Raw genomic sequence first — 46,378 nt, forward strand, 5'->3', positions numbered from 1 at the left:
TCGGCGACATCGTGGACGCGGCCCGCAAGGCCGACATCCTGCGCATGCTGGCCGAACGCGAGCGACTGTCCCTGCAACAGGTCATCGCCGTGGGCGACGGGGCCAACGATTTGCCCATGCTCGGCATCGCGGGCCTCGGCATCGCCTACCACGCCAAGCCGGTGGTCAAGAAGGGCGCGGGCCAGGCCATCTCAACCCTGGGCCTGGACAGCATCCTCTACCTTGTGGGCGTGCGGGAGCGCGACACCTTGTCGTAACACGACCGTCGCACAGGCCCGCCGAAGCCCCGCCGGACGGGGATTCTTGACACGCCTTGTCCGAATCGTCACAATTCGGTCACACGTTCGTCGCCCGCCACAAGGGACGAAAAGGGTTAGCCGAACGTATACCCCGAGGCCGCATGCTCGGGGAAAAACCGGAGTGTGACGTGGAAACCCCGCTCGACAACGCCATCCACTCGCTCAAGGTGGATGTCCTGCATATGATGCACCTGGCCCAGGACGCCGTCAAAAAGGCGGTGGCCAGCCTGCTGGAGCACAACGCGGCCAAGGCTCGCGAAGTCATCGACGCGGACCGGGAAATCAACGACTACGAGTGCCGCGTCGATTCCGAGAGCCTCAAGATCCTGGCCCTGCACCACCCCGTGGCCAAGGACCTGCGCTTCATCGTGGGCTCCATGCGCATGCTGGTCAACATCGAGCGCCTGGGCGACGAGGCGGTCAACATCGCCGAGCGAGTGCTGGTGCTGACCACCGAACCGCGCCAACCCCTGCACGACGACCTGCGCCGCCTGGCCGACCTGGCCATGGAGCTCATGCGCGCCTGCATCAACTGCTACATGGACCTCGACGCCGAGGCGGCCGTGGCCATCATCGACCAGAACGCCGCCGCCCTGGAGCTCAACGTGCGCATCTTCCGGGAAGTGACGGGCGAGATGATCCGCGAGGCCAAGCCCGTGGAGCGCGCCGTGCAGCAGTCCTTCGTGGCCCACAGCCTCAAGCGCATCTGCGACCAGTGCGCCAACATCGCCGAATCCACCATCTTCATCCGCAAGGCCATCGACTACAAGCACAACAAGTGCTCCCAGCCGCCCCAGGACTCCTGAGGCCGCCCCTCCGAGACGGACGGAACGCGTCGGGCATACGCCCCGGCCGCCCGAGGGCCACGGGCTTCCCGCCACACCGCGCTTTTCCTAGAAGCTTCTCCCTGTTCCCGCCCCCTCCCCTCCGGCGCCGGCCGCCGCCTTTTGCCGCTTGCGGGCCGTGGGATCGCGGCATTCGCAGGGCGTGCCCACCTGGCACAGGCCGCAGCTGCTGACCGGGATGCCCGGCAGCAGGTCGCGGGCCACATAGGGGCTGGTGACGCCCGCGATGTAGTCCCGACAGCGGACCTTGTCGTGGCCGGCCTCGGTGATGGCCCCGGCCGGGCAGCGCTTGATGCAGGCCCGGCAGGCCACGCCCACGGCCCGCAGGCACCAGGCGTCGTGGCGGTCGTAGGGGCGCGGCGTCGCGGCGATGGCGGTCCGGGCCACCACGCTGCCCACGCGCACGGCCTTGCCGGCCGGGGTGATCAGCCCGTCGGACAGGCCGAACGCGCCCAGGCCGCAGGCATGGGCCGCGTGGCGCTCGGACCAGCGGGAGGCGAAGCCGTAGCGCGGGGACATCCGGCGGCCCCACTCCGGGAGCAGCGTCGGGGCCACGGCGTCCACGCCCTGCCCGTCCAACCGCTCCACCACAAAGCGGCGCAGCCCTTCGTTGACCATCTCGCCGTAGTGCCTGACCTGGCTCCAGGCCAGGCTCGGCAGGTCGCGGCAGCGCTTGTGCGCCTCGCGCGTGGCCGCGGTCTGAGGCAGCACCCAGGCCACGACCGTGAGCTCCCCGGCCGGCGCGGGGGCGTCCGGGAAGGCTTCGGCAAAGGCCGCTTCGGGCGTCCAGTAGAATTCCGGGCCGATGTCGTCGCGTAGGAAAGCAAAGATCGGGTCCGTGCCCGAGGCGAAGCCGATAAGCGGCGGGTCGAAGGCCGGCTGGTCGGCCCCCGGAAACAGGGCGTTGTTGGCGCGCTCGGCCATCCAGTCCGCGATGTCCTGGGCGATGGGCTCCATGACGTGCCTCCCCGGGGACGGACCGTCCGGGCGGCTACTGCTTCCTGCCGCGTCCCCGCTGGTACTTGTTGACCGCGTTTATGTGCTCGTCGAGGGTCTTGCTGAACTTGTGCTCGCCCTCGCCCGTGGCCACGAAATAATAGAGGTCGTGGGACTCGGGCGCGGCCACGGCCTGCAGGGACTTGAGCCCCGGCGAGCAGATGGGGCCCGGCGGCAGGCCCGGGCGCGCGTAGGTGTTGTAGAGATTGGCCGTGTCCTCGAGGTGGGCCCGGGTCAGGTTGCCGTTAAAGCGTTCGCCGAGACCGTAGATGATGGTGGGATCGGTCTGGAGCAGCATGCCCTTGGCCAGCCGGTTGACGAACACGCCGGCCACGCGCGGCCGTTCGGCGTCCACGCCGGTCTCCTTTTCCACGATGGAGGCCAGCGTCACGGCGGCGAGCAGGTCCTTGCCCGTGGGCTTGGTTTCGCCGGGCCACACGGCGTCGGCCTGCCGCCGGAACTCCTTGAGCATGGCCTCGACCACATAGGTCCCGTCGTCGCCGCGCTTGCGGGTGAAGAGGTAGGTGTTGGGGAAAAGGAATCCCTCGGCGGTGGGGGCCGGGATGTCGTACTTGGCCAGAAGCTGGGGGTCGGCGGCGGCCTTGAGGAACGCGGCGGCCGAGCACAGGCCGGCCTCCTCGGAAAGCCTGGCGATCTGGCGCATGGTCAGGCCTTCGGGCGCGGCCAGCTTGTGCTGTATGCCCTTGGCCGTGGTCAGGTAGTCGAGGAGCTGGGTCGGGGTCCAGCCGGTGTTGATCTCGAATTCGCCGGCCTTGACCTTGCCGCCCTTGTCCGTGATCCGGGCGAGGAGGCGGAAGGCGTCGGCGTCGCGCAGCGCGCCCTCGGCCACGAGCATTTTGGCCGTGGTCTCGAAGGATTGTCCGGGTTCGATGAACACGACCTTGGCCTCGCCTGGCCGGGCCGGCGGCACGGCCAGGAATTCGTAGGCCTTGTAGCCGATCAGGGCGGCGAGGCCTATCAGGAAGAGGCAGACGCCGAGGAAGAGGGATCGCAGCATAGTTCTCCGCCGCGCAGGTAGCGCTCGAGTATGACGGCGGCGGCTTCGGCGTCGAGGCGTGCCGCCAGTTCGCGGCCGGCGAGGCCTGCCTGCCGCAGGCGTTCGGCCGCCTCTTCCGTGGAGTGGGCCTCGTCGGCCAGGGCCACGGGGATGGCGGTCCGCCGCTTGAGGCGTTCCACGAAGTTGCGCACCTGCCGCCCGGTGAGGCCCTCGTCGCCGCCGGCGCGCGCCGGGTAGCCCACGACGATGCGTTCGGGGCGCGTCTGGTCAATAACGCCGAGCAGCTCGCGAAACAAGACCTCGCGGGTCTCCCAGGCCACGGTGCGCAGGGCGAAGACCACGGTCCCGCCGGGGTCGGTGACGGCCAGCCCCACCCGGGCCTGTCCGTAGTCTATGGCGAGCAGTCGGGGCATAGGGAGAAGCGTTCCGTACGGTTGCAGCCCGTCATGGTGGTGGTTTGGGGGGCTCCCCCGCGGGGGCAAGGAGCACGCCTTGCTGTTGCAAGCGCCAGTCCATGTCTTGCGCCGCGCCGTCGCCCGGAATACTTTGGGAGGCAACATCCCCGGACAGCCTGGCGAGGGAAACAATGGGATTGATCTACTCGGCTTTTTTACTGGTCTTTCTGGGCGAGATCGCCTGCCGCGCCCTTTTCGGCCTGGAGTTCAATCCCGTGGCCGCTTTTGGCCACGGCTTCCTCGCCGGACTCGCCGTGCTGGCGATCGACTACATCATTTATTTTTTCCAGCAGATCCGCAAGATGTAACGGCAAGCCCGCCGTCGCCCGCAAGTCGCGTTCATCCCCGCTCGCGCGGGGAACACGCGGCTCATCGCAGCCCCCGCCGCATCGGGGCCGGATCATCCCCGCTCGCGCGGGGAACACGACGTGGTAGGGATGTCCGACATCAAATTCCCCGGATCATCCCCGCTCGCGCGGGGAACACGCGAGCCATTCGGCTAGCTCACGGAGTTTTTTCGGATCATCCCCGCTCGCGCGGGGAACACGTGGACTCGCCTGCATGGACGGTTAACTCGTGCGGATCATCCCCGCTCGCGCGGGGAACACGGCTTTTCCAGGATGAGCAGGATGCCGGGCGTCGGATCATCCCCGCTCGCGCGGGGAACACCACCTGTGCGCGGCCCTGGTCGACTGGGAAAACGGATCATCCCCGCTCGCGCGGGGAACACCAACCCCGCACGAAACAACCTGCCTTGAGCCACGGATCATCCCCGCTCGCGCGGGGAACACGAGCCATGGGCCAGGACGTAATCCCATATGTACGGATCATCCCCGCTCGCGCGGGGAACACGAGCAGGCCTGGTTCGAGAAGCTGAAGTTCTACGGATCATCCCCGCTCGCGCGGGGAACACCGCAGACCGAAAATATCACAACGAAGCCGAATCGGATCATCCCCGCTCGCGCGGGGAACACTACGATCCTGTAGTAGAACACCGTCCCGTCCTCGGATCATCCCCGCTCGCGCGGGGAACACCGTGGCCCGATCCTGATGCATGCCGGCAAGCACGGATCATCCCCGCTCGCGCGGGGAACACGTAGCATGACCGACCAATCCGCCCTCGTCACCCGGATCATCCCCGCTCGCGCGGGGAACACCCCCCCCACGACATATCGTTACTCGAATGTTACGGATCATCCCCGCTCGCGCGGGGAACACTGGTACGGCAAAAAAGCGGCATCATTCGCCTTTTTGGACGACCAAAAAGCCACCACTTTTACAGGCTGTCAAAGACCCGGAAAATCGTGGCGGCAGCAACCGCCGGGACATGAAAATACGGGAAAGGAATCTCCGCGACAAGCCCGCGCACGAGCCCCCGCCACGGCGATTCCAGGCGGCGGTCAGCCTCCGCGCCGCTAAAGACGCATGGACGGGAAAACGACCCGGGCGTGAAACGGCAAGCCGACATCCTCGGCGCGAACCACACCGCTGCGCACGCCCCGCGCCGGCCGCCGGCCGGACGCCAAACGCCGCCACTACCCGCGCACGCGGGCTTCCTTGACGTTCTTCTTGAGCATCTTCTTCCATTTCGGGCCGTCCAAGGCCTCGGCCAGATACTCCAGGGTGTGCAGCACCGGATGCTTGTCGCGCATCTCCGCCAGGATGCGGTTGATGCCCATCTTGCACGAGGGGCAGCCCACCAGGATCGGCATGGCCTCGGGCGCGTCGGCCAGATTCTCGGCCAGGGTGATGCGCTTGCGCTCCCGCAGGCGGTTGTAGATGGCCGGCGTGGTCATGGCCCCCATGCCGGACTCGCCGCAGCAGTTGGGCGAAAGTTCCACCGGCCGGCCCGTGGCCTTGCGCAGGGCGGCCATGTACATGCCCGTGGCCTTGCTTTTCGGCACGTCGGCCCACTCGCAGTGGCAGGCGGCATGGTAGAGGATGGGCGAGGCGTCCTCGGGCGCGGGGAAATCCAGACGGCCGAGCAGGAACTGCGTGACGTCCATGTGCGCGAGGTTCGGCCGCAGGGTCTTGAGCTCATGCTCCTCCAGGGCCTCGCGGCAGGTGCCGCAGCTCGTGAGGCTGTGCGACGGGCAAAGCCCCAGGTTCTCGGCCTCCTCCAGAAGCGCGGCCAGGGCGGCCCGGTTGCGCTCGCGGTTGGCGCGGTAGGCCTCGCCCATGCCGGCGGCCAGGAGCGGATAGCCGCAGCACAGGTGCCGGTGGGGAATGAGCACCGCCACCTCGGCCCGAAGCAGCAGATGCAGGGCGGCCATGCCGATGGAACTGGAGAAAAGCGACGCGCCGCAGCCCGGGAAATAGAGCACCGTCTCCGGAGCCTCGCGCCCCTCCTTGGGGATGAAGATGGAGCCCTTGTCCAGATCGAGGCGCTCGGACAGGTTGCGCAGCCCGATGGACGGGTTGGGGCCGCGCAGGGCCGGATTCTCGATGCGGTCGCGCCAGAAGCGCGGCAGAAGCGGCATGGCCTTGTTGTGGAACTGCTGGCCGTAGGCCGCCAACTTGGCCGCCTTGGGCGCGCGGTTGGCCACGTCCTCCACCAGGTAGGACAGCACCTTGTGCTTGATGGGATGGCCGCCGCAGCCCTGCTGGTCCAGGAAATTGCGCAGCCCCAGGGCCACCTGGCCGGACTGGATCTTCACCGAGCACACGCCCGTGCACTTGCCGCAGGCCGTGCAGTGGTCGATGAGGCGGCGCAGCCGGTCGAGCAGCTCGGGATCGGGCTCGCCGTGGGTGATCTGGGAATAGTAGATGGCCTCGATCAGCGCGCCAAGGGCGATGTTCTTGTTGCGCGGATGGTAGAGCATCCCGTATTCCGGCGCGAACATGGGGCAGACCTGCTTGCACTTGCCGCAGCGGTTGCAGAACTGGATGCCGCTTAAAATGGAAATCAGCGTATCCTTGTCGGGCAGCGCCGTCTTCTTGATGTCGCGGATGAGGCGGTTGAACGAAAAGGTGTAGGGCTCGACGGCCAGGGTGCGGGTGGTCAGCTTGCCCGGGTTGATGAGGTTTTTGGGGTCCACCCGCTTCTTGTAGGCCCGCAGCGCCTCGATCTTGGCCTCATCCAGGAAGGCGATCTTGGTGATGCCGATGCCGTGCTCGCCGGAAACCGCGCCGCCGAGTTCGGTGACCTTTTCGAAAACCTTTTCCGCCGCTTCCCAGGCCTGCCGCATCATCTCGGGATCGTTGGAATTGACCGGGATGTTCACGTGGCAGTTGCCGTCGCCGGCGTGCATGTGGCTGGCCACCTCGATGCGGGTGGCGGTCAGCTCGGCGTGGATGTCGGCCAGGCGATCCTTGAGCCGGGGATAGCGCGCGGCCAGGTCGGTGAAGAAATAGTAGGTCTGGACCTCGACTTCCGAGTCGGACAGGTCCCGGGCCGTGATGCGGCCGCGCAGCACCCGGTCGCAGAATTCCAGCTCCATGGCGATGAACTCGTCCGAGGCCGGAATGCCGGGCAACCGGCCGGCATTCTGCAAGGCGGTGCGGTAGGCGTGGACGATGCAGTGCAGGTTCAGGTCTTCCAGGAACTCGGCGAACTCCGGCACCACGGAAAGCGGAATGACCACGTCCTCGTTGATCTTGAACCCCGAGGTGCGCCTGGAGATGGCCGAGAGCTTGTGCCGGTCCTCCCAGTACAGCTCCGCCGTCTTGGCGTCCTTGGCCTCGAACACGTCCACGTTGTCGTAGGGGTCGACGATGTCCACGATGTCGGCCGCGGCGCGCAGCAGCGCATCCTCGTCGTCGGAGTCGAGTTGCAAAAGCAGCACGGAAATGGGGTCGCCCTCGTAGAGCGAGGACTTCTTGGCGTAGCTGATGGCCTTGACGTACTTGGAGTTGAACTCCTCCAGGGCGGAAATCTTGACCGCGTCGCCTTCCTCGCGGATGCGGTTGCGCAGTCCCACCACGTCGCGGATGACGCACATGGCGTTCTTCATGGAACGCCCGAAAAATTCCAGGCACAGCGTGCGCGAAAATTTCGGAATCGGATAGAGCGCGAAGCAGGCCTCGGTGATGATGCCGTCCACGCCCTCCTTCTGCACGCCGGGCAAGCCCCCGAGGTACTTGTTGGACACGTCCTTGCCGAGGTTTTTGGCCCGGATCTGGTCGCCGGGCAGGCGGATCACGTCGCGCACCGCCCCCTCGCCGTCCACGACCTCGAACACGGCCGTCTCGTCGGGGCGTATCTTGTGGCGCGGATGGTCGACCCGGCGCACCTCGACGATCTCGCCCGTGGCCTCGACCATCTTGTAGCTGATGATGTTGTCGAGCGTCGTGCCGTACTCGAAGGCGAACGGGCCGCCGGCGTTCTCGGCGATGTTGCCGCCGAGCGACGAGGCGGCCTTGGAGGCCGGGTCCACGGTGAAGAGCAGCCCCTTGGCCTCGGCCGCCTTGATGGCGGTCAGAGTGATGACGCCGGTCTGGGCGCAAAGGGTCTTGGCCTCGACGTCTATGGACAGGATCTTCTTGAATTTCGACAGGCTGAGGATCACCGAGCGGCGGTGCGCCGGCACGGCCCCGCCGGTGAGGCCCGAGCCGCCGCCGCGCGGGATGACGGCGAATTCCAGCTCGTTGGCCAGGCGCAAAATCAGGCGGATATGCTCGGCCGACTCGGGCAGGAGCATGCAAAGCGGAATCTCCATGCGCAGGTCCGTGGCGTCGGTGGAGCACTCGACCAGGGAATTGGGCGCGGTGACCACGTCCTCGTCGGGAAGGAACTGGCGCAGGCGCTCGACGAGATTGTCGCGAAAGCGCTTGTCCGCTTCGAAGACGTCCCAGAAGGCCTTGTAGGCCTTGCGGATGGTGCGTGGATAGTCGCCCCAGGCCTTGGGGTTGGCGTCGGACAGGCGCTTCTCCACGGAAGCCTTGACGTCGTCGGCCTTGATGAAAGGATTGGCGCGCACGAGAAAAAGCTCGGCGGCCACGGCCACGGCGAGGTTTCGCGCGTCCTCGGGCCAGGACTCGAGTTCCTCGGGGGTGATGTCGAGGACCCGGGGCACGAGACGGTCGAGGGGCAGGGAGATATGGGGCGTTCGCTCCGACATGTTGGGCGCTTCCGGCGAGGGTTGAAATGAGGGAGGCAGTCAGATAATGCCGAAGCCGACGAAAGGCAAGGCTCGGCCAGTTGGCGCATGCGCCGGCTCCGGCTTCCGTATTGCCCCAGGCGGCATGCGCCGGCAAGGCCTTTTCCCGTGGCCATTTCCCGTATTTTCCATGACGCGCGCGTCCCTGCCGGGCCTGCGACGTTCCGGTGGTCCATGACCGACAGTCTGCTTAGTCTGGCGCTCCTTTGCGAACTCGCCTGTTGCGTCGCCGCGCTCCACCGCCTCCAGCCGGCGCGCCTGCCCGTGGGCGAGGCGCTGTGCCGCGCCCTGGCGCTTTTGCTCTCCGGCCTGGGCCTTGCCGTGCAGCTTCTTTTCGCCCTGCGCCTGGCCCGGTTTCCCTGGCTCCTGGACGCGGCCGTGGCCGGCCTGTGCTGGGTGGGGCTGGCCCGGGGGCGACGCCGATTCCTGACGGAACTGTCGCGCGGGCTGCGCCCTGGGGCATCGAGCCCGAGCGCCTGGCTCCTCGGCGCGGCATTGGCCGGCCTCGGCCTCGCGGTCTGGCTCGCGCCGCCCAGCAACTGGGACTCCATGACCTACAACCTGTCCCGGGTGCTTCTCATGATGCGCGAGAACACGCTGGCCCCGGAGCACTATTCCACCTTCCGCCAGCTCTCCTTCAGCCCGGGCTTCGACCTCCTGCACTGGTTCTTCCTGCGCTACGGCACGGACCGGGCCGTCGCCGCCTTCTCCTTCCTGGCCTATGCCACGATCGTCTCGGGGGCCTACGCCCTGGCCAGGCGGCGCGGCGCGGCGGACTTCGCCTGGCGCGTCGCCCTTGTCGTCGCCTCGCTCAAGCTCCTGCCGCTCGAGGCCGTGTCCACCAAAAACGACATCGGCGCGGCGGCCATGGCCGTGGCCTGCTGCCTGGCCGGCGGCCGGCTGCTCGACCACCCGGGACTCGGGACGCTTTCGCTGCTGTCGACCTTCGCCTGTTTTGGCCTCTCCACCAAAAGCCATTTCGCCCTTTTCGGCGGCCCCTTCGTGGCGATCGTTCTGTGCCTGCGGCGCAGGGAACTGTTCGCCGCCCTTTGCGCCGCCTGGCAGGCGTCGCGGCCGCGCCTGGTCCTGGCGACCCTGGCCCTAACCGCCGCGTTGGCCCTGGGGCTGGCCAGCCAGTGGGTGAACCTGGCCCGGTTCGGCGACCCCTTCGGCCCGCGGGAGGCGGTGGAATTTCATGAGAACCGCGACGGCCCGGCCGGCGCGGCGGCCAATCTGGCCCGCTATGCCCTGGACGTGCTGGATGTTCCCGGCCGCGCCTGGTTCGAGGCCCGCCGCGACCTCCACGCCGCCCTGTTCGGCCAGGGCTTTGGCCCCGGCGCGTCCATGGCGTTTCACGCCGGCTACGCCCCGGGCAACGAGCTTCGCGAGGACGCGGCCTGGTTCGGCCTGCTGGGGGGGCTGCTCGTCGTGCCTTGCGTGCTGGCGGGGTTTTTGCGCCGGGGCGACGCCCTTTGCCGGGCCACTTCCCTGGCCCTTGCCGCCTTCGCCCTGCTGGTGGCCGTCCAGATCACCTGGTTCAGCTACAACAACCGCTTCTTCACGCTTTTCTTCGCGGCCAGCGCCCCCTGCCTGGTCGCGGCGAGAGGCGTCTGGCACGACCGAACCTGGCTGCGCCGGCCGATCCTGCTCGTCGCCGCCCTCACCCTGGCCGCCGCCGTGCTGGCCAACCAGGACCGTCCCTTGCTGGACGCGCAATGGCTGCCCGAGGCCGCCCCGCCCCTGGCCCCGTCGCTCCTCGACAGGCCGGGCACGCGCCGCGACGCCTACGCCGCCTTCTTCGACGGGCCGCTTCTGCTCGATTATCTCGCGGACGGCATTTACCCCGGCGGCAAGGGCCTGCTTTTGGCCGGCAAGGACAGCGTGATCTACCCGATCCTTTTTTACGCCCGCGCCCAGGACTGGCAGGTGGCCGGCCCGGACGCGCCCCTGGCCGAACGCGACGGCCAGGCCTTCGACACGCGCGACTGCGCCGCCCTTCGCGAGGCGGTCAGGCGCTTCGACGTGACGGTGGTCATGGAAAACGACGGGGGCTTGGCCTGTCTGGCCGGGGAAACGCCGATCCTGCGCACGCGCGCCCCCTGGGGCGAAGCGCTGGTGTTCACGGCGGGGCGCAACGCCGCGCGGCAGTAAGGGAAGGTTATTTCGCCAACCGGACCAGAGCGGCCAGGTTGGGGCTGAACATGGCGATGGCCAGCACGGCCAGGGCGATGAGGAGCTTCATCTGGAGATCGAGGCGCTTGATGTCGCCGCGAAGAGACGCGATCTCCTCGCGAGTCTCGCCGCGCAGCTTCTCCAGATCCGCCTTGGTGGCGATCTCCGCCAGCAGGGAAGAGAGCACCCGCTGGTCCGTGGACTGGATGGCTTCCACCACTGGCTTGGCCGCGTCCACGCCCAGGGCGTTCTCGATGGCTTTTATCTGCTCGTACGTCAGCATGATGCGACAATGCACACCCGGCCGCTTCCCGTCAAGGCGTCCCGAGCAACGCAAACGGGCGGCCCTTGCGGGCCGCCCGTGGTGTTCATTCGTCTTTCGTCCGGCTTAGCCGTGCGCGCCCGGGAAGAACACGCCGCTGACGTAGTAGAGGATGAAGAGCAGGGCGACGCCGAGCCCGATGCTCCAGCCCACGAGCTTCTTCTCGATGGGCAGAAGCGGCTCCCATTCCATTTTCGCGAGTTCCTCGGAAAAGCTCGCATCCTTCTTTTCAGGTTCCATGCAGGCCTCCTTGCGTATGGTTTGCCCGGCTAGGAAGCCAGGGGCGGCTTGACGCCATGGAAGAACAGCCAGGAGATGAACAGCCCGATCCAGATGATGAACCCGAACAGGCTCACCACGTAGACCAGGGCCAGGCGGCCGATGCCTTCATCCCAGAGCTTCTTGAAGTTGGACACCACGCCGATGGTGAAGAAGGTCAGCACGAAGAAGATGGCCCGGAAGGGACCGGTGTCGCCGATGGCGGTCTTGCCGAACTTCAGCATGTCGCCGCCCTTGGCGCACAGGATCAGCATGATGATGAAGGTGATGACGTAGCCGAGGACGAAGCGCGGGAAGCGGTCGAGGATCGCACCGAACTTCATGCGTTCGCCGGGCTTGCACTCGATCATGGTGCACCAGATGGCGGCCAGGATGAAGGCCCACACGCCGATGAACACGTCGATGAAGATCTTGATGGTGGTGGCCGCCATGGTCACCCAGCCTTCCTGGTACTTGATGCCGTCCACGGCCATGGCCTGGGCGCGGATGAGCGCGTCGGTGATGACGCCCGAGGCGATGGCGCCGCCGTCGGACTTGACGGCCAGGCCCATCCAGGCGCCGGCCACCATGGGCTCGCCGTACATCCAGTGCTGGGCGACGAAGGGCAGGATCAGCATTTCCACGCAGGTAAAGACGACGACCAGCGAGGAAACCATTATCGGGACGATGGGGCGGGCGCGGATCGCGCCGCCGGTGGCGATGGCGGCGGAAACGCCGCAGATGGAGATGCCGGAAGCGAGCGGAGCGGCCCATTCACGGCTGAACTTAAAGTATTTCCGGGAGATATAATACACCAGGGCCCAGTAGATCAGGTAGGCCTCGACGATGGCGCAAAGGCCCCGGAAGATGACCGAGGAGGCCAGGCCCAGGGCGTCCACGGACTTGACGCCGAGCTCCGCGCCGAGGATCACGATGGCGATCTTGACGAACATCTCGGGCTTGAGCGCGTCCTTGAACTTCTCGGCCAGCCCCGGCATGAAGTTGCCGATGAAGATGCCGGCCAGAAGCGCGATGATGAATCCCGCCTCGCCGGTCAGGCCCATGGCCCAGGTCAGGTTGTACTTCTTGAGCTGGTCCGGAGTGGCGGCGATGACCGCGTAGTGCCCCAGGGCGTAGCAGAAGTAGCCGATGAAGAAGACCAGGGTGAAGCTGACGGCGAACCGTTTGGGGTCGCCGCCCAGCGCCTTGACGCCGACGGCCAGCATGGCCGTGACGAAGATCCAGGTCAGGATCAGCGAGGCGAACCCCGACAGGTCCTTGTAGGCCCCGGTGGCCGCCGAGAAGATCTGGGACGCATTGGTCCACACGTTGATCTTCACGGCCCAGCCGAGCGGATCCACGCCGCCGAAGTTGAAAAGCGACAAGCCGAAAAGGATCAGCCCCAAAATGAGGGCCAGCTTGTCTTCCGTCAGCCATTTCTTTTCCGCCATGACTCCCTCCTTACGCGTTGACGATGACGCAGCCCATCGCGACCGCCCGCACTGCGCGAACCTTCCCGCCGCCTCTCTCCCAAGGCCTTCGCGGGCCGGCCGCCATGCCGCGTGATCGCTCCCGCCAGGCCGCGCCATGGCGTCGGCCCGCGTTCGCTCCGTCCTCCCCTGTCACAATCCGGTGCGCGGCCCCTTGCCGGGAAGCCCTCTCCCCGCGCCGGCCGCCCCGCCGGGGGGCACGCCGCCCCGCTTGCCTTAAGCAAGTCCGGGACCAAAATCTCATTCACACATAATATATTGATATAGCATACTATTATTTCAAAGCTGGACCGAAACTGCCAACTCGCGTTAGCAGTTCGCATCCCGGCGTTCGCATTGCCTTTTTCCCGCAACGGCCACACAAGGAAGACAAGGGAGAAACCCATGGCCAGACATCGCCCCAGCACCATCAAGCATCGCTTCGTGGTGGGCCTTTCCGTCATCATGGCCCTGCTCGGGGTCTTCTTCGCGGTCATCATCTCCATGAACCTGCGCAACCAGCTCGTCACGGACACCGAGCACAAGGCCTCCCTGGTCCTGTCCCAGGCCGAGGCCGTGCAGGCCTACGTGCGCCAGGTGCTGCGGCCGTCCATGTACCATCTGCTGCCGCCCGACGCCTTCCTGCTGGAGGCCATGTCCACTTCCTTCGTCACCCGCCGGGTGATGAGCGACTTCAACATCCAGGGCGACCAGTACAGGTACCGCCGGGTGGCCATCGGCTCGCGCAACCCCGACTACGAGGCCGACGCCTTCGAGCGCGCCCTCATGGAACGTTTCGAAAAGGACCCGGAGCTGACCCGGGTGGAGGAGATCACCGAGCGCGGCGGCGAGGAGGTGTTCGTGGCCGCCCGGCCGGTGCGCCTGGACGCCTCGTGCCTGCACTGCCACGGCGACCCCGAAACCGCGCCGCGGGAGCTCATCGAACGCTACGGCGACAAGCGCGGCTTCTGGCGGCATGACGGGGAGCTCGTGGGCGTGGACGCCGTGACCATGCCCGTGGCCGGGGCGCTGGGGCAGATCAAGGGAGCCACCATCAGCTTCATGGGCCTGTTCGCCCTGGGGCTCGGCGTCTTCTACCTGACCATGCAGGTCTTTTTCGACCGGCTGGTGGTGGTCAATCTGCGCCGGGTGACGGAGGTCATGCGCCGGTTCTTCCCCAAGGAAGCCGACGAGGAGCCGCGCCCCCCCCGGGGCGAGGGCGAGATCGACGAGATCTACGCCGGTATCGAGGACTTCGCCGCGCGCCTCAAGGAAGCCCGGGGCAAGATCGAGGACCATGCCCAGAACCTGGAACGCAAGGTGGCGGACCGCACCCTGGACCTGGCCAACGAAGCCGACGAACGCCGCGCCGACGTGGCCCTTTTCGTGGAACTCCTGAGCATCCTCAACATGTCCCAGACCCGGGCCGAGCTGCTCTCCGGGGCGCTGGCCCGCATCGCCGAGCGCTTCGGCGCGCGCGCGGCGGCCTACGAATGCGAGTTCTCCGGCGGCGGCTCGGTAACCTGGCCGCCCGGCACGGCCGCGCCGCCGCCGCCGGCCGACTGGCGCAGGCTCGTGGCCGGCAACGAGCTGCGTCTGGAAGCCCACGCCGCCCTCGTGCCCGTGCGCACCACGGACGTGAGCCGGGGGCTGTTGCGCCTGTACTTCCCCGAGGACGGCTCCGGCCCCTCGCCCGAGGCGGCCGACCTCTACCGGGCCATCGGCCAGCAGCTCGGCATCGCGCTGGAAAACCTCGACGCCATCAATTCGCTGCTCGGCCAAAACACCTTGCTCGCCTCCATCTTCGAGGGCATCTCCGATCCGCTGGCCCTGCTCGACGCCGGCTTCGGCGTCATCCTGGCCAACGAGCCGGCCCGGGAACTGGCCCGGGCCGTGCAAAAGGACCGGGCCGGCCCCCACTGCCCGGCCCCGCCGGCCGGCCCCGGCCAGGCCCCGAGCCTGCCCCCGGAGATCTTCGGCCCGCCGGACGGCGTGCTGACCGACGCGCCGGCCCGAACGGCCTCCGGGCGCTCGGTCTCCACGGTCACCCTGCCCGACGGCCGCTCCTTCGCCGTCACCCGCTACGCCCTGGACGACTCCACCGGCGGCACCGGCCGCATGGTGGTCTACGCCCGCGAAAACACCGCCGAGCGGCGCATGCGCGAGCAGATGCGCCAGACCGAGAAGCTCGTGGCCGTGGGCAAGCTGGCCGCCGGCCTCGCCCACGAGATCAACAATCCGCTCGGCGTCATCAGCTGCTACGCCGAGCTGCTGCGCGGCAGCATCGCCGATGCCCAGGCCATCGAGGACCTGGCCGTCATCGAACGCCACGCCGACATGGCCAAGAAGGTGTTGCGCGACCTGCTGGATTTCGCCCGGCCGCGCCCGGCCACGCCCGGCCCCTGCGACCTGGAGGCGCTGCTCAAGGGGCTTTCGCGCATCTTCGACGTCCAGGCGCAAGCACGCAAGGTGCGGCTCGTCACCCGCGCCGCGCCGTCCCTGCCCCTGGCCAAGGCCGACGCCTCGGGCCTGGAGCAGGTGCTCTCCAACCTGCTTTTAAACGCCCTGGACGCCGTCTCGCCCGGGACCGGCGAGATCGTCATGGAAGCCGTGGCCAGCCCCGAACCCGAGGCGGTGCGCATCCGGGTGGCCGACAACGGGCCGGGCATCGCGCCCGAGGACATCACGCGCATCTTCGACCCGTTCTTCACCACCAAGGAGGCCGGGCGCGGCTCCGGCCTGGGCCTGGCCGTGGTCTACGGGCTGCTGCGCGACATGGGCGGCCGGGTCGAGGTGGAAAACGCCGGGGGCGCGGTCTTCACCGTCACCCTGCCGGCCTGCGGCCGCAGTTGCCAGGAGGAGGCGTCATGAGCGACTTCACGCCGCGCGTGCTGATCGTCGACGACCAGCCGGACTTCGCCCGGGGGCTCGCGCGGCTGCTCGCGCCCAAGCTCCCCGAGGCCAGGCTCGACCACGTCCTCTCCGCCGAGGCCGCCCTGGAGGACCTGCGCGCCCATCCCTGCGACGTGCTGGTCACGGACCTGCGCATGCCGGGGCTGTCCGGCCTGGAGCTGCTCACCCGGGCCCTGGCCCTGGAGGCGCGGCTGGGCGTGGTGCTGCTCACTGCCCACGGCGACATCGACACCGCCGTGGCCGCCCTCAAGGCCGGGGCCTACGACTTCCTGACCAAGCCCGTGGATTCGGAGCACCTGGCCCGGGTCGTCGCCAAGGGCCTGGAGCGGGCGGAACTTTTGCGCGAGAACCAGCGGCTGCGCGCCGCCGTCGCCGCCTGCGGCGCGGGCGACGGCCTGCTCGGCCAGTCCCCGGCCATGGCGCAAGTCAAGGAAGCCATCGCCGCCGTGGCCGGCTCGGACTACACCGTGCTCATCCGGGGCGAATCCGGCACGGGCAAGGAGCTGGCCGCCCGGGCCCTGCACAGCCTGTCGCGCCGGGCCGACGGGCCGTTTCTTTCGGTCAACTGCCCGGCCATCCCGGACCAGCTGCTCGAAAGCGAACTCTTCGGCCATGTGCGCGGGGCCTTCACCGGAGCCGAACGCGACCGGCGCGGCCTGTTCCTGTCCGCCAACGGCGGCGTCATCGTGCTCGACGAGATCGGCGACATCCCCATGAGCGTGCAGACCAAGCTTTTGCGCGTGCTCCAGGAACGCGAGGTACGGCCCGTGGGATCCAGCAAGTCCTCGCCCATCGACGTGCGCATCCTGGCCTCCACCAACCAGGACCTGGAAGCCAAGATCGCGGACAAGTCCTTCCGGGAGGACCTCTACTACCGCTTAAACGTCCTCACCGTGCGCATGCCACCCCTTCGCGAGCGACGCGACGACATACCGCTGCTCGCCACGGCCTTCCTGGCCCGGGCCTGCCGCGAGACGGGCATCGGCGAAAAGGAGTTCTCCCCCGAGGCCCTGGCCGCCCTGGCCGGCCGGGACTGGCCGGGCAACGTGCGGGAACTGTTCAACTTCGTGCGCCGGCTCACGGTCTTTTGCCGCGGCGACGTCATCGGCCCCAAGGCCGTGGCCACGGCCGATCCGGACCAGTCCGACCCCAACGACGGCGAGGACGAGGCCGGCATGGCCGCGCCCTACCTCGAAGCCAAGGCCCGCGTGGTGGACGCCTTCACGCGGCGCTACGTCGAACGCCTGCTCGGCCAGACGCGCGGCAACGTGTCCGAAGCGGCCCGGCTGTCCGGGTTGGAACGGGTGTCGCTGCAAAAGATATTGCGGCGGTTGGGAATCGCAGCGGAAGGCTATCGCTGAACCGGCTGGCCGGCCCCGGCCGGCGGCAGCCGACCGGTCCGTTGCCCCATGCCGGGAGAGCCGCCTCCCCGTCATCCCGGCGTGCCCGTTGGCCCGATGCGCAGACGGCATTCGTCGTCCCAAGGCCCCCCTGGGCGCGACGCTCGCGCCATATCACAAAAGTTCTTTCACCGCCGGCCCGGCTCGCATTCGCCCCCCGACAGTCCGGGTCAGCACAACCGTGTAACATTTTGACCCAAATCGCTCCCGAACCGTCCCTTTTCTGCCCTCTGGGCAACCCCATGTAATATTTAATTTAACACAATACTCTTTGCTCCCGTATCCCACCTTGCCCCTGCGCAACGGTCACGCCGGGCACTGACGCCGTGTGCCGCACCGGCGTCATGCAGCTCTAATATCCTTATTTTATTAGGCATGGTCCGGATGGATCACAACTTGCTATTTTTAACTTAACTCGATCGTCCCACTCGGACCCACTGGCGCAGGGCGCGCCAAGCCGGCGACGGTCGGCCCGCGCCCGCCCATGTGCCGCGCCATCGGGAAAACGAATGGAGCGGGCAACGATCCATCGGAATCGACTTGAGGCGGATCGTACGGCCGGCAAGGCCGAAAGACAAAAACACGCGTGGAGGCTGGTATGCCGCAGTTCATCAGGATCGACATGGGGACGAAGACCGTCAAGACCGAGGCCTGTCCCGAACAGTACGCCGGATTGGCCGGCCGGGGGCTCACCTCGATCTTCGTCGCGGACGAAGTGAAACCGACCTGCCATCCCCTGGGCAAATACAACAAGCTCATCTTCGCCCCGGGCTTTCTCACCGGAACGAGCGCGGCCAACTCCGGCCGCCTCTCCTGCGGAGCCAAGAGCCCGCTCACCGGCGGCATCAAGGAGAGCAACACCGGCGGCACCTTCGGCCAGAAGATGGCCAAGATGGACATCAAAGCCATCGTCTTCGAGGGCCTGCCGACCGAGGACAAGTACTACGTCGTCAAGGTGACCATGGACGGCGTGACCATCGAGGAGGCCCCGGCCGAGACCATCGGCATGGGCAACTACGAGGCCATCAAGGTCCTGCAGGCCAAGTACGGCCCCAAGGTCGGCGTGGCCATCATCGGTCCGGCCGGCGAGATGCGCCTGACCGGAGCCAACATCTCCTTCGCCGATCCCCAGAGCAACATCCGCAGCGCCGGCCGCGGCGGCCTCGGCGCGGTCATGGGCTCCAAGAAGATCAAGGCCGTGATCATCGACGACACGGGCGCCAAGGGCGTGACCATCGCCCATCCCGAAGCCTTCAAGGGGGCTTCCAAGCGCTTCACCAACGCCCTGACCACCCACCCGGTCACGGGCCAGGGCCTGCCCAAGTACGGCACCAACGTTCTGGTCAACATCCTGAACGAAGCCGGCGGCCTGCCCACCAAGAACTTCCGCGAGGGCCGCAACGCCTGGGCCAACAACATCGGCGGCGAGACCATGGCCGCCACCATCGAGGCGCGCGGCGGCAAGACCACCCACGGCTGCCACGCCGGCTGCATCATCCGCTGCTCCCAGCACTACCACGACAAGGAAGGCAAGTACCTCACCAGCGGCTTCGAGTACGAGACCGTCTGGGCGCTCGGCGCCAACGGCTGCATCGACGACCTCGACGCCATCGCCTACGCGGACCGCGAATTCGACGACGTGGGCGTGGACTCCATCGAAACGGCCGTCGCCGTCAACGTCGCCCAGGAAGCCGGCATCATCCCCTGGGGCGACGCCAAGGCCATGCTCGACCTGATCCTGGAGATCCGCAAGGGCACGCCGCTTGGGCGCATCGTCGGCAGCGGCGCGGCCGCCGTGGGCCAGATGTACGGCGTGACCCGGGTGCCGGTGGTGAAAAACCAGTCGATCCCCGCCTACGACCCCCGCGCGGTCAAGGGCGTGGGCCTGACGTACGCCACCACGCCCATGGGCGCGGACCACACCGCCGGCTACGCCGTGGCCACCAACATCCTCAAGGTCGGCGGCTTCGTCGACCCGCTCGGCAAGGAAGGCCAGGTGGAGCTGTCGCGCAACCTGCAAATCGCCACGGCCGCCGTGGACAGCACCGGCATGTGCCTGTTCATCGCCTTCGCCATCCTGGACATCGCCGATGGCTTCAACGCCCTGGTCGAGATGATCAACGCCAAGTACGACCTCGCCCTGACCGGGGACGACGTGGTGGCGCTGGGCAAGACCATCCTCAAGGCCGAACGCGGCTTCAACCAGCGGGCGGGCTTCACCAACGCCCACGACCGGCTGCCGGAGTTCTTCGAGGAAAAGTGCGCTCCCCACGGCGTGACCTGGGACTTCACCGACGCGGAGATCGACGAGGTCTTCAACTTCTAGGGACCTGACGCAGGGCCGCGCGGGAAGCGGCGCGCCTCGCCCGGCGCGGCCCATAAAAGACACGACGCGGGCGGACGGCAGGTCGCCGTCCGCCCGCGTTCCGTTTTCCGACAATCGGTTGCGCCCTGCCTTTCCATCGTGCAAGAATACGCCGTGAACCGGCCGGTCCGCCGGAGACGACGGAAGGAATTTCACGGCTTCAGGCAAAAGGAGGAACGAGACGTGTCCGAGACGATCGAACTGCGCGCCTTCATGGGGCTTACCGACGTCTTCCGGCAGCGGGGCTGGGACAATCCGACGACGATCGACGTCCCGGGCGAAACCAGCGGACCGAAACTGCTCGCCCTGCTCGAGCTCCCCCGGGAGGCGGTGGAGGTCGTCTTCGTCAACGGCAAGGCCGCCAGCCCCGAGGCGGCCGTGGTCCGCGGCGGCGACCGGGTCGCCCTGGCCCCGCCGGGCGTGCCCGGGCCCTACCGGGTGCTGCTCGGATTTCGCAAGATGGGCTGATTCCAATTCGAAACATGACGTGGGTCGTGTTTCGAAATACGGCGGCATCTCGAAACGGGACGAGGCGGCGGCCCCTCGCGGCCGGGCTCAGTCCAGGCCGTACTGCTTGATCTTGCGCCACAGCGTGGTGCGCGGCACGTCGAGGATCTGGGCGGTCAGGCCCTTGTTGTAGCCCGTGCGTTCCAGCACCTTGGCGATGTAGCGCCGCTCCATCTCCTCCAGCGACACCAGCCCCTCGCCCTCCACGGAATCGAAGTCCATCTGGCGCAGGTCGGCCGGCAGGTCCTTGACGGCCAGCGTCTCCCCCTCGGCCAGGGCCACGCCGCGCTCGACGATGTTCTCGAGCTCCCGCACGTTGCCCGGGTAGCTGTAGGCGGCCAGGATGCGCATGGCCTCGGGCTCGATGGCGGTCACGGCCTTGTGGAAGGCCAGGCTGTACTTCTCCAGGAAATGGGCGGCCAGGGGGGCGATGTCCTCCCGGCGCTCGTCCAGGCGCGGCAGGGGGATGGTCACCACGTTGAGGCGGAAATAGAGGTCCTCGCGAAAGGCCCCGGAAGCGGCCTCGTGCTTGAGGTCCTTGTTGGTGGCCGCCACGATGCGGATGTCGAGGTCGATGGGCTGGGTGCCGCCCACGCGCCGGATACGCCGCTCCTGGATGGCCCGCAGCAGCTTGACCTGCATGGAAAGCGGCATCTCGCCGATCTCGTCGAGAAAGACCGTGCCCCCGGCCGCCGACTCCAGAAGCCCGATCCGGGCGGCCGTCGCCCCGGTGAAGGCCCCCTTCTCGTAGCCGAAAAGCTCGCTGCTGATGAGCTCCTCGCTGAACGCCCCGCAGTTGAAGGACACGAAGGGCCGGTCCCGGCGGCCGCTCTGGCGGTGCAGCGCCCGGGCCACCAGCTCCTTGCCCGTGCCGCTGCCGCCGAGGATGAGCACGTTGCAGTCCACCGGGGCCACCTTGTCGATCATGGCGAAGACCTTGCGGATGGCCGGCGAGACCCCGATGATGGGCCGCTCGCCCGGCGCGCCGCGAAGGGCCTGGCGCAGGGCGGTGTTCTCGCGCTTGAGTTCCGCCCGCTCCAGGGCCGATTGGGCCAGATGGCGCACCTCCTCCAGCTTGACCGGCTTCTGGGCGTAGTGGAACGCCCCCTCCTTGACCGCCGCGATGGCCGTCTCGATGGTGCCGAAGCCCGTGATCACCACGACCTCCGTGGCCGGGGACACGGACTTGACCGTCGGGATGAGCGCCACGCCGTCGCCGTCGGGCAGCATCAGGTCCAGGAAGGCCAGGTCGAAGGGCGCTTCGGCATGGCGGGCCAGGAAGGCCCGGCCCTCGGTGAAGGCCTCGACCTCGGCCCCGTCCTTGGCCAGGGCGCGGCTTAGGCGGTTGCAGACGATGGTCTCGTCGTCCACCACGGCGATGCGGGCTTTCATGTCGCGGCCTCCGGGGTTTCGCCGCCCGGCGGCGCGGCCGGGGTCACGGGACGGGGCGCGCCGGGCAGAAGCAGGCTGAAGGCCGCGCCGCCGAGGCTCGAGGCATCCACCCCGATGCGCCCGCCGTGGCGCTTGGCCAGGGAATAGGCCACGGCCAGCCCCAGCCCCGTGCCCTGGCCTACGCCCTTGGTGGTGTAGAAGGGCTCGAAGATGTGCTCGCGCGCCTCGGCGGGCACGCCAGGGCCTGAATCCTCCACGGTGAACCGCGTGGCCCCGCCCTCGTCCGCGGTCACGGCCAGGCGCACCGCGCCGCCGCGCGGCGTGGCCTGGGCGGCGTTTTGCAGCATGTTGACCAGCACCTGCTGGAGGCTTCGCAGGTCGCCGCGCACGTCCGGCAGATCCGGCGGCACGTCCAGGCTGAAGGCCAAGCCGGCGGCCTGCATCTGGTTTTTCACCAGGCTCGCGCTCGTGGCCGCGACTTCAAGCGGCGACAGGGGCACCAGCGGCGGGCGCTCGGTGCGCGAGAAATCGAGCAGGTTGCGCACGATGTCCGCCGCCCGGTCGGCCTGGCCGGCGATGTCCTCCACGAGCTCCCGCCCCTCCGCGTCCAGGCCGGCGGCATGGTCCTCGCGCAGGGCGTCGGCGGTCAGGGTGATGTTGTTGATGGGGTTGTTGAGCTCGTGGGCCACGCCGGCGGTGAAGGTGCCGAGTGCGGCCATCTTGCGGGCCTGGAGCAAATGCTCCTGGTTCTCCTCCAGGTGGCGGGCCATGAGGTTGAAGGCCCCGAGCAGCCCGGCGATCTCGTCGCTGAGGCCATTTCGCACCGGTGCCGGGCGGAAGTCGCCCTCGCCCACGCGCCGGGTGGTCTCGCGCAGGAGCGCCAGGGGCCGCAGCACCCGGGTGGAGACCAGGGCCACCACGGCCACGGTCACGGCCAGGAACACCCCGGCGAAGGCGAAGGGCAGGGCCAGAGAACGGTCGATGGTCTCGTGGATGCGCCGGCGCTTGTCGGAGAGGAGCCGGGTGGCGAAGTCGGTCAGGGCCTTGCCCCGGGTGCGCACGGCCTCGGTCGCGGCGGCGTCGGGCGTGCCCGAGGCGGGCAACGCGGCCAGGGCCGTACGGTAGGCGGACAGGTCGTCCAGGAACTCGCGGTAGGCCCCGGGGCCGAGCTCCCGGTCCATGCCGCCGGTCAGGCCGCCGGCCAGCCGGTCCACGGCGTCGAGGTAGTCCAGCCCTTCGCGCAGGCTGGCCGCGTCGTGGTAGAGCAGGTAGTTCTTCTCGAAGCGCCGCACCTCGAGGATGTCGCTTTGCAGCTCCTCGATGCGCTCGCTGACCAGGTAGCGCTCCCGCAGGGCCGACAGGCTCCCCAGGTGCAGCGCGGCCAGGGCGGCCACGGCGAAAAGGCTCGCCGCGAACACGAAAAGCATCTTCGATCGGATGGTGCGCAACATGCCGGTCGTCCTTGGCGGGCAAGCCCCGGGCTCGCCGTTTCTCCAGGCCCCCGCGGACGCCCTCGTCCGCCGGCCGGATTTCTCCCCGCGCCCCGGGGAACGCCGGCCAACGCAAGCCGCGCCCCGGTCGCCTTCGTCCGTCGCGCCGTCCTGGCAGCAAAGGCCATTCCAACCGCGACCGCCCGCCGGGCCGGGCTTTTTTCCCGGGCTCCGGCCGCGCCCGTCCCAGAGTGAAACATCGCCCGGCCGGCTTGGCCAGGAACTTTTCAATCTGGAACACCGAATCCGCCATCTCCTTCCCCCGCTTCCAACAAATCCAGCGATGCCCGGGCGTTGCGCCGACGCATCGCCATGGCCCGGGCGTTGCTTAGACGGCCGGGGAGAAACCCATGGAACGCATACTCGTCGGCATGACGCCCCGTCACGGGGCTTTCGCCGCCCTGACCCGGGCGCTGTCCCTGGCCAAGCGCATCGGCGCCAAGGTCCACGTGCTGTACGTGACCGAGGGCCCCGAGGACAACACGCGCGCCACGCCGCCCCTGGCCGCCGCCGACGACCGGGGGCGGGTGCGCCTGATGGTGGAGCGGGCCCAGGAAGAGGGGGTGGGCGTCGAATGCTTCGTGACCGAGGGCGACTTCGAGGAAGAGGTGATCCGGTTCGCCCGTGATCGCAGGATCACGCTCCTGGTGTCGGAATCGGCCGACGGGGAAGGGCGCGCATCGGAGCGGGAGGCCCAATCCCTGCGGCGCATCCTGCATGGCGTCTCCTGCCGGGTGGAGCTTGTGACCCCGCGCCGGGAGCCGAACGAAACACAAACGAAAGGTGAGGCGACATGAGCATTCCCATGACCCTGTACCTGCCCATCGCCGGCAACTCGGTGAACATCCTGGCCGTGCTGGGCCTCGGCGGCGGGGTGGGCCTGCTGTCCGGCATCTTCGGCGTGGGCGGCGGCTTTCTGATGACGCCGCTGCTCATGATGATGGGCATCCCGGCCACGGTGGCCGCGGCCTCGGACTCCAACCAGATCGTCGGGGCCTCCACCTCGGGCACGTTAATCCACCTGCGCCTGGGCAACGTGGACGTCAAGATGGGCGTGTTGCTCCTCATCGGCGGCGTCCTCGGCGGCACGCTCGGCGTCCAGCTCATCAAAATCCTGCGGGCCATGGGCAACGCGGACTTCTGCATCGCCATCACCTACGTCCTCATGCTCGGCGGCGTGGGTTCCTACATGTTCTTCGAGTCCCTAAGCTCCATGCGAAAGGCCAAAAAGCCGGCCCCGGCCAAGGCCGCCGCCCCGGCCAAGGCCTCGGGCTACGCGAGGTTCATGGCCGCCCTGCCCTTCCAGATGGAGTTTCGCCGTTCGGGCATCCGCCAGTCGGCCCTGACCCCGCTTTTCTTCGGCGGCCTGGTCGGCGTGCTTTCGGCCATCATGGGCGTGGGCGGCGGCTTCATCATGGTCCCGGTCATGGTCTACATGCTGCGCATGCCCATGCACGTGGTGGTGGGCACGAGCCTTTTCCAGGTCCTTTTCACCTGCATCAACGTCACCATCATGCAGGCGGCCGAGAACCACACCGTGGACTTCGTGCTGGCCCTGCTCCTTTTGATCGGCTCGGCCATCGGGGCCCAGTTCGGGGCGCGCATCGGCCGCCGGCTCCACGGCGACCAGCTCAAGGTCTACCTGGCCTGCATCGTGCTCCTGGTCATGTTCAAGATGCTCTACGAACTGCTGGCCCGCCCGGACGTCCTGCTGGCGGCCATCGGAGGACACTAGCATGCGTCGCCCGCTCCTCGTCGCCGTCCTGACCGCAATGCTGGCCGCCGCGTCCGGCGCGGCCCTGGCCGAATCCCTGCCGCCGCTGGCCGTTTCGCCCCAGGCCGTGGCCATCGATTCCCTGTACAACGGCGAGGACCTGACCGTGACCGGCCAGGTGCCGGCCGGCAGCCAGGTGGTGGTGCGCCTTTCCGGCGAGCCCCGGACCTTCCGCATGAAGGAGAAGGGCCGGGTGCTCGGCGTCCTGTGGATGAACACGGACAAGGTGTCCTTTTCCGGCGCGCCGAGCGTCTTCCTGGTCGCCGCCTCCAAGGACGCCCCGGCCGGGGACGTGGCCTCCCTCGGCGTCCCGGGCCTGGCCAAGGCCATCAAGGTCGAAACCCACGATCCGGACCCGTCGGCGCTGACGGCCGAGTTCCTCCGCTTCCAGAAGGCGGAGAAGCTCTACCTGGAAAACGCCGGCCAGGTGACGCTCGGCCCGGACGCCGGGGATATGCGCCCGTTTTCCGCCGTGCTGCGCCTGCCCTCCCGGCTCTCCCCGGGGGCCTATTCCGTGGAGGTCCTGGCGCTTCGGGACGGCGCGGTCGCGGCCAGCGCCGCCGCCTCGGTCAACGCCTCCTTCGTCGGCGCGCCGGCCTTCCTGGCCGACATGGCCTTCGGCCACGGCACGCTCTACGGCGTCCTGGCCTCGATCATCGCCATCCTGGGCGGCCTGGTCATCGGCCAGATCTTCAGCGGCTCCAAAAGCGGCGCGCACTAGCTGCAAACGGATCATCGGCCATGGGCGTCATCAGCAGGATCGCACAGGCGCTTCGCCTCGCGCCCCGGGGGAAGACCCCGGTGCCCTTCGTGGTGCTCTTCAAGAAATTCAAGAGCATCCTGGAGCGCAACAACCGCATCCTCACGCTCATGGCCGACATGGGCGACAAGCTCGGCGGCGAATACGTCTTCGACCGCCGCTACGTCGAGGAGGCCTGCGAGGAGCTCTCCGACCAGATCTTCAAGCTCGTCTCCGACCTGTCCATTTTGAACCGCTGCCGCAACGTGCCCCTTTTCACGGCCTTCGAAACCGTGCGCCAGGAGATCGCCGACGAGCTGGCCGGGCGGCACCATTTTCCGGACACCGCCCCCACCCTGCCCCTTTCCGCTCTGCGGGCCGACATGGCCGACGCCGCCGGCGGCAAGTTCGCCATGCTGGGGGAACTCAAGAACGTGCTTCAACTGCCCGTGCCCGACGGCTTCGTCGTCACCACGAGAGCCTTCGCCGAGTTCATGGCCCGAAACGGCCTGCCGGATTGCATCGCCGAGCAGACCCGCCGCCTGGATGCGGACGAGGAAGGGGCCATCGCCGACGCCTCGGCCAAGGTGCGCCAGCGCATCCTGGCGGCGAGCCTGCCGCGCGGGCTTTCGCGCGGCATAAGCGAGGCCGTCGCCGCCCTGGCCGAGCGCCTGGGCCGGGCCCCGGCCAGCCTGGCCGTGCGCAGCTCGGCCTGGAACGAGGACGGCGAGGCCAGCTTCGCCGGCCAGTACGAAAGCGTCATCGGCGTGCCGCCCGCCCAGGCGGCCGAGGCCTTCAAGCGGGTGGTGGCCGGGGCCTACACCCCCGAGGCCTGGCTCTATCGCCGCCGCCGGGGATTTAAGGAGCACGAGGCGGTCATGGCCGTCGGGTGCCAGGTCATGATCGACTCCCTGGTCAGCGGCGGGCTCTACACCTACGCGCCGCTCACCCGCAACGAGGAGGGCGTCTTCGTCAGCGCCGCCTGGGGCCTGTGCGCCCCGGTCATGTCCGGCGAGATCGAGACCGACTCCTACCTGATCGCCCGGCGCGCGCCGTTTGCGACCGTGTCCCGGGAGATTGCCCACAAGCCCCGGGGACTGGCCCTTCGCCCCGAGGGCGGCACGGCCTACGCGGACCTGCCGCCGCAAAAGGCCGACGCGCCCTGCCTGACCGAGGCCGATCTGTCGCTTCTGGGCGAGGTGTCCCTGTCCCTGGAAAAATACTTCAAGCGGCCCCAGGACGTGGAGTGGACCATCGACGCCGCCGGCCGCCTGTACGTGCTGCAAAGCCGGCCCATGTTCTTCTACGGCGACCCGGCCCGGCGCACCGGGGCCATCGACGCGGCCGTGAAGGACGCCGAGATCGTCTTTTCCGGGCGCGGCGACGTGGTGCAGCGCGGCGTGGCCATGGGCCGGGTCCATGTCGTCAGGAGCGACGCCGACCTCGACGACTTCCCCTTCGGCGCGATCCTGGTCGCCCGCCACACCTCGCCGCGCTATTCCCGGGTCATGCCCCGGGCCCAGGGCATCCTCACGGACATCGGCTCCCCGGCCGGCCACATGGCCGCCGTGGCGAGGGAATTCCGCCTGCCCACGGTGGTCGGCTGCGACCTGGCCACGCAGTTGCTTCAAACCGGCGACGAGATCACCGTGGATGCCACCCAGAACGTGGTCTACCGGGGGCTGGTCAAGGAGCTGCGCTACTTCGAGCTGACCGAGGAGGCCGTGTACGAGGATTCCTACGAGTACCGGCTGCTGCGCCGCCTGCTGAAAAAAATCACGCCCCTGAACCTCGTCGATCCCCACGCCCCGAGCTTCACCCCGGCCTCCTGCCGCACCTACCACGACATCACCCGCTATATCCACGAACAGGCCGTGGCCGAGCTCATCGCCTTCAGCGAGAACAGCCTGGGCATCCTCGACCCCTCGGCCCGAAAGCTCCGCACGACGTTGCCGCTCAACCTCTCCATCATCGACCTCGACGGCGACGGCAGCGCCCAGGACGGCGAGATCGAGGTCCGGGACCTGCCCTCCCTGCCCCTGCGCGAGCTCGTGGCGGGCCTGACCGAATCGGGCATGTGGGAAACGGCCCCGGTGCCCGTGGACATGGGGAGCTTCATGGCCAGCCTCACCCGGACCCTCGGCATGGGCGGTCCCGGCGAGGAGAAGCTCGGGCGCAACCTGGCCGTGGTCTCGCGCGAGTACATGAACCTCAACCTGCACCTGGGCTACCACTTCGTCCTCGTCGACGCCTATGCCGGCGAGGTGGTAAACGACAATTCGCTCTATTTCCGATTCCTGGGCGGGGTGACGGATTTCGCCCGCCGGGCCAGGCGGGCGCGCTGCATCGGCAAGATCCTGGAGCGGGCCGATTTCCGGGTCGAGATCCACGGCGACCTGGTCATCGGGCGCATCAAGAAGGTCGACCTGGAAACCATGCGGGCCAAGCTGCGCCTGCTCGGCGGCCTCGTGGGCTTCACCCGCCAGCTCGACGTGCGCCTGTCGCGCGAAGACGACGCGCACTGCTTCGCCGAGGAATTTCTCGCCGCCATAAAGCCGGTGACGGAGGACGCCCATGACCCAGCCTGAAACGACCGCCCGGACGAAACGACGCCTGCTCGTCCTCGACGACGAGCCCATCGTGGTCAAACGCCTCAAGCCCGCCTTCCAGAAGGCCGGCTACGACGTGGAGGTCTTCACGGACAGCGCCGCGGCCCTGGCCGCCTTCGAGGCCGACCCGGCCGACATCGTCATCACCGACCTCAAGATGGAGGGCCTCGACGGCATCGCCTTCCTCGACCGGGTCAAAGCCGTCTCGCCCGAAGTCGGCGTCATCGTCATCACCGGCTTCGCCACCCTGGAGACGGCCAAGGAATCCTTCCACAAGGGGGCCTTCGACTTCGTGGCCAAGCCCTTCAAGCTGGCCGACATCCTGGATGTGGTCGGCCGCCTCGAATCCCACCTGGAAAGCCGACGCCATGCCCGTTGATTCCGCCCGATCCGGCGCGCCGGGCGAGGCCCGGGCCTTCTTCTCGAAGTTCCAGGCCCTGCTCGAGGCCAACACCGCCGCCCTGGCCGCCATGGCGGGCCTGGAGCGCATGCTCGGCGGGGAATACATCTTCGACCGGGCCTTTCTGGAGAAATCCGCCCGCGAGGCCACGGACCACGCCCATCAGGCCGTTTATGCCCTCAATGCCATGACCGGCAACCGGCACATCGACCTCTACGACCGCTTCATGGCCCTGGCCGCCGCCGTGGAGGACATCCTGGCCGGCCGGCCCGAGCCCGGGGACGGGAGCCTCGTGCGGTCCCTGTCCGACCTGCGCCTGGAGGACCAGGCCAAGGCCGGACGCGACGCCGCCGCCCTGGGCGAGCTGGCCGGACGCCTGGGCCTGCCCGTGGCACGCGGCTTCGTCCTGGCCGCGCCCGCCTTCGGCGAAGGCGGGGACCTCGCGCCGGACGCCCGCGCCGCCCTGGCCGAGGCCCTGGCCGCCCCGGAGACCGCTCCGGGAAGCCCCTCCCTGACCGTGTCCGTCGCGGCCCTCGCCCCGGCCGAGGCGCGACTCGCCCTGTCGCGAAGCGGCGTGCCGGCCGAGGCCGCGCCCCTGGCCGCCGCCCTGGAGGCGCTCGGCCGCGAGGTCGCCGGCCAGGCCCCGGTGGGGGCCAGGCTCGCGGCCACGAACCTGGCCGCGCCCCCGGCCCCGGCGCGCGGCCGGCTGCGCACGGCCTTCGTCGGCCAGGGCGGCGCGGCCTTTCTGCGTTGCGACGTCTGGGACGAGGCCGACCCGGCCCGGGCCGCCGTCATCCTTTTCGACCGCGCCCATCCCTTCGCTCCGGCGCAGCCCGCCCCGGAGACGGACGCCGCCGCCTGGGCCGGCCTGACGCGCCTGGCCGCCCGGGCGTTGGCCGGCCAGGGGCTGGCCGCCGAGCGCCTGCTCGGCGCGGCCGTGGACATGGGCTTTCGCCTGGCAGCCTCGGGCGAGGTCGTATTCGAATCCGCCGCGGCGCTGCCTTTCGTGCCCCTGGGCGCGCCGCCGGGGGACGCGCCGCCGGCGCTTCTGTGCGGCGGCGAGCCGGCCTGCCTCGGCGCGGCGGCCGGCGTGGTGGTCCACGTGGACGAGGACACGCCGCCCGATTCCCTGCCCTACGGGGCCGTGGCCGTGGCCCGCTCGGCCTCGCCGGCGCTGGCCCCGCTGCTGCGCCGGGCCGGGGCGGTGGTGGCCGAGGTCGGCGACGCCGTGGGGCACCTGGCGGCCATCGCCCGGGAATGCCGCACCCCGGCCCTTTTCGGCCTGGCCGGGGCCATGGAGGCCCTGCCCGAGGGGCGGCTCGTCACGGTGGACGCCGCCTCGGGCTGCGTGCTGGCCGGCGTCGGCCCGACCCGGCCGGCCCCGGACGGCGGCCTGTCCCCGGACGACCCCGAATACCTGGTGCTGCGACGGCTCCTGCGCCGCATCGCCATCCTGCACCTCACCGACCCCGACGCCCCGGATTTTTCCGCCGCCGGTTGCCGCACCCTGCACGACGTGCTGCACTACGCCCACGACCGGGCCGTGGCCGTGCTGGCCGACCTGCGCCAGGCCGGGGTTTCCGAGCGCGCGGCCACGCCGCTCCCCCTGCCCCTGCCCCTGGACCTGCGGGTCCTGGACATCGGCGGCGCGCTGGCCCCCCGGGCCTCGGGCCTCGCCGACGTGCGCTCCCGCCCCCTGGCCGCCGTGCTCCAGGGCCTGCTTTTGCCCGGGATGTGGGAGACCGGCCCGGCCCGGGTGGGCCTTGGCGACATCATCGGGGCCATGGCCCGGCCGCTGCCCGACATGCGCGGCAACCTGGCCATCGCCGCCCGGTCCTACTGCAACCTGAGCCTGCGCCTGGGCTACCACTTCACGGTCATCGACGCCTACGTCGGCGACAACCCGGAGAAAAACGCCATCGCCTTCCGCTTCGTCGGCGGGCTGGCCGACGCCGCCGGGAAAAACGCCCGCGCCGCCTGCGTCGGGCGCATCCTGTCGCGCCGGGGCTTCAAGGTGGAGACCGCGGGCGAGCTGGCCACGGCCCGGCGCAAGATGATCGAGCCCGAACCGGCCCTCGAGGCCCTGCGCCTGCTCGGGGCTCTTTGCGCCTTCGCCCGCCAGCGCGACACCGGACTGTCCGGACCCGGCGCGGCCGAGGCGCTGGAGCGGGCCTTTCTCGACGCCTGGGAAGCCGCCGACCCGGACGGAGGGAAGACGCCGTGATCGCCTGGCTGCGCGACACCCTCCACCGGCGGCGGCAGGCCCGGGAACGGGCAAGCCTCGACGCCCTCAAGGTGCGCTACCACACCTTCCGCATCCTCCTGGCCAACGGCGAACGGGCCCTGGACAGGCTGGCCGAGGTCGAGGCCGCCCTGGCCGGCGGCGCGGCCACGGCCGAACTGGCCGGCCGGGTGGAGGAACTGCTCGCCGTGACCTTCGAAATGGCCGACGGCGCGGCAAGGCTCGCCGCCCGCGAGGCCAAGGCCCTCTACGCCCGCCAGATCGCCCTGGAAAAGGAGCTGCGCGCCGCCCTGGAAGCGGCCGAGGACGGGGTGCGCCCGCCCTCGTGCCTGCCCCTGGCCCTGGCGCGAAACCCCGAGGAAGCGGGCGGCAAGGCGGCCGGGCTTTCCCTGCTGCTCGGCAACGGCTTTCCCGTGCCGCCGGGGTTCGTGGCGACGGTGGGGGCCTGCCGCGAATTCTGGCGCGAGACCGGGCTTGGGGTGCGCGTCGCCCGCACGTTGGGCGAGGCCGGGCCGGACGGGGACGTGGCCGCCGCCTGCGCCGCCCTGCGCCGGGACATCCTGGCCGCGCCCCTGCCCGACTGGCTGGCCGGGGACCTGGCCGAGGCCGCGGCCGCGCTGGCCCACGCCCCGGGGCTGCCCTCCCCCGCCGCCCTGGCCGCGCGCTCCAGCGCCCTGACCGAGGACCGGGCCGAGCACTCCTTCGCCGGCCAGTTCGCCACGGCCCTGAACCTTTCCCCCGAGACCCTTGGCCGGGGCTTTCTCGAAGTCATGGCCGGGGCCGTATCCGAGCAGGCCGTACTCTACCGCCGCCAGGCGGGCCTGCCGGCCGACGCCCTGGACATGGCCGTGCTCGTCCAGGCCATGGTCCCGGCCGTGGCCGCCGGCGTGGCCTTCAGCCTGGACCCGGTGCGGCCCGAATCGGACCGCATGCTGGTGTCGGCCGTGCCGGGCCTGGGCGTGCTGGCCGTCAACGGCGCGGCCCCGGTGGACATCTACCGCGTGGCCCGCGACGACCCGGACGACGTGGTGGCCCACGTGGCCAGGAAGACCCGCCGGGCCGTGGCCGCCGCCGGGGGAGGCCTGCGCCGCGAGGCCGTGCCCGAGGCGGCCCGCAACGCCCCGGTGCTGAGTCCGACCGTCCTTACGCGCCTGGCCAGGCTGACCCTGGCCGCCGAGGCCCTGGCCGGCTCCTGGCGAGACCTCGAATACGCCGTGGACGCGAACGGCGATCTTTGGCTGCTCCAGTCCCGCCCGGCGCGCATCGTCTGGGGCGCGCGCCGCCCGCCGGTTGCGCCCAAGCCCTTGTACGCCGGCGGCATGCCCGCCGCGCCCGGCCGCTGCCTGGGCCTGGCCCGCCACGTGACGGGCGGCGCGGCCGACGACGGCCGGGAGGACTGTCCGGTGGTGGCCCTGCTGGCCGAGGCCGCGCCCGAAGCGGTCCGGGGACTGCCCCAATGGCAGGGCGCGGCCACGGCCGGCGGCAATCCCGTGGACCATCTTTCCGCCCTGGCCCGCGAAGCCGGCCGGCCCATGCTGGCCCGGGCCCACGGCGTCATCGAGGCCGTGCCGGACGGCAGGCTCGTCGTGCTCGACGCCGACGCCGGCCTCATCCTGCCCGCGCCGCCGGCCATCGGCGACCCGGCCGGGCTGCTGCGCGCCCCGGACGGCCAGCGGCCCCGCCCCGCACTACCTCCTCTGCCGCCGGGGCGGGCCAGGGTGCACGACCTCGTCGTGCCCCTGACCCTGCCCGAGGCCGGCGACCCGGACCTTGGGGCGGCACGTTGCCGCAGCCTGCACGACGTGGCGCGCTTCGCCCGCGAAGCCGCCATGCGGGCCCTGTTCGAGGCCGGCGACGGTCTCCCCGCTTCCGCCGCCGGACGCGAGCTCCGCGGCGACGGCCCCGTGGCCTGCCAGGTCGTGGACCTCGGCGGCGCGTTGCGCGAGGACGGCCAGGCGGGCCCCCTTTCCGCCGCGTCGGTCGCCTCCGTTCCCCTGGCCGCCCTGTGGCGGGGCCTGGCCGCGACGGACGGGGAAGACGAGGCCCCCGGCCGGCCTCGCCCCCAGCCCGTGCTGGCCACGCGCGACTACGTCAACGCCAATTTCGTGTTGGAGCCCCACCGGGCCATGCTCGACGCCGTGTGCGGCCCCCGCTCCCGGGGCAACTACGCCCGGCTGCGCTTCGCCTGCGCCGGCCCGAAACCGGAACAGCGGCAGCGGCTGGCCGGATTCCTGACGGAAGTCCTGCGGTCCCAAGGGTTCGTCGTCGCCCGGCGGGGCGACCTCGTCGACGCCGTCCTGCCCGACGCCGCCGAGGAAGCCACGGCCGAAGCCCTGGCGCTTCTGGGCAGGCTCCTGCGGTTCACCGGCCGGGCCGAGGCGGCCATGACCGACGGCGACGCCCCCGTCCGGGCGGCCCGGGCGTTCGTGGAAGGGGCGGCTTGACGCCTCTCGCCGCACTGGATCAGGAGGCGGGCTCGCCGAAAAACGCGCGCAGCTCGCCGAGCAGGTCGCCCGGGCACTCGTCCTGCGGCGTGTGGCCGCAGTCGAGCGCCCGTCCGCGCACGTCCAGGGCCTTTTCCCGCCAGGTCTCGAGCACATCGTAGAGCGCCCCGACCGTACCCCGGCCCCCCCAGAGGGCCAGCAGCGGAGCCGCGATCCGCTTGTCGCCGTCGGCCGCGTCGTGGGCCAGGTCGATGCCCGCCGCGGCCCGGTAGTCCTCGCAGATGGCGTGGCGGGTCATGGGGTCAAGGTAGCAGCGCAGGTATTCGGCCAGGACCTCGGGCTCGGTGGCGTCCGGGATCTTGTTTTGCCCGGCGATGTGCCGGCGCAGGAAGAATTCCGGGTCGGCGTCGATGAGGCGCTCGGGCAGCGGATAGGGCTGGATGAGGAAGAACCACCAGAAATAACGCGTGGCGAAGGCCTTGTCGGTGCGTTCGTACATGGTCGACGTGGGGGCGATGTCGAGGAGCGCCAGCTTTGCGACGGCCTCGGGATGATCGAGGGCCATGCGGTGGGCCACCCGCGCGCCCCGGTCGTGGCCGACCACGTGGAAGCGGTCGTGGCCGAGGGCCCGCATCAGCTCCACCTGGTCGGCAGCCATGGCGCGCTTGGAGTAGTTGGCGTGGTCCGCGCCGCCCTCGGGCTTGCCGCTGTCGCCGTAGCCGCGCAGGTCGGCCGCGACCACGCTGAACCGTTCGGCCAGGGCCGGCGCGATCTTGCGCCAGGTGGCGTGGGTCTGGGGGTGGCCGTGCAAAAGGAGCAGCGGCGGCCCGTCGCCGGCCGCGGCGAAGCGCAGCCCGATGCCCTCGGAAGTCTCGAAATCGCGGAGCACAAACCCACGCAGAAAGGGCGACGGCCCGAGTTCCCGGATTCGCCGGCCGGGGCCGGCAGTCGCTTGGCTCATGCATTTCCTCCAGAGGTCCGCGTTGCCGGCGCGACGCCGCCAGGGGCCGGGGCGTCGCGCCTTTTCCCGGTCGGGCCGGTTCAACCGTTCGTTTCGCCGATGACGGCGAGCTGTTTTTTGATCTTGGCCGCGCTGGCCACCAGGGCGCTTTTTTCCTCGTCCGTCAAGGCGACCTCGATGACGTCCTCCACGCCGCTGGCCCCGAGCTTGACCGGAACGCCGACGAACGTCTCGTGTATGCCGTACTGGCCGGTCAGGAAAGCGGCGCAGGGCAGGATCTTCTTCTTGTTCATGACCACGGCCGAGACCATCTGGATGACGGCCGAGGCCGGGGCGTAGAAGGCGCTGGTCTGCATGAGCCGGATGATCTCGGCCCCGCCGTCGCGGGTGCGGCCGATGAGCGCGTCCAGGCGCTCCTTGGGCAATAGCTCGGAAACGGGAATGCCGGCCACGGTGGAATAGCGCGGCACGGGCACCATGTCCTCGCCGTGCTCGCCGAGCACCATGGCCTGGACGTTCTCCACCGACACGCCGAGCTCCTTGGACAGGAAGTACTGGAAGCGGCAGGTGTCGAGCACGCCGGCCATGCCGACCACGCGGCTCCTGGGCAGCTGGCCGGCGCGCATGGCCACGTGGCACATGACGTTGAGCGGGTTGCTCACGATGATGTAGAAGGCGTACGGGCTGTAGCGGGCGGCCTGGGCGACGCACTCGCCGACGATGGCCGCGTTGATCTTCAGCAGGTCGTCGCGGGTCATGCCCTCCTTGCGGGTGGCCCCGGCCGTGATGATGACGATTTCCGAGTCGCGCGTCTGCTCCAGGTCGTCGCCGGACACGCACACCGGCTCCAGAAGGTCGATGGGGCTCGCCTCCAGGAGGTCCAGGGCGATGCCCGCCGCCTTGCCCGGAGCCTTGTCCACCAGCACGACGCTCTTGCAGAACTTGCGTTCGACCAGCCGCCTGACGACCGCGCCGCCGACGTTGCCCGCGCCGAATACCGTGATCTTGCCGTTCATGCGCCTTCCCGGACCGGCCGACGGCCGGTTGTTCGTACGTTGCGGAAAAAGGGGGCTTCCTAGCCGCCCAGGCCGATGAAGGCGATCCAGGGCACGCACACGAACAGGAACGCGCCCAGGAACAGCAGCCCGAAGACCGCGCCGAGCAGCCAGAACTCGCCGGCCTTGACGTAGCCCGTGCCGTACCAGATGGGGCTCGGGCCGGTGCCGTAGGGAGTGATGATGCCCATGATGCCGAAGGTCAGGCACAACAGAAGCGCCGTCTGCCCCTGGTTAAGGCCCGGGATGCCCTTGGCCGTGGTGAGGAACAGGGCCAGAAGCGCCGCGGCGTGGGCCGTGGAGCTGGCGAAGAAGTAGTGGGCGAAGAAGAAGAGCACGACGAGCCCGACGGCCACGGTCCCGGGGCCGAAACCCTGGAGCAGGGAGGTCGAGAACCCGGCGAACCACTTGAGGAAACCCACGTTGGCCAGGCCGCCGGCCAGGGCCACCAGGGTGCCGAACCAGGCGAGCACGTTCCAGGCCTGCTTGTTGCTTATGATGTCGTTCCAGGTGACCACGCCGGTCAGCACCATGGCCACCAGCACCAAAAGCGCCGCCGTGGTGGCGTTGATGCCGGGATAGACGACGCCGAAGCCGGTTTTGAGCATATCGGGCAGGGCCTTTTCGCCGAAGATCCACAGCACCAGGGCCAGCACGGCCAGCAGGGCCATGACGACCTCCTGGCGGCGCAGCGGCCCCATTTCGGCCAGCTGCGCCGCCGCCCAGCGGGGCGTCTCCTCGGAGCGCTTCATGGTCGGCGGATAAAGGACGTAGGTGAGAAGCGGCACGGCCAGAAGCAGCGGCACGCCCACGGGCGCGAAGGCCTTGAACCACTGCAGCCACTCCACGCCGAAGCCGTTTTGCCTCATGATGCTCACGGCCAGCACATTGGTGGCCAGGCCGGTCATGAACAGCGAACTGGTGACGCAGGTGCCGGCCAGGGCCACCCAGACCAGGTAGGCCCCGAGCTTTCGCGGTTCCTTGTCCGGCAGGGAGTCGTACATGACCGGGATGTTGCGCACGATGGGGAAGATGGTGCCGGCGCTGCGGGCGGTGTTGGAAGGCATGAACGGGGCCAGCACCGCGTCGGCGAAGACCACGGCGTAGCCCAGGCCCAGGCTGCTCTTGCCCAGGCGCTTGACCAGAAGCAGCGCGATGCGCTTGCCGAGGCCGGATTTTTCATAGCCCATGGCGAACATGAAGGCCGCGAAGATGAGCCAGACCGTGCTTTGGGAGAATCCCGACAGCCCCCAGTTGACGAGGTCGCCGTTGGTGACGGCCTTGTCCTTGACCGCCGGGCCGACGCCGAGCAGGCAGGCGGCCACGACGCCGATCACGCCGACCAGGGCCGCCGGCACGGGTTCGAGGATGAGCCCGGCCACCACGGCCAGGAACAGGGCGAAATAGAGCCAGGCCTGGGGCGAGAGCCCGGCCGGCGTGGGAACGCAGTACACGGCCAGGCCGACCGCAAACGGGGCGAGGCTTCTGCCGAGGGTGGATCGCATGCTTCCTCCCGGGGTTGCGCGTGTCGCCCTCGCGTCACGTCCCGGAAGCGGACGCTTTTGGGGGTGACGCACGGGACATCGCTCTTTCATTGAAACTGCCGACGGGCTCTACTTATCCCGGCCTCTACAAACCCAGGCTCTTGCGGATCATGGGCTTGATGCCGCCATTTCGCAGGATGTTCATGACGTAGTCCGACAGGGGCTGGGCCGTGAGCGTCGCGCCGGTGGTCTTGTTGGCGACCGTGCCCGCGGCGATGTCCACGGACACGACGTCCCCGCGCGCCACGGCCTCCTGCACGCCCGGGCAGACGATGGCCGGCAGGCCCAGGTTGATGGCGTTGCGGAAAAATATCCTGCCGAAGGACTCGGCCAGGATGGCCCCCACGCCGGCGGCCTTGAGGGTGACCACGGCGTGCTCCCGGCTGGAGCCGCAGCCGAAGTTGGTGGCGGCGACCACGACGTCGCCCGGGGCGCACTGGGAGGCAAAGAGCGGATCGGCCCCCTCCATGGCGTGCCTGGCCACGTCCTCGGGATCGGTCAGGTCCAGAAAGCGGCCGGGATAGATCTGGTCGGTGTCGACGTTGGCCCCGTAGACGAAGGCCTTGCCGGTGATGGTCGTCTGCATGGCGATGCTCCTCCTGTCGCGTCCGGAAAGGGCGCGCACGCCCGTTACGGACAGCTTCCTCGAATCGTTTCTTGGTAAGGGACGCCGGCCTAGGCGAGGTATTTGGCCGGGTCGGCGATCCGGCCCTCCAGGGCGGAAGCGGCCACGGCGGCCGGGGAAGCCAGGAAGATCTCCGCCTTGGCATGGCCCATGCGGCCCGGGAAGTTGCGGTTGGAGGAACTGATGCAGCGCTCGCCCGAGGCGAGCAGGCCTTCGTGGGTGCCGAGGCACGCGGCGCAGCCCGGGGTGACGAAGGTGGCCCCGGCGGCGACCAGGGCCTGGACGTAGCCCCGCTCCATGGCTTCCAGGAACACCGCCTTGGAGGCCGGCACCACGAGCATGCGGGTCCCGGGGTGGATGTGCTTGCCTTGCAGGATGGCGGCGGCCACGGCCAGGTCCTCGACGCGCCCGCCCGTACAGGTGCCGAGGAAGGCCTGATCCACGGGCTTGCCGGCGTGCGCGGCCAGATCGGAGACGTTGTCCACGCTAAATGGCGCAGCCAGTTGGGGGCCGATGGCCGAGACGTCGAAGACGTGCTCGGCGGCGTAGCGGAAGTCGGGGTCGGTGGTCGGAACGTCCGCCGGCGGGCAGCCCCGGGAGGCCAGAAAGGCCATGGTGACGTCGTCGGGCTGGATGTAGCTGGTCTTGGCCCCCATCTCCGTGGTCATGTTGCAAAGGGCCATGCGCTCGGAGACGCCGAACTGGCGCAGGGTCGGGCCGGCGAACTCCACGGCCTTGTACACGGCGTAGTCGGCCTTGAGCCGGCCGATGACGTGCAGGATCACGTCCTTGGCGTACACGCCCGGCCGGGGCTTGCCCTCCAGGCGGATGCGCACGATCTCCGGCACCCGGAACCAGAGCTTGCCCGTGACCAGGATGATGGCCAGGTCCGTGGCCCCGACGCCGGTGCCGAAAGCGCCGAAAGCGCCATGGGTGGTGGTGTGGGAATCCGTGACCACCACGACCTGGCCGGGGCGCACGAGCCCCTTGTCGGCCAGCACCTGGTGGCACACGCCCTGGTCCACGTCCATGAGCAGGTCGATGCCCTGCTCCCGGCAGAACTCGCGGAACTGCTTCTGGTTCTCGGCCTGGGCGATGGTCGAGGCCGGGGCGTAGTGGTCGAGGAACATGACGACCTTGTCCGGGGCGTGCACCCTGACGCCGCCCATTTCGCGAAACGAGCGGACGGTTTGCAGGTACAGGTCGTTGATGCCGGCCAGGTCCACGTCGCAGTTGACGATCTCCCCCGCGCCCACCGAGGGGACGCCGGCGGCCCGGGCAAGGATCTTTTCGATGGCGTGCATCGAGGCCTCCTGAAAAGTGTTCGGGTTCCAATGCGGTCGCGGCGCATCCCGGCCGGGCCCCGGGGTACGGGGCGGCTCCGGGAGCCTTTCGTCCGTGTGTCGAGGAGGGAAGCAGCAATCGTTCCAAAAATATCATTTTTAATTTCAATGCATTAACAAACAATGGCATTGTCATGAAACGCAAAACGTTCTATTTCGCTGAAAAACGTTTCATTTCGTTTCAGGAGACCGCATGGCCGACATCGCCTTCGTCGCCCCCAGCCCCGACCTCTACCGAGACGCCAAGGCCGCCCTGCACGCCAGGCACAAGCACATCCGCCTCGTGGAAGGGCTCCTCGGCAAAGGCGCGCAGGCGGCCGCCCAGCTCGCCCGCGAAGGCGTGGAGGTCGTCGTCTCCCGGGGCGGCACGGCCGAGGCCATCGCCAAGGCCGTGCCCGGGCTCACCGTGGTCGCCGTGCCGACCACGGGCTTCGACGTGCTGCGGGCCATCGGCAAGGCCAAAAGCCACGGCCAGCGCATCGGCGTGGTGGCCTTCCCGTCCATGACCACGGGCATGGGATCGATCGGGAACCTCCTCGGCCTGGACGTGCGCGTCTACGACCTGGCCGACGAGGCCGAGGCCGAGGGGCTCGTGCTGCGGGCCAGGGACGAAGGGGCGCAGGTGGTGGTCGGCGGCATCATCTCGGCGCTGACGGCCGAGCGTCTCGGCATCCCGGCCCAGGCCATCGAGAGCGGCCTGGAGAGCATCCTCGGCGCAGTCGAGGAGGCCGAGCGCGTCGGCCACGCCCTGGACGGCGAAAAGGCCAAGGGCGAGCTGCTGCGTGCCGTGCTGGCCAACGTCGCCGACGGCATCGTGGCCGTGGACGGCCACGGCCGCGTCACGCTGTGCAACCCCGTCGCGGCCCGGGCCGTCCGGCTGGAGGAGAAGGCCGTCCTCGGCCGGCCGGTGCGGACGGTCTGGCCGGAGCTGCGCCTGGAGAAGGTCGCGCGCGGCGGCCGGGACGAACGTGGGCACATCCTCAAGGTCTTCGACCAGGAGGTCATCTGCGACAAGATCGCCCTCGCCGTGGGGGACCGCACGGCCGGTGCGGTGGCCACCTTCCACGACGTGCGCCGCATCCAGAAGATGGAGGCGGCCGTGCGCCGGCGCGCCCTGGACGCGGGGCACGTGGCCGCGGCGCGGTTTGCGGACATCCTGGGCGAAAGCCAGGCCATCCGACAGGCCATCGAACTCGGCATGGACTACGCCCGCAGCGACGCCACCGTGCTCGTCACCGGGGAGACCGGAACCGGCAAGGAACTCTTCGCCCAGGGCCTGCACAACCACGGCCGGCGGCCCATGGGACCGTTCGTCGCCGTCAACTGCGCCGCCCTGCCCGGCCAACTGCTCGAAAGCGAACTCTTCGGCTACACGGCCGGCGCGTTCACGGGAGCGAGCCCCAAGGGCAAGGCCGGGCTTTTCGAACTGGCCCACGGCGGCACCATCTTCCTGGATGAGGTGGCCGAGGCGGACCCGGTGGTCCAGGCCAAGCTCCTGCGCGTGCTTCAGGAGAAGAAGGTCATGCGCGTGGGCGGGGACCATGTCGTGCCCGTGGACGTGCGCGTGGTCGCGGCCACCAACAAGGACCTCCGGGACATGGTGGAGCGGCGGCTTTTCCGCGCCGACCTGTACTACCGCCTCAACGTCCTGCACCTGCCCCTGCCGCCGCTTCGCGAACGCCGCGAGGACGTCCCGATCCTGGCCCGGCATTTCCTGCGCGCCCTGGGCCGGCCCCTGGCCCTGTCCCCGGCCTGCCTGGCCGTGCTCAAGCGCCATCCCTGGCCGGGCAACGTGCGCGAGGTGCAAAACGCGGCCGCCCGCATCGCGGCCAGTTGCAAGGAGGAGACGGTCACCGAGGCGCTGGTGCGCCGGGTGCTTCAGGAGCCGGGTCCCGACGCGGCCGGAGGCATGAGCGAGGCCAGGGAGATTCGCGCCGCCCTGGAGGGGGCGAAAGGAAAGCTCGTGGACGCGGCCAAGGCCCTCGGCATCAGCCGTTCGACGCTCTGGCGCAGGATGAAGCATCTCGGCATGTCGTAAGCGCGGACATCGGCCAAAAGCCGCCGGCGGGCCGTCGTTATCCGCCGGCGAGCTTCACCTTGTGCCCGAGCCTGCGCAGTTCCTCGGCCAGGGCTTCGCGGTGCTCGCCCTGTATCTCGATGACGCCGTCGCGCACGGTCCCGCCCGCGCCGCAGCGCCGCTTGAGCCGGCCGGCCAGGGCTTCGAGCTCCCCGGGCGGCAGGGAAAGGCCGGTCACGCAGGTCACGCCCGCGCCTTTGCGGCCCTTGGTCTGCCTGGAAATGCGCACGACGCCGTCCCCCGGCGGCGCACCCCGCCCCTTGGCGCAGGCGCACCCGGCCACGGGCCGGCCGCAGCCGGGACACATGCGGCCCTGGTCCGTGGAATAGACCAGGCCGGAATTGTTTTCGCTTCGCTTCGCCATCGTCCCGGTTGGATTCCAGGCAAACCGGCGGCCGTCAAGACAGGGCTTCGAAATAATCGTAGAACACCCCGTCGGGGTCGTGTTTTTGCCGCAGCTCCCGCAGGCGGTTCCAGGCCGATTCGCTGTACGACCGCCGCACGAAGTCCGGGCGGCGCACCATGCTCGACTCGCTGATGTAATGCCCGCAGGCCAGCGGCGTCAGCAGATCCAGGCAACGGTCGTGCCAGCGGGTGGCCGCCGCGTCGTCCCCGGCGTCGCGCCACTGGGTCCAGGGCCCGCCGTAGTAGCGGGCGCTCATGGAGAAGGCCGCATCCGGCAGCGGAGCCGGGACGTCGGGACCGGTGAAGATCGTGAAGAGAACGAGTCCTTCGGGCGCGGGCGTCGCGACGAAGTGGTCCCGCACGGCCAGCACCATGTCCTCGAGTCCGGCGTTGAAGAACATGGCGTCCACGTGGCTGCGCATCCCCTGAGGCCACAGGGCTCCGGACGCGTCGAACAGGGCCGAAAAATCGGTCGGTGCGGCCGTTTCCTTGAAAAGATGCTTGTCCATGGCCGGACAGGCGTCGAGGGCCGCCAGCGCGGCTCTGGCCTCGTCCAGGGAATCGGCGAAGACCGTGGCCGTCACCATGCACGTCTTGCCCGCGTCGGCCGGGGGGCACTTGGCCGCCACCTCGGGCGGGGCGGCGACCAGGAACAGGCTCAGTTCGAGGTTGGCGGGCAACGCTGGCGCCACGGCTTCCAGCCAGCGGGCCACGGTCCCCGCCTCGGCCATGGGGTAGTGGCAGACGCTGCCGGCGATGGCCCGGGGCAGGTCGTAGAGCCTCAGGTGGTAGCGCGTGGCCACCCCGAAAAAGCCCGGTCCGGCCCCGCGCGCCGCCCAGAAGTAGTCCGCGTTGTGGTCCTTGTCGGCGAGGATGCGCTCGCCCCGGGCCGTGACCAGCTCGATCGCCTCCACGCTGCCGACCCCGGGGCCCCAGACGCCCTGGTTCCAGGACATGCCGCCGCTCAGCAGATACCCGCTCAGCTTGACCTCGGGGCAATGCCCGCTGGGATAGGACAGGCCCAGGGCGTTGAGCCGGGCCTGGACCTCGCGGTTGCTGACGATGGGCTGGAGCACGGCCCGCCGGGCGGCCACGTCGATGGACGCCACCTGGTTCAGCTCGCCGAGGTCGATGAGCAGGCCGCCGTTTCGCAATGTCGGATTGGCCCAGTTGTGCCCGCCGCCGCGCACCGCCACCTTGAGCCCGTGGGCCCGGGCGAACCGCACCGCCTCGGCCACGTCCTGCGCGGCGGCGACCCGGACGATCAGCCGGGGGCGGCGCGAGACCGGCCCCAGCCTGTTCCAGAAACGCAGGGCCGCCGTCTCGAACGCGGGGTCCGCGGGCGTCAGCGCCCGGCCCCGAATCCGGGCCCGCAGGCCGTCGACGTCCGCCTGGGACGGCTTCGGAACATGGTCGGCATCGAAAGGCTTCGCGGTCATGACGTCTCCTTGTCGCCTCGGGCAATGATGAAAGAGGGTTCTTGCTGCTCGCCTTCAAGGGTTCGCGTCGGCCGGCGCATCGGTCGCGACAGCCGCGTCCACGCCGCACGTCGGCTTTGAAGCCAGGTTAGCAGGGGATCGCCCCTCCCGCCAAGCGGGCATTGAAATTATCCGCCCGCTTCCACAGCGTTTGCGACAGGGCGAGAGGGGAACGCGGATCAGCCAGGGCCATGCCCCCCTTCGCCCGACTTGACGCCCGCGCCCGTCCCCAGCCAAACTGCAAGTGCGCGGGAGGCCGCCCGGGACGCGCCCGGCGGCCCCGCCCCGGCCAAGCCGTCCCGGGGTGCGAGACGACGCGGCAACAGGGCCGCCCTACCGCCACGCCGCCAACACATCCCCTCCGCCCCGTCAGGCGGGACGGCCGGGCCGGGAGCGTCCCATGCAGTGGCTCGCGCAACTTTTTTCCAACCAGTCTCCGGCGCAAGCCGTGGCGGTGCTGGGGCTCGTGGCCGCCGCCGGCCTGGCCCTTGGGCGCGTGCGCGTCCGGGGGGTGAGCCTCGGCGTCGGCGGCGTGCTTTTCAGCGGCCTGGCCGCCGGCCATCTGGGGCTGGCCGTCGACCACCACGTGCTGGAATTCGTCCGGGAATTCGGGCTGATTCTCTTCGTCTACGCCATCGGCATGCAGGTCGGGCCGGGATTCGTCGATTCCCTGCGCCGCCGGGGCCTGCGGCTCAACGCCATGGCCGGTCTCATCGTGCTGCTCGGGGCGGGGCTCGCCGCCGCGTTCCACCTTTTCGGCGGCCTGCCCCTGGCCACGGCCGTGGGGCTGTATTCCGGCGCGACCACCAACACTCCGTCGCTGGCCGCCGCCTGCCAAGCCTTTCGCGAGGCGGCTCCGGCCGCCGCCGAAGTGGCCACCGCCCAGGCCGGCCTGGGCTACGCCGTGGCCTACCCCTTCGGCATCGTCGGCATCATCCTGGCCATGCTGGCCATCCGGGCCGCGTTCCGCATCGACCCGGCGCGGGAAACTCGCCAGCTCGAAGAGCAGATGCGGCAGCAGCATCCGCCCCTGGCCGCCGCCACAGTGGAGGCCACGCGGCCCGAGGTCATGGGCGCGCCCCTGGACAAGCTTCCCGGCGTCGCCTCGGGCGGCGTGGTGGTGTCGCGGGTCATGGTCCGGGACGCGGTGGAGGCCGCCCGGGCCGACACGATCCTTGCCCCCGGCATGCTGCTCCACGCCGTGGGCCGGCCCGAGGCCCTGGAGGCTTTTTGCCGCCAGGTCGGACGCATAAGCAAAGCCAGTCTGCCGGAACTGCCCGGACCGCTGGAGGTGCGCCGGATGATCGTCACCAGACGCCAGGCCATCGGCCGGACCGTGCCGGAACTCGACCTGGCCGGACGCCACGAGGTCACGGTCACCCGCATCATCCGGGCCGGCACGGAGCTCTCGCCGGGGTCGGACGTGCCCTTGCACTTCGGCGACATGCTGCGGGTGGTCGGCCGGGCCGAACAGCTCGAGGCCGCGGCCGGGCGCATCGGCAACTCCTCCACCCAGCTGGCGCATCCGCACATCCTGCCGATGTTCATCGGCATCTTCCTGGGCACGCTGCTCGGCAGCCTGCCCGTGCCCCTGCCGGGCCTGCCCACCGGCGTGCGCCTCGGCGTGGCCGGGGGGCCGCTTTTAGTCTCCATCCTGCTCTCCCGGCTGCACCATTTCGGCGGGCTGGTCTGGTACATGCCCCAAAGCGCCAACCTGCTTTTGCGCGAGATCGGCATCAGCCTGTTCCTGTCCTGCGTGGGGCTGGCCGCCGGCGGACGCTTCCTGGCCTCGGTGCTGTCCGGCCAGGGCCTCTACTGGCTCGCGGCCGGGACGACGATCACCTTCGTGCCCCTGGCCGTGGCCGGCGTCGTCGGCCGGGTGTTTCTCAAGTGCAACTACGCCTCGACCTGCGGACTGCTCGCCGGCAGCATGACCGATCCGCCGGCCCTGGCCTTCGCCGGCCAGATGCTCGGCGGCGACGCCCCGGCCTCGGTCTACGCCACGGTCTATCCCCTGACCATGATCCTGCGCGTGGTCACGGGGCAGCTGCTCGTGCTGGCGCTTTTTTCCGGCTGACCATGCGCCCGGTCAACATCGTTTCCTGCACGCTCTCCATGGGGACGGGCAACGGCATCAGCCGCATGGACGAGGCCCTGGCCCGCTCGGTCGATCGGGGCAGGTTCCGCTACACTTGCTGTTTCACCGACATCTTCCGCCCGGACACGGTCTGCGACCGGGACTGGTGCGTCGCCGTGCCGGCCGCCGGGCGCTTCGAGCGCCTGTGCGCCCTGTTTCGGGACGCCGACATCGTGCAGTTCAACGGCGGCTTCGATCCCGTGGCCTGCGAGGCGGCCGAGGCCACGGGCGTGCCGACGCTCATCGAGGTCATGCACCAGTGCGACCGGGGCCAGCGCTCGCCCTCCATCGACGTCACGGTCTGCGTGTCGGAAGCGGTCAGGAGCGTGCAGCCCTTTCCGGAAAGGACCGTGGTCATCCATAACGGCGTCGACACGGAGCTCTTTCATCCGGCCGCGCCGCGATCACGGGAAGGCATCGTTTTTCTGGAGGTCGCCCAACGCGGCAAGGCGGTGCATTTCCACCTCGACCAGCTCGCCGAGCCGCTCCTGGCGCTGGACCCAAGAATCGAGCTCATGCTGGCCGGCAGCGGACAGACCGGCCCGGAAGCGTACCAGGGGCGGGTGCGCTTCCTCGGCCTTCGCCGCGACATGCCCGACCTGTACGCCAAGGCGCATTTCCTGGTGCTGGCCTCGAGGCAGGACGCCTTCGGCCTGGCCTGCGCCGAGGCCATGGCCTGCGGCTGCCTGCCCATCGTCTCCGCGGACGGCGGCATGGCCGAGATCGTGGCCCACGGCCGCACCGGCTGGCTCTTCGATCCCCGGGACCGCCAGGGGTTCCTCGACCTGGTCCGTCGGGCCGTGGCCGGCGAGTCCGCCGACGGCCTGGAAACCATGCGCCGCCAGGCCAGGGCCGCCATCCTCGAGCGGCATTCCCTGGGGCGGTGCATCGACCGCTACGAAAGCCTTTATCTGGAGTGCGCGGCAGGAAACGGGCTGCGCGAAGCTCCCGCTGCCGAGCCTTGGCCCCGCCGCAGCGCCGAAGGCCTCATCGGCGAGACCATCATGGCCGCCCAGGCCCGTCTGGACCTGGAGGCGATCGTCGCACCCTGGCTGGACACCCTGGACCTGCCGCTTTCGCCCCTGCGCGAACCGGACGACGCCTACTGGCGGGTGTGCCGCGCGATGCTGCTGTCGCTTTTTGCGGAGATCGCCCGGGCCGGGTACCAACCCCTGGCCGATGCCCTGTCCACCCGGCTGGAGCGGCTCTTCCCCCTGCAATCCTAGCGACGGCCCTGCCCCGCGCAGGCGATGCGGCAGGCGCGGACGCTCTGTCCCGACCCGACGGGTCGGCGGGCATCCGCGCCTTTCCCGAGGCGGCCCGACCGGGCCTATTCCTCGCCGGCCAGGACCCGCGCGCCCACCGCCGTCGTACCTGGATGCAGGGCGGCGTCGAGCTGATGGACGTCCAGGGCGTTCTCCCACTTGGCCACCACGATGGTGGCGATGCCGTTGCCGATCATGTTGGTGATGGCCCGGGCCTCGGACATGAAGCGGTCCACGCCCAGAAGCAGGGTGAGCGAGGCCACCGGAATGTGGCCCACGG

At 69.6% G+C, this 46,378-nt stretch carries 35 protein-coding genes and 1 CRISPR repeat array; of the genes, 18 read left to right on the top strand and 17 right to left on the bottom strand.

Annotated features, from left to right (window positions below):
- Both Q1K70_RS05890 and phoU read left to right on the top strand, forming a co-directional pair.
- Positions 1-257: HAD hydrolase family protein (locus Q1K70_RS05890; RefSeq protein WP_300156836.1), on the top strand; the 257-nt coding region annotated here is incomplete at its 5' end.
- A gap of 170 nt (positions 258-427) precedes the next feature.
- Positions 428-1,105, top strand: a complete 678-nt coding sequence (gene phoU / locus Q1K70_RS05895) for a phosphate signaling complex protein PhoU (RefSeq protein ID WP_300156838.1) — start codon at positions 428-430, stop codon at positions 1,103-1,105.
- A gap of 87 nt (positions 1,106-1,192) precedes the next feature.
- Here the strand turns inward: phoU and Q1K70_RS05900 are convergent, their stop codons facing one another.
- From Q1K70_RS05900 to ruvX, 3 genes are read right to left on the bottom strand one after another with little or no spacing between them, the layout of a single operon-like run.
- A complete protein-coding gene (locus Q1K70_RS05900) occupies positions 1,193-2,101 on the bottom strand; it encodes a 4Fe-4S ferredoxin (protein WP_300156840.1) in 909 nt (302 codons plus the stop codon).
- A gap of 34 nt (positions 2,102-2,135) precedes the next feature.
- Positions 2,136-3,158: an endolytic transglycosylase MltG gene (gene mltG / locus Q1K70_RS05905; RefSeq protein WP_300156843.1), complete on the bottom strand. Its 1,023-nt coding sequence runs from the start codon at positions 3,156-3,158 to the stop codon at positions 2,136-2,138.
- Positions 3,119-3,571 carry a Holliday junction resolvase RuvX gene (ruvX, locus tag Q1K70_RS05910; RefSeq protein ID WP_300156845.1) on the bottom strand — a complete coding sequence of 151 codons (453 nt, stop codon included), beginning with the start codon at positions 3,569-3,571 and terminating at the stop codon, positions 3,119-3,121. The genes mltG and ruvX overlap by 40 nt, the downstream gene beginning before the upstream one ends.
- Before the next feature lie 173 nt (positions 3,572-3,744).
- On the opposite strand from ruvX, the gene Q1K70_RS05915 reads away from it, so the two are divergent.
- On the top strand, positions 3,745-3,921 hold the full coding sequence (locus tag Q1K70_RS05915; RefSeq protein WP_300156847.1) for a hypothetical protein: 177 nt from the start codon (positions 3,745-3,747) through the stop codon (positions 3,919-3,921).
- 27 nt (positions 3,922-3,948) lie between these two features.
- A CRISPR array of direct repeats spans positions 3,949-4,831; the repeat unit is 29 nt; unit sequence CGGATCATCCCCGCTCGCGCGGGGAACAC.
- A 317-nt stretch (positions 4,832-5,148) separates the two neighbouring features.
- Here the strand turns inward: Q1K70_RS05915 and Q1K70_RS05920 are convergent.
- The gene (locus Q1K70_RS05920) at positions 5,149-8,673 is read right to left on the bottom strand and encodes an FAD-binding and (Fe-S)-binding domain-containing protein (RefSeq protein WP_300156849.1); all 3,525 of its coding nucleotides are present in this window, start codon (positions 8,671-8,673) and stop codon (positions 5,149-5,151) included.
- A 213-nt stretch (positions 8,674-8,886) separates the two neighbouring features.
- Between Q1K70_RS05920 and Q1K70_RS05925 the strand changes: the two genes are divergently transcribed.
- The gene (locus Q1K70_RS05925; RefSeq protein WP_300156852.1) at positions 8,887-10,863 is read left to right on the top strand and encodes a hypothetical protein; all 1,977 of its coding nucleotides are present in this window, start codon (positions 8,887-8,889) and stop codon (positions 10,861-10,863) included.
- A 7-nt stretch (positions 10,864-10,870) separates the two neighbouring features.
- Here Q1K70_RS05925 and Q1K70_RS05930 read toward each other — a convergent pair whose 3' ends face one another.
- From Q1K70_RS05930 to Q1K70_RS05940, 3 genes are all read right to left on the bottom strand, one after another.
- Positions 10,871-11,182, bottom strand: a complete 312-nt coding sequence (locus Q1K70_RS05930; protein WP_300156854.1) for a hypothetical protein — start codon at positions 11,180-11,182, stop codon at positions 10,871-10,873.
- Positions 11,183-11,272: 90 nt separating this feature from the next.
- Positions 11,273-11,446 carry a hypothetical protein gene (locus Q1K70_RS05935; RefSeq protein ID WP_300156856.1) on the bottom strand — a complete coding sequence of 58 codons (174 nt, stop codon included), beginning with the start codon at positions 11,444-11,446 and terminating at the stop codon, positions 11,273-11,275.
- Between the two features lie 29 nt (positions 11,447-11,475).
- Positions 11,476-12,915 carry a putative sulfate exporter family transporter gene (locus Q1K70_RS05940; protein WP_300156858.1) on the bottom strand — a complete coding sequence of 480 codons (1,440 nt, stop codon included), beginning with the start codon at positions 12,913-12,915 and terminating at the stop codon, positions 11,476-11,478.
- A gap of 423 nt (positions 12,916-13,338) precedes the next feature.
- On the opposite strand from Q1K70_RS05940, the gene Q1K70_RS05945 reads away from it, so the two are divergent.
- The 4 genes from Q1K70_RS05945 to Q1K70_RS05960 all read left to right on the top strand — a co-directional run bounded on the left by Q1K70_RS05945 (position 13,339) and on the right by Q1K70_RS05960 (position 20,079).
- The gene (locus Q1K70_RS05945; RefSeq protein ID WP_300156860.1) at positions 13,339-15,804 is read left to right on the top strand and encodes a DUF3365 domain-containing protein; all 2,466 of its coding nucleotides are present in this window, start codon (positions 13,339-13,341) and stop codon (positions 15,802-15,804) included.
- Entirely contained in the window at positions 15,801-17,207 is a 1,407-nt protein-coding gene (locus tag Q1K70_RS05950; RefSeq protein WP_300156862.1) for a sigma-54 dependent transcriptional regulator, read from the top strand. Before Q1K70_RS05945 ends, Q1K70_RS05950 begins: the two co-directional genes overlap by 4 nt.
- Positions 17,208-17,844: 637 nt before the next feature.
- Positions 17,845-19,572 carry an aldehyde ferredoxin oxidoreductase C-terminal domain-containing protein gene (locus Q1K70_RS05955; RefSeq protein ID WP_300156864.1) on the top strand — a complete coding sequence of 576 codons (1,728 nt, stop codon included), beginning with the start codon at positions 17,845-17,847 and terminating at the stop codon, positions 19,570-19,572.
- Between the two features lie 222 nt (positions 19,573-19,794).
- Positions 19,795-20,079, top strand: a complete 285-nt coding sequence (locus Q1K70_RS05960; protein ID WP_300156866.1) for a MoaD/ThiS family protein — start codon at positions 19,795-19,797, stop codon at positions 20,077-20,079.
- An 87-nt stretch (positions 20,080-20,166) separates the two neighbouring features.
- Here the strand turns inward: Q1K70_RS05960 and Q1K70_RS05965 are convergent, their stop codons facing one another.
- Together Q1K70_RS05965 and Q1K70_RS05970 are read right to left on the bottom strand one after the other, a co-directional pair.
- Positions 20,167-21,510: a sigma-54 dependent transcriptional regulator gene (locus Q1K70_RS05965; RefSeq protein WP_300156868.1), complete on the bottom strand. Its 1,344-nt coding sequence runs from the start codon at positions 21,508-21,510 to the stop codon at positions 20,167-20,169.
- Positions 21,507-22,961 carry a HAMP domain-containing sensor histidine kinase gene (locus tag Q1K70_RS05970; RefSeq protein WP_300156870.1) on the bottom strand — a complete coding sequence of 485 codons (1,455 nt, stop codon included), beginning with the start codon at positions 22,959-22,961 and terminating at the stop codon, positions 21,507-21,509. Before Q1K70_RS05970 ends, Q1K70_RS05965 begins: the two co-directional genes overlap by 4 nt.
- A 389-nt stretch (positions 22,962-23,350) precedes the next feature.
- Between Q1K70_RS05970 and Q1K70_RS05975 the strand changes: the two genes are divergently transcribed.
- From Q1K70_RS05975 to Q1K70_RS06005, 7 genes are read left to right on the top strand one after another with little or no spacing between them, the layout of a single operon-like run.
- Positions 23,351-23,797 (top strand): universal stress protein, encoded by a 447-nt coding sequence (locus Q1K70_RS05975; protein ID WP_300156872.1) that lies wholly within the window; start codon positions 23,351-23,353, stop codon positions 23,795-23,797.
- Entirely contained in the window at positions 23,794-24,735 is a 942-nt protein-coding gene (locus Q1K70_RS05980; RefSeq protein WP_300156874.1) for a sulfite exporter TauE/SafE family protein, read from the top strand. Before Q1K70_RS05975 ends, Q1K70_RS05980 begins: the two co-directional genes overlap by 4 nt.
- Before the next feature lies 1 nt (position 24,736).
- Complete coding sequence (locus tag Q1K70_RS05985) at positions 24,737-25,495, top strand: TIGR02186 family protein (RefSeq protein ID WP_300156876.1); 759 nt, start codon at positions 24,737-24,739, stop codon at positions 25,493-25,495.
- Positions 25,496-25,515: 20 nt separating this feature from the next.
- The gene (locus Q1K70_RS05990; protein ID WP_300156878.1) at positions 25,516-28,101 is read left to right on the top strand and encodes a PEP/pyruvate-binding domain-containing protein; all 2,586 of its coding nucleotides are present in this window, start codon (positions 25,516-25,518) and stop codon (positions 28,099-28,101) included.
- Positions 28,088-28,501, top strand: a complete 414-nt coding sequence (locus Q1K70_RS05995) for a response regulator (protein ID WP_300156880.1) — start codon at positions 28,088-28,090, stop codon at positions 28,499-28,501. The genes Q1K70_RS05990 and Q1K70_RS05995 overlap by 14 nt, the downstream gene beginning before the upstream one ends.
- Positions 28,491-30,746 (top strand): PEP-utilizing enzyme, encoded by a 2,256-nt coding sequence (locus Q1K70_RS06000; protein ID WP_300156883.1) that lies wholly within the window; start codon positions 28,491-28,493, stop codon positions 30,744-30,746. The genes Q1K70_RS05995 and Q1K70_RS06000 overlap by 11 nt, the downstream gene beginning before the upstream one ends.
- Positions 30,743-33,208, top strand: a complete 2,466-nt coding sequence (locus Q1K70_RS06005) for a PEP/pyruvate-binding domain-containing protein (RefSeq protein ID WP_300156885.1) — start codon at positions 30,743-30,745, stop codon at positions 33,206-33,208. Before Q1K70_RS06000 ends, Q1K70_RS06005 begins: the two co-directional genes overlap by 4 nt.
- 19 nt (positions 33,209-33,227) lie before the next feature.
- Here the strand turns inward: Q1K70_RS06005 and Q1K70_RS06010 are convergent, their stop codons facing one another.
- The 5 genes from Q1K70_RS06010 to Q1K70_RS06030 form a co-directional block, all read right to left on the bottom strand.
- Positions 33,228-34,169, bottom strand: a complete 942-nt coding sequence (locus Q1K70_RS06010) for an alpha/beta hydrolase (RefSeq protein ID WP_300156887.1) — start codon at positions 34,167-34,169, stop codon at positions 33,228-33,230.
- An 80-nt stretch (positions 34,170-34,249) separates the two neighbouring features.
- The gene (mdh, locus tag Q1K70_RS06015; protein WP_300156888.1) at positions 34,250-35,185 is read right to left on the bottom strand and encodes a malate dehydrogenase; all 936 of its coding nucleotides are present in this window, start codon (positions 35,183-35,185) and stop codon (positions 34,250-34,252) included.
- 59 nt (positions 35,186-35,244) lie between these two features.
- A complete protein-coding gene (locus Q1K70_RS06020; RefSeq protein ID WP_300156889.1) occupies positions 35,245-36,729 on the bottom strand; it encodes a DASS family sodium-coupled anion symporter in 1,485 nt (494 codons plus the stop codon).
- A gap of 124 nt (positions 36,730-36,853) precedes the next feature.
- On the bottom strand, positions 36,854-37,354 hold the full coding sequence (locus Q1K70_RS06025; RefSeq protein ID WP_300156891.1) for a 3-isopropylmalate dehydratase small subunit: 501 nt from the start codon (positions 37,352-37,354) through the stop codon (positions 36,854-36,856).
- 89 nt (positions 37,355-37,443) lie between these two features.
- Complete coding sequence (locus tag Q1K70_RS06030) at positions 37,444-38,697, bottom strand: 3-isopropylmalate dehydratase large subunit (RefSeq protein WP_300156893.1); 1,254 nt, start codon at positions 38,695-38,697, stop codon at positions 37,444-37,446.
- Positions 38,698-38,929: 232 nt separating this feature from the next.
- Between Q1K70_RS06030 and Q1K70_RS06035 the strand changes: the two genes are divergently transcribed.
- Positions 38,930-40,774, top strand: coding sequence for a sigma 54-interacting transcriptional regulator (locus tag Q1K70_RS06035; protein WP_300156895.1), 1,845 nt, complete (start codon positions 38,930-38,932; stop codon positions 40,772-40,774).
- Positions 40,775-40,811: 37 nt separating this feature from the next.
- Here Q1K70_RS06035 and Q1K70_RS06040 read toward each other — a convergent pair whose 3' ends face one another.
- Both Q1K70_RS06040 and Q1K70_RS06045 read right to left on the bottom strand, forming a co-directional pair.
- A complete protein-coding gene (locus Q1K70_RS06040; RefSeq protein ID WP_300156897.1) occupies positions 40,812-41,177 on the bottom strand; it encodes a translation initiation factor Sui1 in 366 nt (121 codons plus the stop codon).
- A 34-nt stretch (positions 41,178-41,211) separates the two neighbouring features.
- A complete protein-coding gene (locus Q1K70_RS06045; RefSeq protein ID WP_300156899.1) occupies positions 41,212-42,657 on the bottom strand; it encodes an FAD-binding oxidoreductase in 1,446 nt (481 codons plus the stop codon).
- Positions 42,658-43,096: 439 nt separating this feature from the next.
- Here Q1K70_RS06045 and Q1K70_RS06050 point away from each other — a divergent pair, with 439 nt between their 5' ends.
- Complete coding sequence (locus Q1K70_RS06050; protein WP_300156901.1) at positions 43,097-44,773, top strand: putative transporter; 1,677 nt, start codon at positions 43,097-43,099, stop codon at positions 44,771-44,773.
- A gap of 2 nt (positions 44,774-44,775) precedes the next feature.
- On the top strand, positions 44,776-46,059 hold the full coding sequence (locus Q1K70_RS06055) for a glycosyltransferase family 4 protein (RefSeq protein WP_300156903.1): 1,284 nt from the start codon (positions 44,776-44,778) through the stop codon (positions 46,057-46,059).
- 104 nt (positions 46,060-46,163) lie between these two features.
- Here Q1K70_RS06055 and Q1K70_RS06060 read toward each other — a convergent pair.
- A partial coding sequence (locus Q1K70_RS06060) for a cation:dicarboxylase symporter family transporter (protein WP_366521657.1) occupies positions 46,164-46,378 on the bottom strand: 215 nt, incomplete at its 5' end.

This window comes from Solidesulfovibrio sp., from assembly GCF_029978005.1.
Classification (GTDB): Bacteria; Desulfobacterota; Desulfovibrionia; order Desulfovibrionales; family Desulfovibrionaceae; genus Solidesulfovibrio.

Coding starts and splice junctions, on each gene's coding strand:
- Q1K70_RS05900 (WP_300156840.1), bottom strand. CDS start 2,101: ATGGAGCCCATCGCCCAGGACATCGCGGACTGGATGGCCGAGCGCGCC.
- mltG (WP_300156843.1), bottom strand. CDS start 3,158: ATGCTGCGATCCCTCTTCCTCGGCGTCTGCCTCTTCCTGATAGGCCTC.
- ruvX (WP_300156845.1), bottom strand. CDS start 3,571: ATGCCCCGACTGCTCGCCATAGACTACGGACAGGCCCGGGTGGGGCTG.
- Q1K70_RS05915 (WP_300156847.1), top strand. CDS start 3,745: ATGGGATTGATCTACTCGGCTTTTTTACTGGTCTTTCTGGGCGAGATC.
- Q1K70_RS05920 (WP_300156849.1), bottom strand. CDS start 8,673: ATGTCGGAGCGAACGCCCCATATCTCCCTGCCCCTCGACCGTCTCGTG.
- Q1K70_RS05925 (WP_300156852.1), top strand. CDS start 8,887: ATGACCGACAGTCTGCTTAGTCTGGCGCTCCTTTGCGAACTCGCCTGT.
- Q1K70_RS05935 (WP_300156856.1), bottom strand. CDS start 11,446: ATGGAACCTGAAAAGAAGGATGCGAGCTTTTCCGAGGAACTCGCGAAA.
- Q1K70_RS05940 (WP_300156858.1), bottom strand. CDS start 12,915: ATGGCGGAAAAGAAATGGCTGACGGAAGACAAGCTGGCCCTCATTTTG.
- Q1K70_RS05945 (WP_300156860.1), top strand. CDS start 13,339: ATGGCCAGACATCGCCCCAGCACCATCAAGCATCGCTTCGTGGTGGGC.
- Q1K70_RS05950 (WP_300156862.1), top strand. CDS start 15,801: ATGAGCGACTTCACGCCGCGCGTGCTGATCGTCGACGACCAGCCGGAC.
- Q1K70_RS05955 (WP_300156864.1), top strand. CDS start 17,845: ATGCCGCAGTTCATCAGGATCGACATGGGGACGAAGACCGTCAAGACC.
- Q1K70_RS05965 (WP_300156868.1), bottom strand. CDS start 21,510: ATGAAAGCCCGCATCGCCGTGGTGGACGACGAGACCATCGTCTGCAAC.
- Q1K70_RS05970 (WP_300156870.1), bottom strand. CDS start 22,961: ATGTTGCGCACCATCCGATCGAAGATGCTTTTCGTGTTCGCGGCGAGC.
- Q1K70_RS05975 (WP_300156872.1), top strand. CDS start 23,351: ATGGAACGCATACTCGTCGGCATGACGCCCCGTCACGGGGCTTTCGCC.
- Q1K70_RS05980 (WP_300156874.1), top strand. CDS start 23,794: ATGAGCATTCCCATGACCCTGTACCTGCCCATCGCCGGCAACTCGGTG.
- Q1K70_RS05985 (WP_300156876.1), top strand. CDS start 24,737: ATGCGTCGCCCGCTCCTCGTCGCCGTCCTGACCGCAATGCTGGCCGCC.
- Q1K70_RS05990 (WP_300156878.1), top strand. CDS start 25,516: ATGGGCGTCATCAGCAGGATCGCACAGGCGCTTCGCCTCGCGCCCCGG.
- Q1K70_RS05995 (WP_300156880.1), top strand. CDS start 28,088: ATGACCCAGCCTGAAACGACCGCCCGGACGAAACGACGCCTGCTCGTC.
- Q1K70_RS06000 (WP_300156883.1), top strand. CDS start 28,491: ATGCCCGTTGATTCCGCCCGATCCGGCGCGCCGGGCGAGGCCCGGGCC.
- Q1K70_RS06010 (WP_300156887.1), bottom strand. CDS start 34,169: ATGAGCCAAGCGACTGCCGGCCCCGGCCGGCGAATCCGGGAACTCGGG.
- mdh (WP_300156888.1), bottom strand. CDS start 35,185: ATGAACGGCAAGATCACGGTATTCGGCGCGGGCAACGTCGGCGGCGCG.
- Q1K70_RS06020 (WP_300156889.1), bottom strand. CDS start 36,729: ATGCGATCCACCCTCGGCAGAAGCCTCGCCCCGTTTGCGGTCGGCCTG.
- Q1K70_RS06025 (WP_300156891.1), bottom strand. CDS start 37,354: ATGCAGACGACCATCACCGGCAAGGCCTTCGTCTACGGGGCCAACGTC.
- Q1K70_RS06030 (WP_300156893.1), bottom strand. CDS start 38,697: ATGCACGCCATCGAAAAGATCCTTGCCCGGGCCGCCGGCGTCCCCTCG.
- Q1K70_RS06035 (WP_300156895.1), top strand. CDS start 38,930: ATGGCCGACATCGCCTTCGTCGCCCCCAGCCCCGACCTCTACCGAGAC.
- Q1K70_RS06040 (WP_300156897.1), bottom strand. CDS start 41,177: ATGGCGAAGCGAAGCGAAAACAATTCCGGCCTGGTCTATTCCACGGAC.
- Q1K70_RS06045 (WP_300156899.1), bottom strand. CDS start 42,657: ATGACCGCGAAGCCTTTCGATGCCGACCATGTTCCGAAGCCGTCCCAG.
- Q1K70_RS06050 (WP_300156901.1), top strand. CDS start 43,097: ATGCAGTGGCTCGCGCAACTTTTTTCCAACCAGTCTCCGGCGCAAGCC.
- Q1K70_RS06055 (WP_300156903.1), top strand. CDS start 44,776: ATGCGCCCGGTCAACATCGTTTCCTGCACGCTCTCCATGGGGACGGGC.